This is a genomic window from Tildeniella sp. (genome assembly GCF_059505325.1).
In genome coordinates this window covers 57,672-115,342 of the sequence record NZ_JCACKI010000003.1, presented here as the reverse complement: position 1 = coordinate 115,342, position 57,671 = coordinate 57,672, and the positions used below count along the sequence as shown (strand labels likewise).

The window sequence follows — 57,671 nt, the reverse complement described above, 5'->3', positions numbered from 1 at the left end:
CATAAGACCTGAAGATGTCAACCCTAGCTACGCAGGAGCAACATCTAGGGTTGACTTTCTACTTAAGCAAGCAAAGGTAGTTGTCGAAGTTAAAAAAACCAGGGAAAAGTTAAAGGATAAGGAGGTTGGCGAACAACTTATCATTGATATGAAGAGGTATTCTCAGAATCAAGACTGTAAAACTTTGATTTGTTTTGTGTACGATCCAGATCAACTAATTTTAAATCCAAGTGGACTGGAATGTGATTTAAGTGGAAATCATGACGAACTTGAAGTCAAAGTTATAATCTCCCCAAAGAATTAAACTGAATTATAGAACACTAAATTATGGCAAGCCCTACATCGCTAAATCTTGCGTTCATGAAAATGCAACGCCGAGCTGAGATGAATGACCGAAGCAAACTAGTTTCGACGTTTGTTGACGCAGGTTCCTTGTTTACTTTGCTTTCTTCACTGGATCACCAAGTAATCTATGGACGTAGAGGTACAGGAAAAACACATGCTTTTTTATACCTTGCGGAAACTGTAGCTAAGCGGGGAGATATCCCTATTTATATAGATATGCGAAACATTGGCTCTAGTGGAGGGATATATACAGATCCCCACTTATCACTTGCTGAACGCGCAACTAGACTTTTACTAGATACACTTTCAACATTTTCTGATAGGCTCTATGAATTTGTATTAGAAAATGAAGAATTACTTAAAAATACCAGCTTAGAACGAAGTATTGATGAACTTGCAAATAATATTTCAAATGTAAGTGTTGTCGAGCATCCAAACGGTGATAGAGATCCTCAAAGTTCATCTAATAAACAACATACTGTTCGCTTTGGCTCCATTGGGCAATCATTGAGAAATCTTATACGTAGTATATCACCAAGAAAAGTTTGGTTCTTATTAGATGAGTGGAGCAGTGTTCCACTAGAGTTACAGCCTTACCTAGGAGATTTCATTCGAAGATCAATGTTTTCTATTCAAGGAATTGTCGTAAAAATTGCTGCTATTGAGCAAAGAACGCGTTTTCAATTGCCTTTTAGCGAAGGTAATTATGTTGGTATTGAAGTTGGAGCCGATATAGCTGTTGATATTAATCTAGATGACTTTATGGTTTTTGATAATGATGCTGAAAGAGCAAATATCTTTTTCAAAGAATTAATATATAAACATTATCAAGCAATGGATGACTCTGATTTACCTGATAGTCCAAAATCATCTGAATCCCTTACTAAGGAAGCATTTACTCAAATTAATGTTTTTACAGAATTCGTTAGAGCTTCCGAGGGCGTACCAAGAGATTCTATCAACATCATTATGTTAGCAGCTAAAAAAGCTGATGGTGACAAAATTACGATGAATGATGTCCGAGTTGCTGCTAGTCAGTGGTATAACCGTGATAAAGGCTCAACTGTTGAATCAAATCCTGAAGCTAGCGAACTGTTACATTGGATTATCGCTGAAGTTATTGGTAATAGAAAAGCACGAGCATTCTTGTTGAGAAAAGATGCAAGAAGCGAATTGATAGATCGACTTTTCGATTCAAGAGTTCTCCATGTTCTGAAACGAAATGTATCATCTAATGAAGAGCCTGGAGTAAGATACGATGTATACAAGTTAGACTACGGATGTTATGTCGATTTGATAAATACGCAGAAATCTCCTTTAGGCTTACTTCCTAATAATGAGGATGAAATAGATCAAACTTATGTTGAAGTTCCATCTGATGATTATCGTGCTATTCGTCGTGCAGTTTTGGACTTAAAAAGATTTGAGGAAAGAACAATTCAACTGCCCTTTAAAGAATCTATGTGAAAAGGCTAAAATTCCACAAGCTTTACTTTTCCGCCCAACTACTGACGATCGCCACCTCCGCTTTCACTGGGACTTTCCTTAAATACTGCCGTCCAGCTTGCTCCATCACTTGCTGAAGCATCTGTGCAGCCCGTTCTGCTGCATGCTCTGGAGCTTCCAGCAAAATTTCATCATGCACCGTACCAATTAGTCTAACTCCCGTTTCCTTCAACGTTGTGGGCAGTTTTGCTAAGGCAGCTTTGGTAATATCGGCGGCAGTGCCCTGAACTGGAGTGTTCAGCAGCTCTGTCAACTTTGGTTCGTCTTTCCAACACCGAAGGCGATCGCCCATCGTCCGCATCTCCCTGGGCAGCCTTCGCTTCATTGCCCCATGCCAGCGAGCGATCCCCTGATACGCCTCAAAATAGCGCTTGCGAAAGGTTTCTGCCTGCTTTAGGCTCATCTGCACCCCATAGTTGTTGTAGGCGTACTCAGCTAACCCTTTGGCACCCATCGCGTAAATCAGCCCAAAATTGACGGCTTTAGCTGCCTGCCGCTCTGATTTCTCAACTTGATCCAAGGATTTATCAGCAATCAGGGCAGCGGTTAGCCGATGCAAGTCTTCATCATTCTGGTATGCCTCAATCATGCGGCGATCGCCACTGAGTTCTGCTGCGACCCGCAGTTCAATCTGAGAGTAGTCCGCCACGACTAAGCGATAGCCTGGAGCCGGAATAAAGCAACTGCGAAAGATTTTGTCTCTGGGAATCTGTTGCAGGTTGGGGTTACGACAGGACATGCGCCCAGTAGCAGCTCCCATCTGTTGATAGTCTGGATGAATGCGCCCAGTAATGGGGTGAACATGCTTGGGCAGGCTACTGGCAAACGCTTGGACTGATTTTGCTGCTTTGCGGTAGTCCAGCAATGCTCTGACAGGCGGATGCTCCTCTGCCAGGGGAATCAGAGAGAGTTTACTGGTGTTCTCTACTGGAACACCCATTTGCTGTAGTGCCTCTAATACCTGCGGCTGGCTGTCCAAATTGAGAGACACCTCATTCCCCAAGAGATCGAGCTGGGCACTGAGCAAGGCTGGCTGAAACTGTTGTCGCAATTCACCCGCCATTTGGTCTCTTCTTTGTTCTAGTTCTTGTCGCAGGGAATCCCAGCGAGAGAGGTCGAGCAGCATGCCATGCAGTTCCATTTGGGCGATCGCTCCCAAACAATCAAACTCCAATTTGGCAGTTTCCACCAAACGAGCACCTGTCAGTTTGGGTTTCATCACCTCGCGTAACCGCAGTAGAATCGCTGCATCTCGCGCTGCATACTCTAACTGCTCAGAAGAAAGACTGGGATGACTCCAGTCACTTCGCTGCTGTTCTTTGGAGAGTTCTTCTCCCAGATAGACCTTGACTAGCTCCGCCAGGTTATATCCGTGCGATCGCACTCCTGCATCCAATAATTGCGCCGCTATCATCGTGTCGAACAGTTTGCCAGCAATGGGCAGTCCTGCCTGTTGAAGAAACTTCAAGTCAAATTTGGCATTCTGCAAGACTTTGATTGGCGTACCTTGAAGCAGTTCGCGCAGCGGAGCTAGCTTTTCCTTGGCAACTTTAAACAGGTCAATGATCATAACGGGTTGATTAGCCACAGCAATTTGCACTAAACGAATTCGATCTTTTAAGGGATCAAGTCCAGTGGTTTCTGTATCAACCGCGATCGCCTGACAATTTTGCAAGGGCTTAAGTACTTCTGCAAGTCGTTTTCCATCTTCAACGAATTCATAACTCGCAGCCGTCTGAGATGAACTAGCATCTGCTTTCTCATCTATATAAAAATCTTCTAATTCCATTGCAGATACGCTTTCTGTAACAGCGATCTGGACTGTTTCTCGTAGCGGCATTAAGCAATCTGAATCGATCGACTTCAAACCAGAAAAAGCATCACTACTACACCAAACACACCAAATATTTTGATGCTGTCGATAAACGTTGACATACATCTCCTGAATGACCAGCACAGCATCAATTGGAATACCCGATGGTACACGCTGAGAGTCTGGACGGAGAACAACTTGTTGACCAATCTCAAAACTGTCGTGGTTTGGAAGCGATGAGGCTGTGGAACTAAGGGAGGGAAGAGGTTTGGTTTCCTTGACTGCCTCTGTTTCTATTTTTCCTCCCATCTCTTGATGGAGAGCATAGGAAGCAATGGCTTTCTGTTTGGCAAGCCGCGATGGTAGAGGCGGTGGAGTGTACCAGGTTTCAATCCAGGCATCGCTTGCTGTTGGTGTTTCCGATTCAGCAGTTGCAGCGTTAATAGGCTCACTACTCTGTTGAACCCGATTCCTCAGAAACTGCCGTTTCCGAGCTTTTGCCCAATCCATTAAATCCTCATACAGTGGATCAGCAACCGTAGAGAGCTTGGCATTTGCTTCTACACCACTAACATTGGGGCTAGAGATCTTCACGGTCATTGTCCTCTCCTAAATCCAAATCAACCGGAATGAAGCGGTGGTAAGCCCGCTCATAGACAAACAATGGCTCTGCTGTGACACCACCCCGATTTTTGAGAATGCTAAGTCGCGCATAGATCGCCTTCGCTTTTTCATTAAGCGGATACTGAGCACGCAAGTCTTGAATTTGCCGGAGTCTGAGATAGTCTCCTGCATAGCGTTCTTCCAGCAGGTCAAGCTGATCTCTAGGTTGGTCATTGCCGCGCTGCGCCTTCCCTGTCTGGAGCAGCATAATGCAGTCTGCGGCGTGGGCAATCTTGAACGAGTCCCGTAACGCACCCATATCTAACGTTCCAGTCCGAAGTGCTTCCTGGTAGGCGGCTTTATTGATGTCACTAATCGCCACCACAGCAGCACCCGTGTCCCGCGCCAGTTGTTTTAACCCCGTCGCCACCCGCGAAACCCGCAATACTTCATTGGCACCAGAGTCGAGCTTTTCATCCCCACAGCACATGAGTTGTAAATAATCAACAATTACCAATACGGGCGCTGTTTTGTCGAGTTCTGCAATGCGCCGAATTTGAGCGATCGTCCCTTTCAAATGCGCGACTGTAACCTCTGGACCTGCTTCTAGAACCGTCAGATATTCTGCAATCTGCTGGTCATAGGCCCGAATTGCCAGCGCAGTCTGTTGTTTCAGCCATTCGGTATGGGTATAGTCAGCGTTCATCCAGTGCTTGGCTTCAATCAAGCCGGAGTTTAGCCCACCCATCCGCGACAAGGCATTTACCCAGAGCTGCTGCTTCCCCATCTCAAAGGAGACGTACAGCACGGGGATTTTAGCTTTTGCCGCTTCATCCGCACACCAAGCGCACCAAGTTGTTTTTCCGGAGCCGGGAGGGGCACCCACGACATAGAGCCTACCGGGATGTAACCCACCATTGAGAGAACGATTCAACCAGGGAGCCGGAGTGGCGATCGCCGTTTGCGGTTGCCCAAACAATTCCCGGATCAAGTCCTGGGTATAGGCCACCATTGGCATGACTTCTGAGGCATTTCGTTGCTGAAGATGTTGAGAGTGGTGAATGAGTGTTTCCAGCGTTTCGGTCACGGGATGTAAGGGGCTGTTCAACAGTTCGGATGCAGTAGCAGCCTGCTCTTTTGCCAGCGATCGCAAGCCGGTATCTCGCACTCTCATGAGGAGTTCTGTAAACGTCTCCCAACCACAGGGAGCCAGATGCAAAAGCTCATCCAAATAGGCAGCGATTTGATTCAGCATCGGTGTCGGTAGGGGAGAGCGCTCCATCACTATTTTTTCCAACCGGGAGAGCACGAGACTGGGCGTTAGCTCTCTCCCTTCTATCTCCAGGCTCACAAAGCATTCCCAAAGCCTTTGGTGGAGATAAAACGGCTTTGAAGCATCGCCTTTGGGCATAAACGTGGCAATAAAGCCCTCAACGGGTAAATCCACACCCAAGGCTTCCTGCATCCCTGCTTCTGGGTGATGCAAGATGTAGGCCAACAAATCTCGTTCAACTCGTCTAGCAACCTCGTTGTCACCCTCTGGCTTCTCCCATTGCCAAAAGGGGCAGGCATAGCCTGTACAGCCTCCACAGCGGACTAACTCACGGCTGTGGCGAATGTAGCTGCAACTCCACTGATAGTCGTGCGGATTTCGTTTAACAGACGCATAGGTGCTGTGGAAATTTCTGAGCCTGGATTCAACCGTCGTTTTGCTGGTTGGATGGTGATCAGACGCTCGTGCCATTGCTTCTGCCAAGGGTTCTGCCTGGTTACGTTCCCATCCCCTGGTGATGACATAACGTGCCAGAGTTAAGTTGACTGAGTTGTAGTCCTGATCGGTTGGCGCACCCTGGTTCATCAGGTAGTGAATACAAGCGGGATGCTCATCAGGAGCCAGCATCGAAAAGTTCGTCGCTTTTGTGGCAGTAGAATGCTGAACGGTTGAACTCCCAGCAAACCCCAATCGCTCTTGAAAAGCATTGCCCTTTTGATGCCCATTTTTACTGATCGCACTGCTGAGGTTCACTTCAAGTGCAGCTAGTTGAGCCAGTTGAGCCACAGGAATCTGCTGAAAGGATGCCATCAAACCAGCCTGATCGTCGGATACTATCGGAAATCCTTCCGACCAGTTCACTGGTTCATTTAAGAAACCGCTCCACTTACCGCTGCTTTGGTGCCTGCCACACGGCAATTTGATCGGTCGTCCTGATGCTTTACCATCGATCGCCGTTGTTGCTGTAGCAGGATAAATCTCTTTTGGCTTGTAAGCAGCTAGATAACAAAGGTTCTGCAATGCCTTGACCCAGGTAGCTCCAGGCAACGGCATATCAGCAAACAACCAGAGATGGAATCCACGACGACCACTAAATTCCAGATAAGCAGGGAATCCTTGACTAGTAGCGACTTGTTGCACTCGTTGAGACAGACTCAGCACCTCACGTAGAGTCTGTTCATCACTACCATCTTTCGGGGCATCAAAATCAATGCAGCCTGCTTTTGCCAGGTTTGTACCCGGTTGGAGGAGGCGCACTGAGATAATTGAATTGCCCTGAAGATGCGCTTCTACCACAGCAGGGGTGAGAGCCTGATCGTACTGTGACTGTAAAATATCAGCACTTTGCCACACGCTATAAAGCTGCTGATGCTCATGGAGAATCAGGCGGTAAAGCTGCTGTAAAACAGTGGTGGTTTCTGGCATGTGGTTCAACTAATCAAATCGGTAATGATGCCGCAAATATGTTCATCCACTTGGGCTAGCCAAAGACGATCACTGGGATAAATTTGCAAAACAGGGGTGGCGGGTGAGTTTTTTGTCTTTTTGCGTTTAAAGCGTAACTCCCTGTTTCCACAAAACAGGGAGTTACAAGCTGATCGATCTTATTGATCTGATCAGACATGTAACCATTCTGGAATAGCTTGCTCCATAACCATTCTGAAAATTTAAAGTCACAGTAAGAGGAAGGTAAAGTCACCTGTAGGGGATACTGAAGTCACGCTAATAGGAAATTAAAGTCCCATCCAGAGGAGCTTATTACCGCAGATTTGTAACCAAAATGATCTGGAATCTAGATCTGATGCTAGTTACAGGAGAGTTACAACTGCTTGGGACTTGAGGCTAACTGGCAAGTCACGAGTGGGGGAGACTGATGTCACAATTAGGGGACTGTAACTATCAGTGATTGTGGCTAAAAGCCTTTTATAGCAATGGTTACAGCGGAGTTACGATCAGGTTACAGGAACATCAGAACAGCAAGTTTTGGTTTCTAGATTTAGTGGCATTGTTTTAATGCGCTGCTGTATTTGGCGTAGTTCAATTGAATTATTGCTGTATCTAGCGGATTTCTTCTTTGAGTATCGCTAGATGTGGGTGTAACCAACTCTCCCAAGACTTAAGTCTGAGTCGTACTCAAGTCACCACCAGGGGGTATTGATGTCATCAAAAGGGGAAGCTTAAGTTGACCAATCTGGCTGAAACCTTTTTATATCAATAGTTACAGAGGGTTACAAGGAGAAGCGATCGCCAAACCCGCTGAATTAAGTCACCGTAGGGGGATGCTAATGTCACAACTATGGGACTTTAACGGGGGGTACATAAGCTTAAAACCTATGTTTATCAGTAGTTACAGTAGGGTTACAGGCTTTGTAACCAAGTACGATTGCATTACTGGATGCCAAGAACCTGACGGAGCAAGCTTTGATCTTCATCAACGGCACGACGGCGATCGCTCTCAACTAGCTTCACCCAACTGACACTCTTGCCAATCGTGGTAGCAAGTTGGGCTTGAGTCCACCCCTTTGCTTGACGGGCAGCTTTCACCGTCATGCCATTCAGTTCAGCCGCAGGCAGTAGGGCTTTAGCTGTGCTACCTTTGACGGTTCTATTGGGCTTGTTGCGCGTAGAACTGGCACCTGATGAGCCTCTACTGGTCTTTTCTGTTCGTCTGGTTTCAAGCTCATCCAAACACTCTTGGATCTGCATGGGCAACCGGAAGGTGAGCTTTGCCGGAAACCAATGCTTGGAAATGTAGCTATCCGGTAACCATTTTGCCCCCAAGAGTTGCTGGTTTCGCTCTTTTGTGGGTAGGTCTGCTATTTCATCGGGTAGGCTCCAGACGGGTCTGAGCCAGAGGGGGTAGGTTTCATCATCGAAGTCAATGTCAATCTTGAGATTGTCTTTGAGGGTGAGCAGGGCATTGTCTACCGATTCCTTCAATTTCCATCCATAACGGCGATCGGACAATGCTTTCTCAATGTCACTGCTGGGCAAAACACTTTCCAGCAGACTTTCAACGGTATAAACCCCATTCGGGCGGGAACGGCTATTCTGGATTAGATACAGCGCCATGCTGGTTGCCATTTTGCGCCGGTGGGGATCGATATCAAAGACTTCTTTGGGGATCAGTCCATACTGATACAGGGCTTTCCGCTGTTGTGCGCCCTCCCGGTTCAGGAAGCTATGGGTCCAGAGTCCCGGTTGCACCCGGATCACCACTTCATGCAGTTCCTCGGATTCCCCATCAACATTGGGTTGGGTGTATTCCTGGACGCTGACGATCCACAGTAAGCTCCGCTCCCGCACGCAGAGATCCATGTCGCCTTCAAACCAGTGGATGACCGCACCTAGCGTCCCGACAACCCACGCCAGGTCAGCCACTGCCTTGAGCTTCTGTGACTTGGTGAACTTGTTGCTGTTGTGAACCTTAAGCGTTTTGATCAGGTCTGTACCGAGCAGATGAAACGGCTCTTTCCAGGGTTCAGACTGCAATGAAGCATAGGTAGCAAAGACCGCATGGAGACGAGCTGCCATGACCCCGTACTGCTCCAGGATTTCACGCTCTGCTTGCGTAGAAATCGACTCTGCCTGGTGCTTCTGCTTGTTCAGGACGTAGAACTCAATGTAGCGCCCTTTGCCAAAGTGTTTTTGGAAGTAAAGGCGTTCTTGCCCATACTCGCTCCAATCTGGCGGCTTCAAAAAAGCCTGCGTCGCACTGATAACAGGTGCTCCACTGGCAATCATCTCCATTGACTTGGTGGTGAATAGCGGTGGTTCCGTTCGAGGCAGGTTGCGCGGTTTGCGGATTTTAGTCCGGGTGGACTGAGAGGGCAGCACTTCTACTTCAGTTAATTCTAACTGGGTGGAGGCTTCGAGGAGGGGAGCGCTGTCCTCGCGATCGTTGGGTTTGGGTTGTATCATGGCTCAATCGTTGAAAAGAACTACATGGAACCAAAACGCCATATCTAGATTCTTACGGGGTAAGAACCTCTGCCCTTTTCAAGGATCGAGTAATTTGCTAACCTGTCATTAATGGGCAGGTCGCAACCTATCCAACCGGGAAGGGCATATCGTTGATATGGTCGTTCTGGCTTTGACCAAAGCATCGAAGGCACCAGGACTTCACCCGCCAAGACGATTTCCTGGTGTTTTCAAGCTTTAAAGGGCATGGGTTTTTAGAGTCTCCATCATCAAGTTGGGTTTACTCGATTCCTTGTACGGAAAGCATTCCCCGAGCAATGCGCTCGATGAATTCGGAACGAGACAGAGAGAATGCAGCGGCTAACTCATCCAGCTTTTCAACTCCGGTGGGAGTGAGTGCAATCATGGTCGGCTTCTTGAGTTCCCCATAGAGCTGATCTCGCCCTTTCCGTTTCGGTTTTTGAGTCTCCATAGCTGCGGTTACTAATCTTATATAAGAAATTACCACGGACTGCCAAGAATAATAGACCAGAACTATCCACTTGGATAAAGTTGTTCCTCAGGCACGCAATAATCTCAAATTTCTACTGCTCGAAGCGTTACCAGAGAAATCTCATTATTGTGGGTTAGAACCCGATCACTGGACTTCAAAGCTCTGAACAGGCACCTTGAAGCATGATGCCTGGACTTCCAAGCCCGGAACTTGACCTTCAAAATCTAATTTTTGGACTTCCGAGCCTGAAGCTTCCACTTCCAAGCTCGGAACTTGGAGTCTGGAGGTCGAAATTTGCACTCTTAAGCTCGGAGCTTGTCTTTCAGAACCCGAAGCTTGCTCTTTAGAACCTAGATCATGTGGTTTGGAACTCGAAAATTACAGTAAAAAATAACCATTTCTGAGAATTTTTGTGCTATCGCTGTATCAAGTCATAGCCCTACCGTCATCTGCCCTATGAAAGCCAGTGAAGTTTTGAGACGCTACGCTGCCGGAGAACGAGACTTTCGCCGCATTGACCTACGGGGGCAGTCGTTTAAAGGACAGGATCTCTCAGGCGCAGACTTCAGCGAGGCAGATATCCGGGGAACAAACTTCACCAATACGATTCTAAAAGGGACAAACTTCAATAATGCGAAGGCGGGTGTGCAAAAACGCTGGTGGTGGATACAACAGGGGCTTGCATTTATAGTGTCTGCCCTAGCTGGAATCTTATCTGTATTTCCAGGCGCAACCATTGGAACTTTTCTTTCCGACAATAGTTTGGATAGACAAACCTATTTCATCGCCGGAATCGTCGCCTTAGGATTGATGATAATCACATTTATTACTATTGCACGTCAGGGCTTCATAGCTAGAACATTCAGCACAATTTCGATAGCTTTTGGTTTTGCTTTTACTGGCTTTATCGCTGTCAATTTTGCTTTCACTGGATCTGTCGCTGCCGTCCTTACCTTTGCCTTCTCTGTTGTGGTAAGTAGCGTTATCGCTTTTGTTAGCGCTTTCAGTTTTGCTGGTGCTTTTGCTGGTGCTTTTGCTGGATCTGTCACCGTCGCTTTTACTGTCGCTGGCGTTGTCGCTTTTACTGTCAATATAGCCATCACTGTTGCTTTTGTTATAGCTTTTTCCATCGTAAATTTTCTATTCGGCACCTATTGTAGTCGTCGCGCCTTTAAGGGCGACGGAAAATTTTCGATTGTCCGTACCTTTGGGGTTGCCTTTCGTACAACTGGGGGCACATCCTTCTGTGGTGCCGATCTCACCCATGTCAATTTCAATCATGCCATCCTAAAAAGCACGAACTTTATGAACACATGGAAAAAAGATCGTCAGGGAAAGCGATTGGAAAGCCAAACGGTTTTAAATTGGGTCAATTGGCAAGCGGCTAAAAAGCTGGACTATGCCAGAGTTGGCAATTCTATCCTAACAAACCCTGCTGTGCGTGAGTTACTTGTTACCCGCAATGGCTACAAGAAATCCTATATTGATGCCAATCTCCGCGCCACGAACCTGGATGGGGTCAATTTGGAACATGCAAACCTAACTTGGGCGGATTTGACCTGTGCCACACTGCATCATGCCAATCTGAAAGATACCAATCTAACCGAAAGCCTTGTTCTCGATACGGACTTCAGCGGAGCAACTCTCACTGGATCTTGTCTGGAAGCCTGGAATATTGACCACAATACTAAACTCGATAACGTGGATTGCCAATACGTCTACCTGTTGCGGAACCAGCAAGAACGTCGCCCTAGCAGCGGTGATTTTGCTCCCGGAGAATTCACCAAGCTGTTTCAAGAAGTCCTCAGCACCGTCGATCTGATCTTTCGTAATGGCGTGGATTGGAGAGCATTCGTGGCTGCCTTCCAGCAAGTGCAGGTGGAAAATGAAGACACTCCACTGGAAATTCAGAGCATCGAAAACAAAGGGGATGGCGTGGTGGTGGTGCGAGTCAGCGTACCGACAGACACCAATAAGGAAAAAATCCACAGTGAGTTTAATCAGCAGTATGAGCTTGCTCTTAAAGCGCTGGAGGCAAGGTATCAGGCAGAGTTGCAAGCCAAAGAAGGCGAAATTTCCCGTTACCGCGAAGATAGTGCCAATATGTGGGAGGTGATTAAGTTACAGGCAAAGAAACCAATTCATGTACAGGCGATCGCAGAGGTAAAGACTATGAGCAATAGTAATGACAGTAGTCAGACTGTGAATATTGGTGGCAATGTCACTGGCTCAACCATCAACTTGGGCGCAATCAGTGGCAATGTCACCAACGCCATTAATCAGTTACCTGAAACCTCTAACCCCGATCAGCCGGATCTGAAGCAGCTTTTGATACAACTGAAGGAAGTGATCGAAGCTGACCCTGACTTACCCGATGCTGACAAAGCCGATTTGCTAGAACAGGTGCAAAACTTGGCAGAGGCAAAGCAAACCGAGGAACCAGCACAGAAAGAAGGGCTGGCGCGAAGAGCAAAGAAAATGTTTGAAGCGACGCTGAAGAGCCTTCCTGATACTGCCAAGATCGTAGAGGCAAGTAGCAAGCTGTTGCCATTGATCCTGAAAGCTCTTGGATTTCCTGTGTAGCACTACGATCTTCACAATGTAAGTTTGACCGCATCACGTAAAGATATTGGGGTTTTTGTCGTTGATTTCGAGAAGACCCAAATAACCAGCTACCGCTGTGTCAAGCCGATTTATGGATGACATTAGCGGAGTCGTAATGATGCAAACCCTTCCTGCTTCCTCCCCGGCTGGCTCTTTCCCCTTTCAACTGACTGAGCAACAGCGTCAAGCTCTGGATGCAATGTGGACGTTCCTGCAATCGGCTGTCACGGCTGCCCTGTTTCTTTTAGTTGGCTTTGCTGGCACAGGAAAATCAACGATCGTGTTTCAATTAGTCAAAGTTCTGGTTAGCCAGGGGAAACGGGTGGTTCTGACCGCCCCCACCAATAAGGCTGTTGGTGTGTTGCAACGCATGGCTCTAGAAAACGGGGTGACTGGCGTAGACTTCTTCACGATTCATCAATTGCTGGGACTGGGCATGGTTTCCAGAGGTAACGAAAAAGTGCTGGCACCGACTGGAACGTCATACATTGGGCTGTTCGATGTTGTATTCATTGATGAGTGTTCCATGATTGGAGAGCAGCTCTGGCACTGGATTGAGGAAGCATCCAAAAGAACATCAACGTGGCATCCGCTGAAAATAATTCTGATGGGCGATCCGGCTCAGCTTAACCCGGTGAATGAAGGGCGATCGCCAGCCTTTAACATCACCAATAAAGCTGTGTTGACTCAAGTGGTGCGCCAGGGCACAGATAGTCCGCTGTTGGAATTTATCACGGCTTGCCGTTATTCAGTGACGAAGAGCAAAGCGCCCTTTGAGCCATTTGCAAAGTATCTACCAGATAAGAGTAACGGTTCATTGCTGGTAAAACGGCGATCGCTCCTCAAATATGCCTTCAAGAAAATCTCTGGCGAGTTTACCCAGAACCCTGATTGCTTCAGAATTCTAAGCTGGACAAACGCGCAAGTGGATTACTATAACCAGAAGATCCGCAACCATCTGTATGGTAAGGCTACCACTCGGTTTATTCCCGGTGAACGGCTGATCACGCGCGATCCGGTTTTAGCTCCTGATGGTAAAACGATTATCCTCTCCACTTCAACGGAGTTCACGATTCAGGAGTTTTCAGAAGATCGCTACAGCAATTACAAAGCCTGGAGGTTAAAGGTTGCAACCGATGATGGTGTCACACGTCAAATCTATGCTTTGCATGAAGATGAGCAGAACCGATTTGATGTAGAAGCTCGTCGGCTGATGGCGATCGCCAAACGTAATCCATTCCTATGGCGCGATTATTATCACCATTTAGAACAGTTTGCTAATGTGCGAAATTGCTTTGCCATTACGGTTCACAATAGCCAGGGGAGTACGTTTCTAGAAGGTGGTGTCGATGGACAGGATCTAAGTAAACGGCTTACCCCTGAGCGTGGTGATACGGCAAAAGACTTGTTGGCAAAGGTGAGGGAGCACAATCGCTTATGGTATGTCGGAGCCAGCCGTGCTCGGTGTCGGATTCTGGTTGTGCCATAGGATTTTTACTTAGGGAATGCTTTCAGACAGAATCACCTCAAAGTATTCCCTAAGTAAAACCAACTGCCAGAAGCCACATAGCGGATTCACCCATGATGATCTGCTTCCAACAACCTTGCTTACTTAGGGAATACTTAACGGCGTTTTGGCTTCACACTATACCCTAAGAGATTTAAGCATTCTACCAAGAAGCTTGAGTCATAGGTCTTTGGCATTTTTCATCTGCTAACGCAGGCATCCTTCGACGACCATTCAATCAGAGACACTGATTATGACTCAAGCATTACAACGATCGAGGGGCAAGACTGCAAAGCAAAAAAAGCAGGCTGAGCAACCGACTTCTGAAGCTGCGATCGCACAGCGTATCCCCAGAAAACTCACTTCTCTGGAGCAATCTACCGACGCACCAGAGGCGATTGAAGCGGAAACAACAGTCGAGGAGCCTGAAAATTCTGCTGAGCCTAAAGTATCGGCAGAGCCTGTGCCCAAGAAGTCAGCGAGAAAACGGGCAGCTCGATCGCAGCCAAAGGACACACCTGCAACGGAACAAGGGATGCAGGTGATTTGTTCGCAGAGTCAGTTTCATGATGCGCTGGCGATCGCAAGTTGTGCTGCCCCAGCAAAACCTAACCATCCAGTATTGGCAAATGTATTGGTAGTGGCAGATGCTAAAGCCCAACAGGTTCATCTGACTGTAACCGACTTAGCAATGACGATTCAGGCAAGCTTTGAGGCACAGGTGCTTTTGGGCAGTGAAATTACAGCACCTGTTGAGATGCTTTCAGGGATGGTCAAACAGTTTCCAGCAGGTAGCATCACGCTCAACAGTCAGGTGCAGGTCACAAAGCCAGCGTCGGAAGAGGAGCAACTGACTAAGACTTGCTCCATTACGCTGTCGGATGCTGATGGGAAGTATGAGATTCGAGGGATTCCGGCTGAGGAATTTCCGCCCATTGCAACACTCAAAGCGGCTCCAGTTTCCCTACCGACCAATGTGTTGAGAGAAGGACTGAAAGGGGTGCTGTACGCGATTAGCACGGATGAAACCAAGCGTATTTTGACAGGTGTTTATATTCAGATTGGGCAAAATGCCCTGAAATTCATTGCAACAGACGGTCATCGAGTGGCGATCGCAGAATTATCAACAGAGGGCGCTGGTAGAAAACGACGTAAGCGATCAGGAGCCGATGAACATACCCAGTTTCCGATTTCCGGCAAAGCGCTGAAGGAACTGATTCGTAACCTGGCTGATTCTGTTGACTCGATTCAACTGCTGTACGATGCGGAAGCAACCCGTGCTAGTTTTGCATGGCAAGACGTTATTTTGAGCTGCCAGTGCATTGAAGGGCAATATCCAGACTGTGAGCAACTGTTGGCACGCTACAGTTTTGACCAGGAAGTGGTGCTGGAGAAATCAGGACTCCTCAAAGCGTTGGAACGGTTATCGGTGCTGACCGACAAGAAAGAGAGAGGAATTCAGTTTCGCTTTGATGGAACGGCACAACAGATTCACCTCTCCATCGAGCGAGAATTTGGCAAAGGCGATGAAACCATCACTGCTCATATTCCCGCAGATATGACATTGGATATCCAATTCAATCTTAAATATCTGGGAGAAGCGGTTAAAGCGATTCCCAGTACTGGGATCAAGATGCATTTGAAGCAACCGGATTACCCGGTAATGCTGGTTCCGGCTGGAGATTTCAACAATCCGGAGCTAGAGATGGACATGCGCCACTTTCTCTTTCCCCTGTATAAGCAACCAGAGTAAGCTGTTGTATCTATTATGCTCATCCTGGAGTCTTCTCCGGATGAGTAACGTTCTTGGCTATTCGGAACATACCCTGCTTCAACCAACCAAGCCCAGCAGGTGCTGATGACGAGCAGATTCGCCAAATGTGGCTTTTAGCTTAGAAGGATTTCATCGGGGCATGAGTCTTATATCCTTAAGGTCTCGAAGTAGACGAGGTTATTGGGTTCTTCAGGCAAGACTGACCACTACTTGAATCAATTCTTCAATTTTTCTCTAGAAATCCTCCAGCGTAGGTGATGTCACACATGAAGCGAAGATATTCATGCTGACCGCAGGCAACACCCACGACTTGAAAATCTGGGTTAAAAGGATTATCTCGTTCACCTGCTTTTCGCAAACCGTCTCTCGTGAGAAATTCCATAACGGCAACTCTAGCTTCAGGAACTGCTGTTCCTACTGTAGACGGATCATAATAGGAAATATTTTCACCCTCTACACATCCAACAGAACCACGGCGACGTAACCTGTACTCATAGCCCTTACCGTCATCGCCAGTATGTCCAAAATTCTTACTAATTTTTCCTTGGTATTCTACATGATCTCGGCTAGCTCTAGACATACCTGTAGAGACACTGAAGGCAGGCAAAGATTGCTTCGATTGAACAAAATCGATAGCTTCATCCACAGCACGAATTCTTTTATCAGTAGGGATCAGCGGTTCACCATTGAGTTTTAACCAATTTTTATGGAAGTATTGTTTCTGTGACTCAAGAAGCTTTGCATAACCCCCAGGATTAGTACGCGCAAGATTTATCTCGTTAATAACGCCTTTCTCTAGTGCTGAGAGATTAGTAGGAGGGCGACCTGATACTCCTAAAGCTTGTCGATGTTGTTTCAGTTGTTCAGCTATGCTATCAGAAACTGACTTTGGAGTTTCGGGAGATGACCAATAAGCTGCATTGAGAAACTTCAACATTTCACAGGTATTAGCTTCTTTCCCAACGTTTATGGAATCCACTTTTCCACCTGGGTAAGAAAACTTTTGTCCTTCCTTAACCTGTGCTCCTTTTGGGTTTTCTTTTGATTTTACTAAAATGTCGCCTTCAAAGGCTTCGATGCTCACATTTTCAGTGAGAATTGGTTTCCAATCCCATGTACAGCTCCATGATCCCGGTGTATTTCCAGATCCAGATGGAGTGTCTCTAACTATGCATTTATATCTATAGTTGTAACGATTATCTACGTTTTCAGTTGTAGTAGACATTGGACTCCATACACATTCTCGTACAGCTCCAGATGGAGTGTTCTCAGTCGTGCATTTCCATCTACATGTTTGTGCAGATCCAGCAGAGTTCTTGGTAGCACACTCAAAATCATAATTATCAGGTCGGACATCCCGATAATTAGCATAGTCATAACTAGTAGATATATTGCTAGAAGTTCGGAGTAGTGTTTGTCCTTTTGCAGGACTGATCGCTAGATTATCATCTCCCTGCTTATCAGAGTTTTGCTTGTTGCCCAGTCCAATAATGCTAGCCGCTCTTTCAACAGGTTTTGGTAAATGAGAGAGAGTCTTACTTGAGGAATGCTCTATACGAAGAATATCATTTTCACCAGCATCACGAATACCATCCCTACTAGCACTACAAGCTCTACCACCTTTTCCGCTCCATGCAATTATAAAATGTCCTTGAATTTGACAGGGGAAAGTATAAGTGCCTTTATCGTAAGTTTGAATTATGACTCCTTTATACTTTTCGTCAGGCGTTACAAATCCAAAGGATGCCGAGTAATCTTTAGTTGGTACAGATAAAGAGCCTCCATTCTTCATTTCTACCCCTTTCGCAACACCTATACCTCTATCTTTAGGGTGTCGATGTATCCAAAAATCACTTCTACTTCCTTGAAAATTAATCACACGAGCCGCTGAAGGTGGATCAGCCAGACTCTTTATACTTATTACAGTTAACAGTAAAAGAGTACATAGTATAACCGTATGATATCTAGAAAAATGGGGAAAACATAATCTTGCAATAAGAGATCTAAAAGACAAGATAGTAATCTCTAAAAATCTAATTATCTTCATGTATTAGCTCCTCAACTTTACAACTTTTGATTCGATCTACAGCAGCAGCAATAGGGCGTGGAAATATTCGCTCCGTCAATGTCATATGTGAAAGCTCTGTACAACTTTCCGCTGCATAGTATTTTCCTTCCGGGTTGACTTTGCTTTTATTAGTTTGATCGTAAAAGCCACACCGCCAATCAGTAATACGTCGCCACATTAATTCAATTTCTTTCAATGTCTCGCAAGGAAGATAAATTGCTTCAGTTGCATCTAAGAGTCCATTTTTGTTTAGATCCGCTTCTAGTCCAGGTTTTCGCATTAAAATTCTATACGTAGTCTTTAAGGGTCCCTCTGTATACTGGTTTTCAAAATCAGTTATCGGTAAGTTTTCCTTTAGTTTGCCGAATTCACGGTCGGTTTTATGAGTGTTTAATTCCGCTTCTAGCTCTGGAAGATAATGAGCTTTAATTATCTGTGCTAGTGAGCTTTCAGCAGTATCTCGAAAGCTGTTAATTGCTTGTGTATCTTTTTCTTTAAACTTACTTTCTTTTCTGGATGCAGCATCTATAAAATTCTGAGCTGATGTAAGAGTGGCTTTATAAAATGCAATCGCCTCGTCAATGCGATTGTTGTTAACTTTTTGATTTGCTATCTGTAATTCTCTAGGTAAAATATCATACATTAATTCTGAAGTTAATGAACTACCACCTGTAATAAGGGCGGTAGTTAGATTCTCTTGAGATTGAAGCGCTGAAAACTGACGTTGAGCAAATAAGCCAAGAGTAACAAGGATGATACCAAGAGTGGCAAATCCATATCTGGTAAATTTTGCCTTATTTTCAGCTACATTACGCTGATTCTGACTTTTCTGGATAAATTTCTTCTCTGAAAGACTCATTTTATTAAATCTTTTTTCCAGCCAATCTTCAGCTTCTACTAAAAGTAGTCCTCTCAACAGTGCATCTTTGTCTAATCCACTGTTTTCCCAGGTATGTATTGAAGATCTTAAAGATTCTTGCCAAGTACGAAACTTACGGTCAGCAGCTACCCAATCCTGAAGATCCTTCCATTCTCGGATCAAAGCTTCATGAACGACCTCAATTGTATTTTCATTGATTATGGCATTCCATCCTGTTACGACCAACCTTGCTTTGTAGCTAGCTAGATAAGTAACCAAACTCCAGTTTTCATCTCCCACTTCTGCTTGAGTTGCTAATCTGCGAGTATCTTCTGTTCCTTCCCCTGGGTGCACCAATTGGACAAAGATATGTTGTGCCTGCTTTTGCTGTGCCTCACTAAGTTGACTGTAGATGTCTGCTGCATGATTCGCTACAGCTTTTCTGACACCGCCAATTTCGTTATAAGCACTATGAGTTAACTTCCTATTCTGTTTCTTCTTCCATAGACGACTTAGGGCAAACTCTAATAAAGGTAGATTTCCAGGTTCTCTACCTACATCATCTAAGATCCGCTGAGTCAGTTCCGACTCTAATGATATGTTCAATCTTTCAAGAGGCTTTTCTATAACAAATTTTAGTTCTTCTCGATTCATTGAACTGAGAAGTTGCGGCGTAAATCGCTGTAACGCATCTCGCAATCGACGGTTAGAAAGAACGTAACCGTAAAAATCTGCTCGTAAGGTTAGTACAAGCGTCAAGTTATCTTGGTTAATCGCATCTAGTAATATGTCAGTGAATTGGTATTGCTCTTCATCTGGACAAAGAGTATAGATTTCCTCAAATTGGTCAACTACTAGCAGCAGGCGTTTCCCCAGGTTGCGTTCTAGAATATTTGATGTAACCTGTAACAGAGTTAGCTTTCCTTGTACCAAATCTGTCTTTAGTTCTGCTGAACGCCTCATCTGTTGAATTTCGTCTAACTCAGGCTTAAGTAGCCTAACTAAAGCAGAGGCAAGTCCATAAAACGGTTGATTTTGTGGGCGGAAGGTGTCAATCAGCCAATTTCCCTCTACTCGTAACTGAGGAATCAATCCAGCGAAGACGACGGAAGACTTGCCACTACCAGATGGACCAATCACAGCTACTAATGGTTGTGTTTGAACTGCTTTAACCAGTCCAGCTTTAGATTGCTCATCACCAAAAAGGAATCGATCTCGCCCAAAGAAGAGGTTTGCATCCTGTTCAAGGAAAGGTAACAACCCCCGATACGGACAGTCCACATCGGGGTCAACTACTTTTTTTCAACTTTTTTAAGAAGTCGGCTAAAGGTTGGAAACATACGCCGCAGGATACCTTCTGTTTCAAGCTCCACTTCATAGGAAATGAAAGGTGGTAACAGTGGAAGCGCTGCTTTTAGCTTGGCACTAGAAGATTTTCCCGGCTCGTTCAACTTATTTCGGATTTCAGTCAGTAGTTGAATCACCTGATCAGGATATTGATTGGTATTATTTTGCTCAATTATCTCAACCGTTTGAATAACTTCAGTAATTGCACTACTCGCATCGACTTCATCAATTAAAAGTGAATCTACTTCTTGAGCTAAAAGTTGCCAATACTCTGCTTCATTTTGCTGGATTTGTGGCTTGATTTCCTCTCGGATTCGTTGCTCAATAGAAATTTTTGCCTCTGCATCATAAGCCATGATACGGCTTCGTTCCATGGCCCCTAATTTCTGGTACAGCAACTCCAAATTCTTTTCCAGATCGGTGAGTCTCGTACTTAAAAGCATTCTTATGAAGCTCCTATGATAGCGCTTTGGGTGATAGTCTCTAAGTATTGGATTTTCGTAACATCAGCCTTTTGCATTAGTTTTTGTAGCTTAAGCTACAGTTATGGTAAAATTAGCTCAGATATGTACGGCTTCTCAACAAGAAGATTTTAAAGTATTTTCGTGGCTATGGAATAGGCGTCATAGCTTGTAACCTGAATGGTTTGAGGTTTGGGTCGAGACAGTGTCCTCTCAATGCTTTTTAGCTTGGTGTGGTTTGATCTACCCTGTAGTCAGAGCGATCGCTGATCGCTTAGGTTGGGTTGACAAAGGAAACCCAACAACCTCTTGTTCAATTACTTCTGCTAGTTAAGCGATCACAAGCTAATCCTTACGTGCATTGTGCACCGAGCTGACAGGTAATCTTTAAGTTCGTTTCAATGCCATCTGTGGCTGGTGACGATCACGGTTGGACTTATATCAAATAATCCTCTTAAACTGAGAACGTTATAAAAAATTTGTATCCAGAGAGATCACCTGATCGGGTGCCAAAATACCTCCGACTGTGATCACTTCCAATTTTCCAGTTTCCTGGGGATGCTGCGTCTTGACTTTGGCGATCGCCTCCTCAATCCCTGCTGCCTGAGCAATGTAAATCTGCGTCTCGCCTCTCAGTACCCAAATCGGACTAGACCAGGTATGCCGGGGTCGAAGGACGGCTTTGTGGATGATCTGATGGCTAAACTGAATCAGTTGTTCTAATGCAGCTTCGGAACAAAACTCGGCAAGCTGTGACTGAAATAGTTCTTTGAGTGTTTCTGTTGGAACATGTGCTGTGACGTTTGTTGAAGCTGGCGGAAGCTCAGAACCCAAGGACTGACTCGAAGCCGGAATGAGCAAAGACTCAAGCTGGCGTTGAATCTGAGTGGCGATGGCATCAAAATCCGACTCCATCAAAATGTGTCCTAAATGCTCTTGCAAGAAACGCTTCAGTTTTTCGTCCCCAAGTGCAATTTCACGGGTGCTGAAAGAGCCTGCAAGGCTGTTTCCCAAATCTCGTCCACAACCAACTTCGCCATTGGCAGCGTCCTCTGCTTCAATCAACTCCATGAGGCGCTGATGGCGAGTCCCTTCATTGGGTGTAGCTTTCGGCTTGGCAGGAATCGATTGGGTCATGGGTCATCTATCCTTAGCGTCTCGAAGTAAACGAGGTGATCGGGTTCTTCAGGATCAGGACCGCAGTCGAGCAGTCCAAGGCGCAGCTTTCTATAGAATCCTAGCGCACCCGGCAGGGCATGTAACCCGATTCTGCCTTGATAACCCAGTTCATGGCTGCGGGCGACTGCAAAATCCACCAGATTGCCCCCAACGCCCTTGTCGGTCGGAGGGTTTGTGATGACAGGTCGGTTCCAAGGGGCGGTTGCCAAAGCACTGATGTAGACTAACCGCCGTCGCAACTGCGATTCAATCAGACAGCGTTTTTTTAAGACATCAAGCATCATCAGCCCTTGGGTGATCCCTTCGCACTCGATCGCGTACAACTCATCACCTGGGAGCAACTTCGATCGACGGCTCTTACCTACCCAGTGCCAATACTCATCGTCTTGACCGCTCCCTTCCAAGATCGGCTCCCAAAGAGTTCTGGCATCCCTCAAGGTGCTTGTCAGTCACCTCTGTCAGGATGGCATCGATGACCTGCTGGTCTTGAACTTGAAGAAGCTGAATGGTGCGATTCAAGAGAGCAAGAGGAGTTTAACAACGGCTCTCATCATAAGGCTTTAGGGCGCTGACCATTTGAACTATCTCTGCTGGAGCAAACTGCCCCTGACTAGGGGCGATCGCCATGATGATTAAACCGATATCACCATGCCCACCATTGCCTTACATCAAAAATATCGCCCTAAAACCCTGGCAGAACTGGTTGGACAACCCTACGTTCAAACCGCTTTGACCAATGCCATCAACCGACTGCACATAGCCCCAGCGTATCTTTTCACAGGTTCTAGAGGCACTGGTAAAACCTCTACTGCGCGTATCTTTGCCAAGTCTCTCAATTGTCTGAGTTTTGACGGACCTACCGATGAACCTTGCGGTACCTGTCAATCCTGCCGATCGATTGAAACCAGCAACAGCCTGGATGTGAGTGAGATTGATGCCGCTTCTAATAATGGGGTGGATGATGCCCGTGCCTTGATTGAGCGCAGTAGTCTTGCACCCGTGCAGGGACGCTACCGGATTTTTATTCTTGACGAAGCACACCAATTAACTACCCAGTCTCAAAACGCTCTGTTGAAGTGTATTGAAGAGCCACCCCCTCATGTAGTCTTCATCCTTTGCACTACGGAAGTGCATAAGGTATTGCCGACGATTGTGAGCCGCTGCCAGGTATTTCATTTTCGGGCGCTGTCGCTCCAGACGATCGCCCAGCACCTTCAGGAGATTGCGGATGCCGAAGCGATCGCTGTCAGTGCTGACGCTTTAATGGTGATCGCCCGGTTTGCAGAAGGAGGCTTACGGGATGCCCTTCAGCTTTTGGGTCAGGTTAGCTTGCTAGGTGAAACAGTGACCGCGAACCATGTGATTGAAATGACGGGTGGCGTTACAGCGACAGACTTGCTGATAGTGCTGGAGGCGATCGCCACGAACGATACCTTTCAACTCCTCCAATCAGCACGAACGCTGGTTGATTCTGGCAAAACGCCCAAACTGATTCTCAGCAGCTTGCTCCAAACCTACCGAGATCTGCTGATCCTCAAAGCGGCTCCCCAGGCAACAGAGCTACTTACCAGCCCTGTCAACTATAGCCAATTGAAGGCGATTTTGACTCATTGGGATTTTGATGCACTCAATCAATCTCTGGCTCACTTACAGAAAGCAGAGAGCTATCTTCGCAACACAACCAACGCGGCTGTCTGGCTAGAAACATGTCTGCTGAACTTGATGCCGATGTTGAGATCGATTCCCTTTAACTCTCCAGAGGCAAAGCAGGCAGTAGGCAAAAATGGGCACAGCCGTAAAGCAATCTCTGAGCCAGCTTCGGCGACCACAGTTCACAAGCCTACTGATTTAGCAGCTCTCTGGCAAAAAGTTGTAGCCTCGGCTAAACCAGGAACTCAAAAGTTGTTGACCCAGGCACGCTTGACCAAGCTACAAGGAACGAAGGCAATTCTGGAAGTTGCCCCTGCCTCTTTTGCAAAGTTTGAGGCGAATCAACAGGCGATCGCTCGAATGCTTCAGCGAGTTACCCATAGCCCGAAGCCGATGACCGTGTTGATCAGAACGCTCACAGCTACCAAGAATGGGAGATCAGTGTCAGCAACCCCACTTTAAAGAGATGGAGCTTCAGGCGTAAGCCTAAGCCGTGCTGACCAGACCACTCTTAGGAGTAAACGTTATTTGGGTCACGACACCTCGGGATGCGTCGCTAGTTCCCCGCTCTGTCGCTAATCGTTAAACAGTTCTAAGGTCACTGGAACAGTGCGTTTAGCCCAAAAAGCCCAGATAACAAGGTCAAAGCGAACGTTACTGAAAAGGTGAGACACAACCATGTCTAACTATGTCCTAGTTCTCGATACTAACAAACGCCCGCTTACCCCTTGTAAACCGTCAAAGGCGCGTAAGATGCTGAATGCTTGCAAAGCAGCTGTATTTCGTTGCTATCCATTCACGATCATTCTGAGAAAGGAGGTTAATGCTACCCCTGAACCTATTACCCTCAAACTAGATCCTGGTTCTAAAACAACTGGCATTGCATTACTGAAAGGTGACAAAGCGATCTGGGGCGCTGAGCTTACTCATAGAGGGCAAGCCATTAAAGCTAGTCTTGCATCGCGCCGTAGCCTGAGAAGATCACGTCGTCAACGCCATACTCGCTATCGTAAGGCTCGGTTCTTAAACCGTGTTCGTCCGCAAGGTTGGTTAGCTCCCAGCCTACAGCATCGAGTTGAAACCACGCTTACTTGGGTAAGCAAGTTGATCAAGCTTGTATCCATTGATTTAATTGTTCAAGAACTGGTGCGTTTTGACTTGCAGCAACTAGAGAATCCTGAGATCTCAGGGGTGGAGTATCAGCAAGGTGAACTGCAAGGATACGAGGTGCGGGAATACTTGCTCAACAAATGGAATCGCAAATGCACGTATTGCAACATCGAGAATATTCCCTTACAGGTTGAACATATTCACCCACGCTCAAAAGGTGGAAGCAATCGGATCTCGAATCTTTGTCTTGCCTGCAAGCCTTGCAACTTAAAAAAAGGCGACCAGAATATTCGAGATTTCTTATCGAGCAAACCAAACCTGCTGAATCAGATTCTGAAGCAAGCAAAAGCACCCCTTAAAGATGCAGCGGCTGTCAACTCAACCCGCTGGGCGCTGTTCAACCGCTTAAGGGAGACGAAGTTACCTATTTCTACAGGTTCAGGTGGTTTAACCAAGTTCAACCGGACTCGACTAGGGCTACCTAAAACCCATTGGCTTGATGCTGCTTGTGTTGGTCAAATCGAAACATTGAAAGTCTTAACTAGTCAGCCGTTACTGATGTTGGCAAAAGGACATGGCACACGGCAGATGTGTCGCACTGATAAATATGGGTTTCCATCGCGCTATGTTCCCCGTGGCAAGTTTGTTCAAGGCTTTCAGACGGGTGACATCGTTAAGGCGGTTGTCACCGCTGGCAAGAAGGTTGGTGAATATGTTGGGCGTATTGCTGTGCGTTCAACGGGTTTGTTCAATATCTCGACGGCGTCGGGACTCGTGCAAGGTATTAACCACAAATACTGCACGCTTGTTCAGCGGAAAGATGGCTACAATTACACATTTTAATGACTGTTCAGGAGTATTTTATGATTATTCTGTTGACTGGAGATGATCAGTTTGCCATCCGACAAAAACTAGAGCACTACAAAGCAGAACTTGACTCGCAGTGGTTAGAGCTTTGCTATCATCGCTTCCCATCCAGTGCTTTGGAACAGGCAATGAGTGTGGCACGAACACCCTCGCTCAGTGGTGGTAAACGGCTTGTGGTCGTAGAAGACTGCAATCTGAAGCAGTGGGGTGATACCCAGTTAGAAAGTTTGCAGCAACTGGCTCAAATGCCAGATTCCACAACGCTTGTCTTTCTGGCAACGAATGTAGACAAGCGCCTGAAAATCTACAAGCATTTGATCAAGCACGGTCAGTGCTTCGAGTTTTCATTAATTCCACCCTGGAGTACAGACCTGATCGCAGAGGCGATCGCCACTCAAGCAAAGCAGATGAAACTACGACTGCCCAAAGATGTTGTTGAATATCTGGCAGCGGCGATCGGCAATGACATGACCCGTGGTGCTTCAGAACTCCGCAAACTGGCAATCTATACGAATAGTCAGCCCGTCGGTCTTGCTGAAGTACAAAGCCTGATTCCTTGCCAGACTCAAAGCAATTTGCAATTAGCGGAGGCGGTTCGCAACGGGGAAAGTGAAGCAGTCGTGCGTCTGATCGACGAATTACTGGCTCGCTCTGAGCCAATGCTCGTGATGGTTGCGACTCTACTGACCCAGTTTAGAACCTGGCTATGGGTTAAAAGTGCGCTTGCGAGTGGTATCCAGAACAACACTGAAATTGCTCAACTGTGCAACGTGGGGAATCCGAATCGGCTTTACTATTTACGGCAAGAGGTCGCAGCCATGCCCCTCAGAACCTTGATTCAGGCGGTAACCAAGTTGGTAGATTTGGAAATGTCGATTAAGCAAGGATCTGTCCAAACAAACGCCATCTTGCCATCTCTGTTGGCGATCGCGCGGTTATTTAAGCCTAGTTACTCATTGTAAGTCCTCTGCTGAGATGCTTCCCCTTGAATCAGCGTAACCAAATATTGGGTGGGTAATTTGGCAAAAAGAGTCAGAAGCTAAAATCAACGACCGCTTGACCCGTAGCTTTTGGCTCTCAAATTTCTCATTTATGACGCATACTGACTTAATTTAATATTTATAAATTAATCTTTTCGTATCAATAGATTCCAGGAATCTTCAACATTCAATTCAAGTTCTCTATACTTTTTTGGCTCATATGTATACGTATCTAGCTTCAACAAAAGTTTATCTCTTTCTATTAATATATTTATCGAATTGTAACAGGTTTTTCTTAACTCTGAGAATTGTGTCTCCCTACTCTCCAGTGTAACTGTTTGCCCTTTACGAGTTGGGGTAGAAGTCGTAAGTGTAAAAGTTTCGGTTGGCATATCAGAGACATATATTTGACTCCGATCCCCAAAATTCACATAGCAACTATGTTCACCAATTTCAAAATAACCTGGCTTCCCAAGAAGCTTCTTTAATGCTTCCCTAATTCCCCCCAAATTTTCCTTAATTCTCTCGGTATTTTCGGGGTTTTTAAGTACAGGACTTCCAAGTAAATCACTAGCTTCTGTGCTAAATGATTCAGGGACACTTTTTTCACTAACTATTGGCAAAGATCTAGATAAGGCTGGATTTCCAGCTGTGCAAAAAATCGCGATAGTCGATATGTTAAATACAAGCAAATTTCCAAAAATTTTATATGAAATCATATTTTGTATTAGCTTTATTTTGAGTTAATTATAGCTAAAATAACTATAATTAAAATCTGTAGATAAACGAAGTCGCATGAAATAGCTCAACAAAAGAATAATATTTGAATCCTTTCTAACCATTAACATCTTGGTAAATTAATCTTTGTTTGTCAATTGATTCCAGTAATCCTCTCTATTTATTTCAAGATTTGAAGGCTGCTTGAATTGATGCCTATATAAATGTGGCGATAAAATATCATATTTTCTTATCACGTTTATTAATTTGTAACAGTATTTTCTATGCTCTAAAAGAGCCGTTTCTTCACTTTCTAATGTAACGGTCTGCCCTTCACGCCTTGGAGTGGAAAGTGTAAATACAAAAGTTGGCACATCAAAGGTGTAAACACTGAACTCGACACTTGCTCCGACGCTTCCAGCTTTCACGTTGATATAGCAACTACGGTCACCAACTTCAATATTACTAAAGTACCAAAAATTTTTCATAAATTCAATTTGACGCTCTATCTCTGCTTGACCGTCCTGTGGAGTTCCGAACAAATCACTAGCTTCAGTACTAAAAGACTCGTTCATTTTCACTTCACTAACTAAAGTATTAGATAAAACTGATTTTCTGTTTGCACAAACAGTCACCACTACCAATGTGCTAATGATAAACGTGTTTCCAATTAGTTTATACAATATGCTATTTCTGTTACTCATTGATGATAGCTTTTGATATCGTATTTTAACTGAATTGCTCTCGACAGTAGTTGAAAAGTTCTTGATAATCTGAAATGCTCAAAGTCTCTTTTTCACTGTTTTTTACGATGTGCATTCCAGTTTTGTTATCCTGAAGAGACTGGTAGGAACCTGAAGCATTTTGGTTTCTCGCTGAAGTTTGAGAGCCTGAGCGTAATGTAGTGAAGCCAAGGATTAGAAAGCGTTTTTGCAGAAGGGGATGCTCCCGTCTTTACTTCCACTCACCTTGAAGTATAAAGGGTGCCCAATAGTAAGGGTTCTGCCAATGTGGTTGTTTTAGCACTTCAAGTTGTGCCTTACGTAAGGCTTTTGATGGGGAGAGATTTTCTTTTAAGATGCCCTGATAAAATTGATTCATTAATGCTACGGTTGCATCGTCGTCTACACTCCATAAGCTTACGACGACTCGCTTCGCTCCAGAATACATCAAGCCACCAGCTAAGCCCATTAAACCTTCTCCTCTAATCTGTTTACCTAATCCTGTGCGACACCCACTTAAAACAACAAGTTCAGAAGACAGCTGCAAGTTAAAAACATCTGGTGCAGATAGTAAACTTCGTTGAATGCTTCCCCTATCGTTGATGGCAGATAGAAGCATACCAGAGCGCTCTGGTTTTTCAGCATCTAAAATGCCGTGAGTCGCAATATGAATCAGCCGATATTGATTTAGTTCTAACGCAAGAATATCGCGGCGATTAGCAGAAAAACCAGAATATTGAACCTGACTTTTGGGTGTTACAAGAGACCCTATCTGGTCAGCTTCATTTTGAGTATTAGGTAGTCTTGGAAAAAGCTGCTCTGCAAAAGAAGAATTAGCTTGATAATTACCCGGCAAAGAACGTTGACTGGTTTGATTGCTGAGTTCAGCTAATTTCTCTTTAGCTCGCTCATCTTCAGAACCAAAGACTGGATCTGTCACAACAGCTAGTGTTTTAAAAGATAAAGATTCTTTAGAGACATTGTTTCTAAGTATGCTAAAAATCGAGGCAGAGGGAAGCATTACTATTTCATGCTCAGCTAATAGAGGCTTAGAAGAGACTGAGTTGAAATCTGGAAGTGCACCAAAGGGAATATACTGCAAAGCCCCATCTGCTACAACTATTAAACGTTTGTTATCCAATTGGTTAGCAACTTGCCCCAAAAGCATTTGACTTAGATCATTACCAACCTTAGCTGCTTTATTAGTTCTAACTGCCAAACTGGGAACAGTCATGAAGTCATAAAATTGCCTAACTAGCGTTTCAATCTCTGTACGCTTGGGAAGTTCATAGCTAGAAATTCTAGTTTTACTTACTACCCACAAGTAACTACGCTCTTCACCAAGTGCATACTCCAAAAGGATACTATCACCATCCAATATTTGTTGCTGAATGGTAGATAAGCGAGGAGTCACTCCTAAGTTTACATATCGAGCGTCAGAGAAATTTGGAGCTTTAGCTTTTGAGACATAACGATCGCGTCGATTCAAAATGGCTAGCAAGCTTCGGTTTTTAGATTGCTCGTTGGCTTGAAATGCTTGCACCATGTATCCATGTGACGGAAATTGCTTGTGCAATTGCATAAGCAAATCCACATAAAAATCATAGAAGTTTTGCTTTGCAGAAAAATAAGAAGCGAGGCTAATGTAATATTTGAATTTACGCTGTTCATCTGTAGAGCTTAAGGAAGAGGTGCTTGCATTAGGAGAAGGTTCCTGCTCGATCAGTTGAATTGCGGTTTCAATTTGATTTTTAGCTGCGTAAAGTTGGTTAAGATCCCGCTTGACGTGTGCAATCCCTAGATGAGTATTTGCTTCTTCCAACTGATTGCCTAATCCACTCCAAATTATTAATGCTTGATTATAGCTATCCAATGCTTGCTGATATTGAAAGAGGCTATGGTAAACTTTACCAATAGAATAAAGAGCAGAAGCTTTACTGCTCGCCTCTCCTTCAATTTGTAGTAAATTCAACGCTTGTTGATAAGCAATTAGTGCTTCTTGATTTTTATTAGAATCCGCTAATATATCACCAATAGCCTTGAAAACAAGAGCCTTTGCTGAACGAGCCAACGTAGTTAGCATATCTTTAATCTTATTTACATCACTAGCTTGTTCTTCAGACTCAGGATTAATTTCAGATATATTGAGGTATTGTAGCTTTTGAAGTGCCTGTTGGTAAATTTCAAGTGCCTTCTGTTTCTCACCTAAATCATTATATTTTTCACCTAAACTATAAAAGCTCAAGCCTAAAAATTGATCGAAAAAAGTATTTTCTAGTTTCTGAAAGAGCTTTGACCTATCTGGTTGAGTTTCTTTATCTATCTTGGTTTCTTTAATAATGTGAACATATTGATCTAGAAAAGCGACCATTGGTTGATTGATATCTTGATCAAAAATAGACGGGATAAAGCTAACAAATATTTTCAGCATTGTATTAGAATCAAAGCCTTCATCTGAACCGAAATTCTTATCGGTCAAATCTTTAAATAAATCAGTAAGAATTCTTTGCGCTTGATTGATATAATCACGTGCTATTTCCTTTTCTCCTAGATCAGAATATGTAGAGCTTTTGAACAGAATGGAAACGATCTTTAAGAGAATTATATTTTCCTTGTTTTCGTTACTTTTACCATTAGATTCCACACTATTTATTAGAGAGAAGCTTTGCTGATTTAAATCAAGCGCTTGTTGATAATCTCCGAGGAATCGGTAGGTGTCACCTAATTCTAGAAGTATATTAATTTCAAATAAATATTTCTCCTGTGGGGTTAGCTGATTCTGTCCACAAGCTTGCATTGTCTCTTTGCCCTGTGTAAAAATATCACAATCTTGAAGATTTTTAGTTTTATCTGCTGATGCATTAATAGAGTTATCTTTAGATCTAACAATGCTTAGCGCACGATTGTAGGCATCGATTGAATTTGAATACTCACCTACCCTTTTGTATACACTTCCTAATCTATAAAATGCCTCAATTTCCATTTTGACATCTTTTTTTGGTTGAGAAATTTTAATTATTTCTTGATTAGCTTTAACTACTTCTTCTACTGAACTAATGGGTGCCTCTTGTGATACATATTGTCTGCTGATACCCTGTAAATTCTCGTTTAATTTTGATAAAGGTTCCTTTTCTTCGACGTTAACTTGAACGATAACTTTCTTAGGATCTAAACCTAGATTCCAGGAAATCTTAATATCATTAAAACCTCTTGATTTTTTTATTCTTTTTATATCTTTTATCGCCTTATTTATATTGAATACTTCTCCTCGTTTAAGTCGAAAATCATGGACAATTAAAAGCTTAGGAGTTTTGCCCTGAATGATTTTTCCATTCTGAGTATTAAAGCTTAAACCGCTAATAATTTTAACGAATTGAACTTGAATATCTTCGATAATACCCTCTGCAACTTCTAAGGTCACTGTGCCATCATCAGAAATTTTAGGTGCCTCAACGAATTGCACTAAGACATAACCATTATCTTGATACCACTTTTTAAGTGCTTTTATTCCTTCTTGTAAATTTATCAAATTTAATGTGTTGCCATATTGGCTTTGAAAAGCCTCTTTTATTATTTTTTTAGGTAAGATTCGACTGTTGGTATTAACTAACTTTAAAGTTGGGTTTAGCTTAATTTTGAAGGTTACTCTTACTCCTGATGGCGTGTTTTCTGGAATTGCTTTAACATTAGAAAAATAACCTGTTAAAAAGATCGCGTTAATATCTTTTTCTAGCAAAGAGTGCGTACTTATTCCACCTGATTTTGTTTGAATAATATTCAAGATTTTCTGTTGTAATTCACCTTCTACTCCAGTAATCACAACTTCAGAAATTAGCACTTTAGGCTCTGGCTTGTCATTAGATTCAGTAGGTATGGATAGCTGTTTAGTGGCTACAACGGTAGAAGCTGCTGTTGGAAAATCTAGGGGCACTGGAGACAGATGTTCTATCACTGGAATTTCTAGATAAGGTAATACTAGGTTTCCACTTTTTTGTTGAGCAATCGTAACTTTGCTAGATAGACATAAGGAAAAACTTAAAAGTATTACAATGCTAAAGCGTGTAATTCGATGGGAGATGAACCTTAGAAATGAATGTTTTAGTGAAGAGAGTTGTTTAAACATAAAAGCTATTCGCCTGAAATTTTAAGGGTTTGGAGGAGCGACTTCATTTGAGGTTTTATCTGGAAGGATATAGACAACCCATTTCTGTATGGAAGACTCAGGCAACCCTAGTTGTTGCTGTAGCAACTTCCAGCTTGTTTGAAGATCTGTATCTTGAGTGGTTGTCTTGCCAAGCTCTGCGAAAGCTGTCATTGCTTCATACCATAAACCTTCCTCAGCATATAGAGCAAAAGCATCTTGAAGAGAAGCCGTCTGCAATTTTCTTTTTAAAGAGTCACTGATAGGAACCTTTTCTAATGATCCATTTACTGTGGCATCACCTGCCCGATTGAGTGGGTTACAAATGACAGAAAATACCCACTGATAATGCTTTCCATTCTTCAAAGGCGATGCAGTCGGGGGCAGCTTTAAACTGACTAAACCTGGTTGCTGAGACAATGGAAAAGTTGCAGTATGAACATCATTCTCATTTTCATCAATGATGACAAACTCAGCTTGTCGTCGAGCGGCTGGTAGGTATGGCACATAAAACCAAAATACAGGGCGCTCAGAAATTGTTTTCTCAACAAAGGAGTCACCTTTTTGATTGAATGGCACGATCGCGACTAATGGATCGGACACATTAGGACAACGGTCTCGCCGCGCTCCGCCCCGTTGTCGCCCTTTGGCAGCTCCCTGTGGGCGTGAGCCTGTAAAGAAACGCTGAATACGCCCAGATAAATCAATGCCTGACACTGGTGGAATTTCATGAAGTGTGAAGGTTGTGAGCGTTAATAGACTCACAAAAATCCAAGTGACAGTGCACTTAGAGACTCGCTTCTTAAACATAGCTACTTTGCAATAGAAGAAGGTATTGAAAACAATGGTTGGTTTACTGGGCGGTAGACGATACAAAGCACAACCCCCCCAGTTATAAAGAATGCAAATGCCGATGGCAAAAACGGTAGCCAAAGGTTAAACCAGCTAAAGCTGCTCAAACTCATCACATAAAGAACCAGTAGGCTGCTTATAGCTGAGATCCCAACCTTTCTCCAGGAAGTTCTGAACTGATAAATCAGATAAGCACCGCTCGCAGACCACCCCAAAATCCACAGATACTCAATCCATTGTGGAAATACTATAATCAGATAACGCTGATTCTGAACTGCACTCAATACTTGACTAATCATGTGTGCCTGTACAACTACCCCAGAAAGAGTACCATAGGGCGTATTCCAGTCATCGCTAATTGCAACCTTAGCGGTAATTCCAATTAAAACAATTTTGTCCCGCACGTCTTGTTTAGAAACCCGGTTTTTGAGCACATCTTCAACCGTAACAAGCTTGGCGATCGCCTCTGGATTTGAACCAACTGCTCGATAATTTAATAAAAGTTGGTAACCAGACGAATCGATATCTTGATACCCACCTGTAAAGGGTTGAATATGAGAAAACGTAAAATTGCCGATCTTTAATAATTCTCCAGATGTGAAGGGAGCTTGATAAGCGAACTTGCTAGCATTCTCCAAGTCTAGGTAGCGTCTAGCCAGCACCAAGCTAAATGATTCCTTTGCAATGCACTGCGTGTTAGCCATTGTGTCTTGCGCAATCAAATACCGACGCACAACCTGATCTTGATCCTCAATAAAGTCACTAAAGCCTACTCGCTCCAGTGGTACTTCTGGTGGAGGTGATATACCAGCCCTTTTTTCCTTACCTTCCTCGTCAGTTTCAGGCACTTTACACACAGTGAAGAAGCGATCGTTTTTAAGACGTGCGATTAATCCTAATTCACTATCTACTGCCTTAAAATCTCGATACAAATCAAAGCCAATTAGACGTGGTTGGAGTTTTTCTAGTTTTTGCAAAAGTTGATTGACCGTAGCTTCCTTTAGTGTTCCTTGACCTTGTTCGTTACGTTTGACCTGTTCAGTCAAATCATTATCGGTTACTTGAACAATTAACAATCGCGAATCAGGTCCTTCGTTGATTAAGCGATACCGAATTAGGTGATCATAGTTTTTTAGTTCTAATGACTGAAAAGCACCTAAAAAGCGAAATACCAGTAAAATGGTTGTAACGGCAACGCTGACGCTTGCCAGCCCTTTACAAGTCAGTTTTCGCAAGCGTTCTTGGGACGAAATCTGAAACAGTTGACCACCTACATTATCTCGCCATCGTAAATAGAGAACCGGACGAAACCATTGCTGAGTGGATAAACCCATTGCCTCGCGTCCTTGACTAATTGCCAGCGCTAGGGAGTTCTTCTGACCCAGCGATCTATAAAACTGCTCAGCGAACTTAGCTGCACTTTCAACCAAAACTGAGTATTGCATGGCAACAACCGCAGGCACTCGTTGGCTGATCAAGTTCTGGGCGATGCCATTGAACACAGAATCCCCACTGACGGACATCCCTGATTGGCAGGCAGTCAGCACAGCCAAAGTGATGCCATGGGAAGATGTTGCGTGATCGCCAGCACTGGCAGCTTGTAGAAGCAGTCCAAACTCTTCGGCACTCACATAGTCCGGTCCACTCTGCTCATTCTCAAATGCCAGATATCCTTGGGCTTCAGGGAGTGGGGTGCTACAAACGCGACAGTATTCAACTTTGATTCCCTTATGCATTGTGCAGCAGGCTTGATTGGGGCAGCGCTTACCAAACAATCCATGCCCATCAAAATGAACTATATGCGGAGCTTCGGTTCCTTGATGCTCGGTTAAATAAGCCCGTAAACATCCAACCGTTGAATATTCAGGTTGGTGAAGCTTGACATGCCCTTGTGTCTGAGCTTTCTGTAATCCTTGAAAAATAGCTTTCTGTTCCTGATTCGAGAGCTTTTTTAATCCCTGTTCAGCATCAAATGCAGCTGAGGAAACTAGCAAAACATTGATCTTTTCGGTAAGTGGTAAGTTGGGTGGGGCTGACTCATAGGCGATATAACGGGAGAAAGTAACCCGTCGATGTGCTAGAAATCTTGTTTCGTCATGCATTAGTTCCCAAGGATAATCAGCAAATCGTGACTTTTGAACTGAATTTTCCTGGAAGGTGAACTGAATGTGTAAATAAGTATTTTGGCTTTCAGCAGATCTAAGTGCAGATTTCAAAATGCTCTCCAATTTGCCCCCAGATGGAAAGAGGCATTGATAGAGAGCATTACCAATGTTCTTCAGTAGATCTGGATGGAAAGCTTGAAAATCCTCTGTCAGAAGTCTAGCTCTGACCATCCACGCCTGTTCTCCTTCCTGACGGAAGTCCTTTGTGTTAAAGGTTGGCACTTCTAGAACTTTGATCAATGTTGTCCGCCAGTCCTTCCCATTGTCAGTAAATGGTAGAAGTAATTCGTCCTCTTCCTCACCAGCAGAAGAACGAACCACAATAGCCTTAAACCGATTAGGAGTAGCGCTTGGAGAGAAACGGATCTCGAACAGTTCCACTGGTTGAACTTTCTCCTGGGTTAGAACTGATCACCGACTGAACTACCATCATCAATGTTTTTAAACAATGCCCCTAGACTTTTATCCGCAAGTTTTTGTAATCGATCCGGATGGTGCTTCTGGTAGTTCTCAAGTAGCTTCTCCTTGCTTAATAAGGGGGACAAGGTTACTTTCACAGTTTGAACATCATCTCGACCGGCAGAACCACCAGCCTCTAGCACGTAAATTTTGATACCAGCCTTTCCCTCTCGCTTCACTGTGACCTGTAGTTCCAATTGAATAGAGTCCACACTCAGAAATGGAACATCTGTTTCATTATCTAGAGATGTGACAAGCAACTCGCGTTTGACTTGTTCGATCAGCTCTGCTAAACCAATAGAGTTTTCTTCTGCCATCTTGATACCTTAATTACAATTACGTTTTCATCACGTATGCTAAGTTATTCTTGGCTGTAGGAATGATTTAATCTGCCAGAATTTAAGCTAGCTTTGCAGAATAACCATAAATTCGTTGCCCTGCCTTGAGATTATTCAGTTAGCTCATCAAAAATTAATTATTTTTAACTTTGAGAGATCATTACAGGCATCTGCCTTCCCCTATAGGGGATGTTTTGGGGCAGTGAGCGAAGCCAACGACCATGACAACTACACCGAACTACGGTGCTCTGCTCCAGAGTTTCTGGACACCACCGACAACTTCTATTGCAGAAAGCCCTGATTCAACGAGCGATAGCCCCTCTGAACCAACCGATATCATTGAATTCTTGGGAGAAGACTTGCTCTGGCAGCAAACCATTCCTGCACAAGAACCAGATTTGAAAGAGATTCCTGCTGATTTGCCGCCTGAATTGGTTGAGGCTCTTCATGCTCAGGGGATTCACCAGTTCTACTCCCATCAACTCAAAGCTTTGCAAGCCATGCGTGCAGGCAAAAGTCTGATTCTCACCTCTCCCACTGCCAGCGGCAAAACACTCAGTACCTACCCTGGTATTTTGGAAGGTTGCGTGAATGCAGGACACCGGGCATTGGCATTTTATGGACTCCGCGCATTGGCGTTGGATCAGTTCCATAAGATCTCGGAGCTGCTTTCAGGTATACCTGTTGTCTCCCGCCCTGTATTGGCAATGATGACAGGGGATGTGAAGACCGAGGAACGGGAGCAAATTCTCGTATCCGATCCTCACATTCTGGGAGTTACGCCAGAACTGATTCATTTTCAACTCAAGCAAGCCTGGAAATCGGAGCGTTGGGCAACCTTTTATCAGCAATTGCGTTACGTGTTGATTGACGAGGCACATACGCTCTCAGGCAGCTATGGAGCCAATATGGCTTGGCTGATCCGTCGCCTTCGGTTAGCAGTGGATCACTATGGCGGTCGCTCCAGAGAGCTGCAATTCATCTTTCTGAGTGCCACCTGTGGCAACCCGAAACAGCTTGCCCAGAAGCTGGCGGGACTGAAGCCAACTAAACGTAATCCAAAACCTCTCATTTGGATTCATAGAAGTGGAGCGGCGGCACCCCATCGCCAGATGGTTGTGACTCAACCTAGCTACAACCTGACTGCGGATACAGCCCGTATTATTCAGTTCTTGTTAGTTCAGGGAAAGTCCGGGATTGCCTTTTGCAACTCGCGCCGGAGTGTCAGGGATCTAACAGGATTGCTGAAGTCAAACCAGGTGGCTGCTTTCTATGGCGGTATCAGTCCAGAACGTCGGGCTGAAGTGGTTCAACAACTCCAGTCTGGCATCATTCAATGGATTATTGCGACGGAAGCCTTAGAAGCTGGCATTGACCTACCTGAGCTGGAGTGCTGTGTTCTACGGGGCTGGCCCGGCTCCAAAATGGCATATCAGCAGCGCAGTGGTCGAGCCGGACGTGTCAAACCGGGAATGACAGTGCTGATTCCCAATGCCTTAAACCCCATCGATCGCTACATCACAGAGCATCCAGAACTTTTGATCTCTGGTGAAGCGGAGGACGTTTTCTTTAATGACGAATACCCTATCTTTGCGGCTAAACATCTTCTCTGTGCCGCAGCAGAAACGGGCATTCCCACCAGCAAAATCAAGCATTACTTTGGTAGTGCTGCGATCGAGGTTGCAAAGCTTTTAATGGCTCAGGGGCACCTCAACAAAGGGCGTAAGGGACTATGGGCGCGGGGCTACCCGCATAAAGATGTCAACTTTCGGGGAGGTGTGTCTCAAACGACTGTCAAACTAATGGATGCCGAGTCGGGCGAAGCACTGGAGGAAGTGTCGGAGGACATTGCCCATCGGGAAGTGCATCCTCATGCCATTTACAAACGGCAAGATGGCGACGGACAAATGTTGACCTATCAGTGCCTCGCGCTCGACTTGACCAGTAAGCAGGCCATGCTGAAACAAGTGCCGGAAAGTCCCCTGTTCACGGTTGCCTTCACTCAGTCGGAAACCGGCAGCCTGAAGGCGTTAACCAATCCGGTCGCCTTACCGTTAAAATTTCCCAGTGTAGAGGGGGTTGCTGATCTATCTGCTGTTCTGAGGCTTGAACTCAGCTATGGGCAAATCAGCCATATCACCAGCGGTTACAGTTTGATGACACAGCTCTATGAACAGACCTGTCTGAACCGACGGTGCTTGAACTACAAAGAGCCGTTACCAGACGAGCGCCGCTGTCCACTGTGCATCAAGCCAACCCGCAAGGCACTGCTGATCAAGACCCTGTCTGAAGAAAGTTTTGAGCAACCCTACCGCACTCAATTTTCAGCCCCTATTGTCAAAGTGGCGATCGACTCCACTGCACAAGACTATCTCCAAACCTTTGCTAGAGCAGCAAGAACGAGCTTGAGTCGCAGTGGGCAGCCAATTCCACCCGGATATCAGCAGTTATGGGAGCATCCCAGTAGCCTGATCGCCATACACAGCTTTGGGCATCAAATCCTGCGATCGCTCCAACTCTTTGCCAGGGTTGACTCTAGAGAAGTGAACTTTTCGGTGGTTAAGGAGGCTGGCGATCGCAACCACTACGCAGGCTATTTCTACGACACCAGCGACGGCGGAAATGGGGCTTCTGAAGCCGTATTCAAACATATGGCTGCACTTGCGAGTACTGCTGCGGCGATCGCTCGTAGCTGTGATTGTGATGCAGGTTGCGCCAAGTGCCTGATTCAACATGGTTGTCCTGATGGCAACACAGCTTTGCTGAAGCAACTGGGGTTGGTGTTGTTGGATGCGTTGGCAGAGCCTCTGGTTGAGAGAAACGCTTTACCCACCGCACAGACTGAGACAGCAATGAGCTCCTGATCAACTGAGTAACCGTCAGCTATCGCTGCACATCCACCGATCTTCAGAGATGGAGGTCGGTTGTTCATTCTTGAGAACGATGGCTAACAAACTGGTAAGCAAAAAATCGGATCTAGAGCAGACCCTATCAACGATCAACCGAGAATTTGGCAATGGCTCCATCATGCGCCTGGGGGATGCCAGTCATATGAACGTGAAAACCTTCTCCAGTGGCTCAACTGAACTGGATGTAGCATTGGGTGGAGGCTATCCCAGAGGACGCATTATCGAAATTTATGGACCAGAGAGTAGCGGCAAGACCACACTGGCATTACAGGCGATCGCCCAAATGCAAAAGCTCGGAGGTATCACTGCCTTTGTTGATATGGAACATGCCCTCGATCCACTTTATGCCGCTGCGATCGGAGTCGCTAGCGATCAAATGCTGGTCAGTCAACCTGATAGCGGTGAGATGGCAATGGAAATAGTTGAACAACTGGTGCGTTCTAAGAGTGTTGATCTGATTGTGGTGGACTCCGTGGCTGCATTGGTGACAGAGGCAGAACTTCAAGCAGAGATGGGTGATTTCCCAACAACTTCCATTGCCTGGTTGATGAGCAAAGCCCTCCGGCGCTTAATGAATTGCCTGCATAGTCAATGCACCGTGATTTTTCTGAATCAACTGCGTTTCAAGATTGGTGTAGTTTACGGTAATCCTGAAACAACCACAGGAGGTCATGCACTCAAATACTATGCTTCACTGCGATTGGATACTCGCCGGATTCAGACATTGAAGCGAGGGAGTGAGGAATACGGCATTCGGGTCAAAGTCAAAGTGGCGAAGAATAAAATTGCTCCACCCTTTCGAGCGGCAGAAGTTGACATGATCTTTGGCAAAGGTATCTTCAAAGGCAATACTCTCAACGGGCTTGCTGTAACCAACGGGCAATTAGACAGCGAGTTACTGTTGTGTCGCTGATGATTTCAATCAAAACCAACCGCAACCTGAAACTGGATTACCACGATCTCCCACAAAAACGACAACTTCCCGAACCACAACGTTGTGGTTCAGATTTCGAGCCAGTTAATGCTGTCTGAATTCAGGCAGTAATTTTTTCTCCCCTACCGGGGTAAAGCGGGCAGTTTTGATTCCTTTTCAGCAACACTTATGGAACCTGCTCAATTTAATCAACTCAGGAAAGCGCTTGGCACCTTCTACTGGGATAACGGATTTGACACTTTCTGTCACGTAACCGGGTTTGATCCACAGTTTCAACATGCCCAAGAGAAGTGGCAGCAATTTTCAGCTTGCATTCAAGCAATGGGACAATTGGACGATCGCACCTGGGAAACGCTGTTAGAAGCCAGTCTGGCTGCCCAACAAACCGAGCCTCTACTACCTAGATAGAGACTGTAGCGGCGACAAACGCCGCATCGGTAAGATAGTTATCCCTTCTTACCTATGGCACTTTTTACTCTGGCTGATCTGCATCAGGTTTATCAACGTCAACAGCCCCTTTTAGGATTACGCACTTATGAATCAGAATTTGCCTTTGATCGAGCCGATCCAACCAATTTCCAGTTGTTGATGAAACAGCTATTTCTGGGACTGCCAGTGCAACCTCTTTTGAATAACCACCCATTGATGGCTCGATGGGTTGCTGAAGTCCAAGAACTGGTTCCAGAGCTTTTCCAGGGTAGGAAAAAACTCTGGATTGATGTACCAATGGTTGCTCCTCTGAGGACTGGGGACGCTCCAATTTTCATTCAAGTTCAGGTTAACTATGGCCTTCGACGAGGGATGCCCAGACTTTATGAATGGGCGATGCGCTCTGCAAAACCAACCTGGCAAGATGCTGTAAAACTTTGGGTGATGGCTGTGCATTACACCATTCCTCCAGAGAAGTTATCCCTGATTGTTCTGGCACTGCATCCATCTCTACCAGCTCAAAAACTCCGATTACAGTGGGATCAAGAACAACAAGAGCAAACGCAGCAGTGGTTAATGCAGCTCCTGACTCAGCCTACTAACCTTCCAGTGCCTGAAATCCACACGAACACTGATTATTCGTTGCTGTTGAACTTAGATGCAATTCCAGAAGTGTCTCTGTAGCAAAGAATCAGCGCTATTTCACATCCATTTCTGCATTTAAGATAATGCGAGGTGTTTACTTATGACAACGCGATCGCCACAATCGAATGATCCTACGCGTGCAATTCCAGTCTTACATCTAACTGTGCCAATGCCAGAATTCTCATTCTTCCAAATCGTTAAAGTCAGGACAACCAAGGAAGTTGGAACAGTTGTTGGCATGTGGTGTGTCCAAACGGAAGGGCAGTCTTATCAATGGCTTTATCGATTAGAAGGATTGACAGAACGTAATACAACCTGGTGGCAAGAATTGCAAATTCGTAGTTTGGATCGTAGACAAAACCGTTGATGTAGTCATTCTGATAATAAGGCTATTCTTGTAATCCTGGTGTTGTAAAAGTTCGTTTAGGGAAATGATCAAGTGCATCAGTCTCAACACCACTTTTTGATGACGATGCTGAGGCTTCTCCTTCATCGGGAAGTGGCAGCATACGCTCTGCTTCTTCAATCCGCTCATACAAAGCTTGCGTTAATGCATCTACATTTGGCAGAATCACTTGGCTTTCCAAAGCGGCTCTCACTTGTGCTTCCCATAGACCTTCACTTTCCTTTGCTCGTTTCTCATCTGCTTTAGAAACAGGAATAATCAGTGGATAAGGAATGGATGCCTGCCCACCTGAACTATAGCCAGGACTGGTGATCACGCATTTGCCTTGAGGAAATTTGAGAATCTCATCGGCGCTGATCACCGGCATTTTTTGCAGATTCTCACTCCAGCTAATTGAGCGGCTCATTTGTCCACCGAGCGATCGCCCCGTCGTTCGATTTTTGATCAGCACTTCTTTTTCACCGTACCGTTTCGAGTAATCCTCAGCCGTTTTATGATTGCCGGGATTGAACAGGACATGGGTGCTACAGGCAGAGGCGATCGCAGCCCCCATTTTGTCTCCATAAATGTCATAAAGTTGATCCAAACTTTGAATGCCCAGGATGAAGCAGGCTCCATTGGAGCGGTATTCGTTAATCCATTGTGGTAGGCGATCGAGTTTGATGGAGGGCAACTCGTCTAGAGAGATAATCAGCGGGTCTTTGCGGGGTGTGCTGAGATTGCCCACAATCATTAGGTGAATTGCAGCAGCCAGTAGCGGACCCACCACACTGCGACGCTCATCATCCAACTTGAATACTACGATTTCCCGTCCTTCCAAGCGAGTTGGAATCGTGGATTTGCCAATAAAGGCGCGGAGCAGGTCTACTTGAATGAACGATGAGAAGGTGCCTGCGGCGGTTGTTAGGATACCAGAGATTGTTTTTTCAGCGTCCTTCGCACTGAGGAACTGCACAAAAGAGGTAGCGACCCATTCATCTAACTGTTTGGATTGCACCGCATAATCGATTCGATGCACCAAGTTAGGCAGGCGCAACACGGCGTAGAGCATTGCCATATCGGGATAATGGGAACCCTTGACCAGTTGCAGCAATGCCTTTGCCAGCAAGTCTCCTGCCTTGGTGAAGAACTCGTCGCTCCGCCCGCCATCCCCCTCTCTGGCGTTGCGATTAATGACTTTACCGATCTCCCCTGCCATCACTCCATCGCGTGCATCCCGCATGTAATCCAACGGGTTAATCACGCCACTGAAGGCTTCTCCTGGTGCAAAGACTCTGACCTGATACCCATATCGCGCTGCCAGGGGTGCATGGAGGCGCATCTGATCACCCTTTTTGTCGTAGAGCAGAATGGGAAAGCCCTGTTGCATAGCACTTTCCAGCATTCGATCAATTGTGGAGTACGTTTTTCCAGAGCCAGGAGCACCAATGACCAATGTACCTCGCTCAGAACTGGGAAACCAAACCGTTGGGGATGCTCCCAATGTCGTTTGTATTGTTGTTATCAACCCGCGCCAAGCTCCTTTTGCCCAATAACGAGGTGTGCCAGACCAGAGCGTTACTTTGTTGTGTTTGCGTTCCCGAATCTGTTTAAGTGACAGGCTGGTTGCAGATAGTTTCTCCGCAGTGCTGCATAGCTTGCCCGTAGTAATTTTGCCCTTGCCCGATCCACTGATGCGAAGCAGCACTAACACAACCAGCAATCCGCCCAACATCATCCAGCCTTGAGGATTGTTGTACTGCTGGAACATTTTGCCGAAGTCGATCGCTGCCAGTGGTTGGGAATAGGACGGCACCTGCATCAAAGCAGTAGATGTATTGCTCTTACTGCTAGACAGGGAGTTCCAATGTGTAGGCAAGGGGAGAGACATAGCAAAAGGCTGAGATTCTAGCGAAAATTCTAACGATTGCAGTTTGGTGAGTGGATCAGCTACCTGGACATTTTTTTGGGGGTGAGGAGATGCGATAGCTTGCGCTGACTTGTCAGTTCGCGATCTCCAAAGGCTCAATACCCAAATTCTGTTTCAGATAGCGTCTCAGGCTAACGCCTCAGCGTTGGGATAATTCATTTGGCTGCACTGCAATGGTTAAACCAACGAACTCTAGAAATAGCTCTACCAGCACTGCCAGAACAGGTGCTAAGACGGCTACGCCCAAAGCACCAAAATCAACTGCGGCAACCAACTCTCGTGCGGCTCGAACCGACAGGACGGAGCCAGAAGACTTTGAGGTTGACACAGACCTACTCAGCAATGTCTACAATCAGGTGCGCCGACCGCAGTTGCCCTACGGCATTGTCGTCAATGACAAGCCCGCTGGCATTCTGATTCCGATCGATCAGTTGGAGAAAGCGGGCTGGCTAGCGATACCGGATGAAGATGACCTCACGACCGTTACCTTCACCGAAGATGTGACGGGTCTTTTGATTACGGAAGCCCGGTTGCTCGTGCTGGCATTTGTGCCCGAATACATTCGCTACAAGTCGGATGTGGAAGATTTGGGCGGTACGGTTGTTGGACTCTACGATGAGTACCGCAATAGCCTGGACAAGAAATCGATGGATGTCTGCTCAGAACATGCGCTGTTGTTTCTGGATGAAGATAATCAACCACTGCATACGATGCCGATTGTCGTGCGGTTCAAAAATGTCGCGCTCTGGAGCTTTAAATCAGCCCGTGAGGAGTTCTACCGTGCCCTGGAAAAAACATTCGCTGACTACTTTAATGTGCCTTTCAGCGGCAAGAATGATCGATGGCGGAGTTTGGGAGTGTTGGAGGTGGAGTTCAAAGCCGTCAAGGAAGGGGAGGGCAAGAATAAACACGACTGCTGCAAGACAGTGGCGTATACCAAACCGACGATCGAAACATTGCCTCTCCTTTATTTGGGCACTCCTACGGCAAAGGCGCTGATCTGGCAGCAGCATGATGCGATCGCAGGATTCACGGAACCTCAATCTCTGCCTGCTTTGCCAGGTGAGGTAGAAGCGGTTGAAGTAGAAGTATTGCCGCCTCACAAGAATAGTGCGACTGCTAAAGCCTTGAATACCAAATCTTCTACTAAATCTCCCCGAAAGATCAAACCGATTGAAGAGGATGAAGATTTCCTGGATGAGCTGGAGGAATCGGATGCGGAGCTAGACGATGAGGACTTTGATTTCGATGACGATGGACTGGATGACGACGAGTAATTCAGTCCATCCCTGTGAGATATTCTGAATGAATTTCTGCTGTAGCTGAATTGGCTATAGCAGCTTTTTTTACTTGCTTCTAATGCTGAGTCAAAATTCTTTTTTACTTAGAGTTACTTTCTCTAAAGTCATTCGTCTCCCTAGTAGGCCAAAAAAGACCTTGACTGCTTGACCAGGATACAAGGAGTTAAAATCGATCGCATCTGTACTTGCATCAAGTTTAATATCAAATTCATCATCATGCCCCCCTTCGATATCTCGGGCAGCAGCAAAAGCTAGTCTAGTACTAGTTGATACTTGAATCACACAAGGAGTAAAGCTTTCGAGCAAACTTTCATTACAATCCCTTCCTGCAACATGTCTTTTACCAGGAATAACTTTGGCACGAATGCTTAGTTCAATCTTATAGGTAGCTGATGGTCCAAACTCGTCAGGCTGAAGTTCTATCAGCCCTGTTAGCTTACATTGGTTATTAATTCTAGGTTCAGGAATTTTTACTATTTTTGTTCCACCAAAAGGAAAAGGAATTCTTCTGCTGGTTTCGCAAGAAGTAGAATGATCAACGCCTGTGAAAACTAATCGCCCTGCACTGTCTTCTCCTGAGAAAACGGTCCAGCCAACAACTTGACGATTATCGTTATCGTAGTCATAGTTTGTAAGATCCCATTGAATATATTTTCCTTGAAGCTTTCCATTTGCTTCATTAGAGCGATCTAGTTCATTAGCTCTGTCCAGAGCTTCAATTTCCCACCCGGTGAATGTTCTAGGTAATGAGTCAGCCATAAGGGAATTCCTCCAAGCATAGTTTAAGATTCAATGTTTGTCGCTTGCTCTTCTAACCTTCCCACAAACGAAGATTTACAAGAAAAATATACCCATATGCTGTATAGATATTAGTCGAGCATTAAACTCTGACTTAAGGCACGAAGATGGGAAAAATTAAAATTCCAGGCGTTGCAGAATAGAGGTTATGAATTAGGGAAAATCTCAATGCAATGTCCTGAATGTAAGTCCTCTCATGTGCGTAGGAACGGAAAGAAAAAGGGTAAACAAAATCACATTTGTGTCAATTGTAGTCGCCAATTTATCGATCAGTATGCTCCTCCCAAAGGCTACAGCGATGAGTTCAAACGAGAATGCCTCAAAATGTATGTCAATGGCATGGGTTTTCGGGCGATTGAGCGGGTTAAAGGAGTGCATCATACGACCGTCATCGATTGGGTCGCACAAGTTGGCCAACGGCTTCCAGATACTTATGAGCCTGAAGCAATTCCTGAGGTGGGGGAACTGGATGAGTTGGAAACCTTTGTTGGCTCAAAAAAAAACAAAATTTGGCTGTGGACAGCCGTTAACCACTTCAGTGCTGGCATTTTAGGTTGGGTGTTGGGTGACCACAGTGGAGAAACCTTTAAGCCCTTGTGGGCAATTGTGGGCGCTTGGCAATGCTATTTCTACATCACCGACGGTTGGAGTGTCTATCCAGGATTTATTCCACCGGGAGACCAGATTATTAGCAAAACGTACATGACCCGAGTGGAAGGAGAAAACACCAGATTGCGCCATTATTTAGCGAGACTGCATCGAAAAACCTTGTGCTACTCTAAGTCGGTGGAAATGCTGAAACACTCCATTCGTTTGCTACTCCACTACTTAAAATTTGGGGATGTTCCTGTTCCTGTCTAATTCATACCTTCATCCAGCAACGCCAAATTCCATTTTGGTCAAAGTCACTTCATCTACAATCATGCGTTCTCCAGCCATAGAGAACCAAAGCTGAATTGTCTCTCCAGGATACTGGGAACTGAAATCAATAGCATCTGTAACCGCATCTAATCTAATACTAACCTCGGAATTATCAGGTATTGCTATTTGATCATAGAATTTTGCTCCTAACTTAGTACCTGTACCAGTTTGAATTACAACTGCACAAGGTGTATAGCTTGGAATTCTAAAGATGTCATCACAATCTACCCACGGAAGCGCAGGTGCGTAAGATACGCCAGGAATAATTTTTGCGCGAACCTCCAATCTCAATTTGTATTTGGTTCCTATAGCAAACTGCTCAGGAGGCAGTTTTACCAATCCTCTTACACGACCTCGGTTACTTGGCTCGCGAAATTTATCAGGACGAGGAGGAAGGGGAATCCTGAAAGGACCACGCTGCTGCCTTAGGCAACTAAGCTGATATTGGATGCTTGAAAATATTAAACTTCCTGTACTATCTTCCCCCTGCAAAATTGACTTACCGACAATGCGATGATACTCATCATCAATCATTTCGGCGTTTGTAGTATCCCACGTAATAAATTTACCTTGAAGCTTTCCAATCGCCGCATTAGAGCGATCTATTTCGTTCTCTTTTTCCCGAATCTTGAGCTCCCAGCCAGTAAAAGTGTTGGGAAGTGAATTAGTCATGTTAATTAGCCTTGTTAATGAATCAGTTTAACTGTTGCCTGTTGGGCTTTTTGTCCTCATAAACCCTTCTATAAAATCTGCTCCTGCGTAGCCCGATGCCACAATAGTTAGTAAAAATTGCTGGTCTATTGGTGCGCCAAGCTGGGAGATTGCTCCTAAAGCACCAGCAGTTCCTCCGATTATGAGGCTGAAAATGAGCCTTTTAATTTCAAACCAGTCCTTGAAAGCCTTCTCAGAAAATGAAGCTTCATCACTACTTTTCTTTACTCCTACGATCGCCCTTACAGACTGTCCAACTATTCCTAAAATAATTCCTAACACTACATAAATCAAAGTTTCAGAAGCATTCATGTTGTTTTGTTGATTAGTTGTTTTTTCAGAATCTACTGAAAGTTCATCTGGTTGTAACTCTACAATGGACTCAAATACATCTGCCTCATTTTGAGATAAAGATCCATCTATATCAAGATTGGGGTCTACAATAGCAGTTTCGGATTCTATAGCAGAGTTAAACTCAGATTCTGGATTTAACTGAAATGAGAATCTTTGCAGACCTCGCTCCAGCATCCTTCCAGAAGCCGTTTCTGCTGAAGCTGCACTAAAGGAATTTATCTTCTCCTCAGCAAGACCAAGGCTCGTATCATAGCTAAGCAAAGATTCTGCGTTAGAAAAGATAGGTATCTGGATACGTTGTCCTGTTTGTAGCCCTAACAATTCATTGATAGAACTTTTAACATTATTCTCCCATTCTGAGCGTTTTGAAGGATTGCTGACAATTGCTTGCTCAATCTCAGATATCTTCATCTGCAATCCTTGTACACGCCTAAGTACAAGAACAGGCAAAGTTTCAAACTTCAAGTTATTTTCTGTATCTTGCTGAATCTCTGACAAAGCTTGAGCACTGTATTGTTGTAACTGCGAAATTTCTTCATTACCAAAAATATTTAGGTCTTTCGCCTTTTGAAGAATTTGATCAATGGTTTCTTCCGCTGTACTTGCAAGACCTAGTGCCTCATTCGCCTCCCCTTGGATAATTCGCTCAGATAACTGAGCTTGGACGGATTCTATGGCTCTTTGAAAATTCACGAATTGTTTGTTCTGTTCAATCTCATTCTGAATCTTTGCAATTTGGTTCCTAAGCTCAGTCGTGACTTCACCGAGCTTCTTACTGGTATCGTTAACGTCAATACCTTGAATTCTAAGACTATAAACTTTGGGTAGCGTGTCTAAAGCAGTACAGTTATCTGGTATTTTTTTCAGATTAAGCCCCTGCTCCAACAGTATAATTGCTTTACTGACTAGACTTTCTAACGAGGAAATTAGCTGCTCATGTTGACCACCCAGCGTTTTCCAGGGTTGGTACTCAGATAACATCCTCTGCGTGGAGACTTTAACTCCTTCAATTCTTGGGAGAAATTCCACAGATTCTCTGCCACTCTTGCAAAGCCGAACTTCTGGAGTATTAATCTTTTGAGAGTAGATTTCTAATAGAGAGTCAATAGTGCCTTTTGTTGTCTCAGGAGATAATGCTGTCTTTAAGTCCTGATCAATCCACGTATTCAGGCTGTTCAACTCCCCCTCTTCTTTTGCTAATTCCCTCTGGAAATTGTTGACAAGCTCATTGATAGTCTGCGTTCTAGTTGAGAACTCTGATAGAAACCGTTGAGAGGGAGAACATACACCATTGCTATCCTCTCCTGGCTGCTTCATGAAAATCTGTCGATAAGTTGCACAGGTTTTAGCCAGAGCCATTGTTTTGTGGTTCGGCTTTCCTTGCCCTGACCACTCATTGTCGCCATCAAGAGTTCTAATAAAACCTAACATGGCGTTCTCAGATGGCTCTAGTCGAACATTATCTTTCAAATCACTAAGTAACTGATTGACTCCTGCCGGACTTAGTAATACTAGTTTGCTCATTACAACTGTATTATAAGCAGCAGGAACCTTTCTATAATCAAAATCTTTAGGCTCAGTGTTTGACCAATATTTTGAATGAAATGTTTTCCGATCAATCTTTTCTCCGCTTCCTTTAGTCATAACTTGGTCAAAGTACAAAGCGGGTTTCTGCAAATATTTCTTTAAATCCTCCAAAGACATTCCAGTAGCCTGCTCAAGAATAGAACTATAAAAGTTTTCTTTAAGCTTTTTTATTGGCTCTATTTGCTCTTCAAGCGCATCTTGCACTTTGTCCACTACTCCAGCAAAATCACCGACTACATCAGGGGCACCAGACATTGATAACAAATGCTGATTCAAATAATCTTCAAGAATCTCTTGAGCATCACTAACATTTGTCTTATCTTCAGGATTGAAGAATAAAGCTTTTGCTACCTCATGGCTGGTTTCTGACCATTTCCGCAATCCGTCGTCAATGTCATTACGCCAGTACTCTTGATATGTTGTGGCTAGTCCAACAGTAGCAATAAAAGCCGTTCTCTCTACTTGAATGGCAGCCGCTTGAGCATATAGAGCTGTGGCGCTACATGAGAAGTCTAGTGGTTCACAATCCTCCGCTGCTTTAATCTTCTCGTCATATCGACGGTCATATTCAGACTTTCTCTTGTAGTAAGAATCAATGTTCTGTTGCAACTTGTATCGAAGTGTTGAATAGAGACGAGGTACAGAAGATTCTGTTCCTTTACCACCTTCCCGTAGGTACTTTTTGTCCAAGTCACTTCCGGGTTTAGCGTCTATCATCTTTTGGTAGATAAAATCTTTCACCCCTTCAATGCTTGCACTGAAGTTAGGTCTAGGCATAAGTTTGTCAATATAAGATTCCAATAGAACATGTTTAATAGCATTCGAGGGTGGTGTAGGGGTAAAAGCTCCGCCAGTGAACTTATTCACGAAAGTATGTCCATACATGTCTCCTGCTGCATGGGTCAAGTAACCTGTTGCGAACGCTTTTACAGCAGGAGATCCAGACCTACTCTCATGCCATAGATACTTTAGCCATCCATCGCTACCTTCGGGATTTGCATCAGGATGAATGACTTGCTGACCTGTTAATATATCAGGATAAGCGTCTGGACCGAGTACACCTGCTCTATATTGACTTGGATACCCCTTTAACGCGGAGAGTATTTCCGGATCGATTGGATACGTACCAAGGGTACCTGTTATTTCTCCAGTGTTGTAATTGACACGTTCAATAGTTACTTTTCCATCGTCCTTAGCATCTTTGAGGGCTTGTTCAGCTAAATAAACGTGTGTAGCTGGCTTCCAAGCAAGAGCAGTAGGAGTGTGCCATGTAAACACGATAGTGAATGCAAGTACAGCGGCGGCTATTTTCAGATATGCCTTCTGATAAGGAGCACCTTGAGAATTTCTATGCACGAAAACAACTCCTTATGCCCATTTATTGGCAAATATTTATGTTGGTACCAGTGATGGCGCTGATTTTGCAGGCAAGTTCTTTGATTTGCGCGCTAATCTGATCGTTGGTTTCTTTTAGACGCAGAAATTCTGCATCTAAAAACTGGAGAACTTCCTCAGCCAACTTCATATCTTCGCTAATGAAAGTATTAAGAGACTCCTTAACTTGAGTTACTTTATCTAAGCAGAAAGTTCGGTCTGCTGGATTATCCACAATGCATTTAGAAGCGTCAGGAAGAGCAGCTTCAACATCCTGAATTAGAAGCTCAAAATCTTTAATTTTAATTTCAGTTACATAGATAAGTCCAGGTAAGGCTGCTAGTCTTGTTGATTCAAAATCAGTTAAACCACTTTTACTTTGGAGAATTGTAAGCTCAGATTTCAGATCTCCTAACTCCAATTCTCTATCTTTCTTTTTAGCTTCAAGATTGCCAGAAAGCCGAATCAAAACAATCCATTTTGCAGGAAGTGTACTTGCCTCATCAATTGCTTTAATCTCGTCCTTTCGGGTTTCTACCTGGCGTAAAATGAGATTTACGTATTCTTTGATTGGCTCAATCTCTGGAGTTGTGACGTTAGAAAGAACAGAAAACTCGCAGCCTGGGAACACTTCTCTAGCAGGGCTGTCAATTTTAACGAAGAAATTATAAGTTGCACCAGAATAAGGTATTGATGCTGTGGAAATGCGAGGTATAGTTCCTGTTTGCATTAAAACGTCTACTGTTTGACCATTAATATTGAAGCCAGCAGGAATATTACGAGTGGAGCGACAATTGAAGAAAGTTGAGATTGAGGTTTTGAAGTTTAACGACTTGATGAATGTATTCTGTGTATCAGAAGGATGGTTAGCCTCTAAAGTTTTATTTGGAACAACACATTGGTGGAAGATACCAAACCGTGTTGGCTTGCAATCCCTCTCAGCTTGAAATACTGTAAGAGAAGAGTCTGCGTATGAAGGTAGCAATAGACAAGAAAACAGAACCAAGGACATTGCTAGTATCTTCGTTACTAACAATATCTTCGTTACTAGCACCTTTGCTTTTTTCATTTCAATAATTTTAATTCTTTAAAGTGTAAAGATGATCCAGCCTGTAATTTTATAGATTGCATCCTCCATAACACCCTGTATCCCTCTTTTATCAGCCATTTGCTCAACCGCCCACCATGACTTGCAGGGAGGCTATCACAATCATTCTCCACCAAATAGCTCAAATCCGATGATTTAATAAAACTTCATATAATTGTGGTTCATGCTGTAATACTAACGGGCTACCTATCTACTATCCTCTTTATGAATGACGATTTCAGCGTCTAAATTCAAAACATCTAAATGAGAGTTCTACGCTGCTTGCTTTTTGTTTGAATAAATGTTACGTCCATAATAGGACTACTTAGGCAATAAGCTGAAGAGTTGACTATCAGCAAGCTGGTAGCGATCGCCATTAAAGCAATAATTCAACTGTCGTAAGCGTTCGGCTTTGCCGTCTCGGAGAGAATCGCTCTCCATCTGTAACACCTCCAGACAGGGCAGAGCCTGACTCCGGTTTTCTCCTACTTGGAATAGCGGTTTGTTGGCTGGAAGGTTGGGGTTTAGATAGTTTTGGAACACTTCCACTGCGGGTTGATTATCTCTTAACCAGTAGCCAGCGTAGAGACAGCCCAAGGCTCCACACAGATTGGGAGTATTGAAATTAAACAGGGTTAGTTTGCCTGCTTTTCCGTCTACAGTCCAGGCAAGCAGGTTTTCTTTGGCTTGTGTCATATCCAGATCCGTGTTTGCTTGAATAACTTGTTCTAAAACAGGTTCAGGAACTACTGATGTTGCTTTTTGCCAGGGAACCGTTGCTGCACTAGAACTGCAACCTGCCATGCCAATAAGTACCGGTAACAGCAGAAAAAGGCTAAAACCGATGCGAAACCAGTATCCCACCTGCCATAACCAGTGAGGTGGTGCAGGGATTGTAGATGTGCTCAGTTCCTGCTGCTGAGTTGGAGCCAGTTCTGAAGCTGAATCTGTCATAGCGGGTTTCCTTTTCAACTTGCACTCACTGTTGAACCTGAACATTCGCGGGAACCGTAATGCCCAACTGCCGCAGCGCCCAGACTTCCTCTGCAAACCAGGTAGGATTTTGAGTTGAGGCTGCGCCCTGGTTGACCTGCTGCTGAAAACGCTCTTTACCAAGCCGTTGAATCTCTCGCCGGAATCGTGCCAGCGTCAATTGTTGAGCAACGGACTGGGGCACAACACTAGCAAAGGGAACGCGATCGCCCATCGGGTTAAAAAACACTTCCTCGCAGCGTCCATTCGTAACCGCGATAATCAAATTAGTCGGCGGTTGGCTGTTTTCGGTGTGAGTTGCTAGTAAGTAATAGTCTTTGCCCTGTGATCGACTAGAGCCGATCAGTTCACTCCGAACAATGGGCTGTCGAGTTTGTTGAGGAATACAACGACTGACGGCTTCTGGGATTCTAGGGGTTTGAGCATCAAGTGGAAGATACCCTAACCCTATGGTGAGCAGCATACCCACCGCTAAAGGTAGCCAGAAGGTTGCAGTCAAGCGTCTGCCAATGGATCTCAGTGAAAATCGCTGCTGGGGTTGCATGGTTGATTCCTCCTTAGAATTGAACTCGCTGTCTGGGATTGATGGAAGAGCCGCTGCGCCAGTTGCCGGGGGTAGCACCTTCAATCACTTCAAAGTGGAGGTGGGGTCCGGTGCCCAAGCCACTTTGTCCACTGCGAGCGATCGCCTGCCCCTGCCGAACAGCCGTGCCAGTGCTCACGTCCATTGAATCCAGGTGGGCATAGAGCGTCATCCTGCCATTGGCATGTTCCACAATCATGGTCTTGCCATAGCCCGAAAGCCAACCTGCGTAAAGAACCTTGCCACCATCAGCCGCTCGAACCGGTGTCCCGATCGGTGCGCCAATATCAATGCCAGCGTGATTGGAGCTACAACTGGCACAAGGACTGGAGCGAGAACCAAACTCACTGGTCACTGGAAAGCCTGGAGCAGGGTTAGTTAGCTTTCCGGTGACTTGTCCGGGTGTCCCACTGTTCGAGGCTGTATCATTGCTTTTCGTTCCAGAGGCATTAGCGGTTGTCCGGGTAGCGCTGGGAGCACAGGTGAGTGTGCCATTGCCACCGTTGCGATAGCGAGTCACAGCAGCGCGACCGTAATCTCGTAGACTCAGACGACCCAAGGCATCGGAACTTCCCCCATCCACACGGCTGTAATCGCCACCGAAATGTTTTTGGGCAACTCGTTCTAAGAGGCGATCGCCCGTAAAGGGTTGCCCTGTCGTTGGATCAATCTGTCCTCGCGTCACCTGAATTTTATTGGCAAGGTCTGCCATAAAGGCACGATCCTGATCAGCAGGTGGAAAAAATTGAAACAGTTCTGCTTCAGTAGGTTGGTAACCCTGTCCAATGCGATTTAAGAATCCCTGCCCACCTGGCTTTGCAGCAATTAACTGGACTGCATAAGGGTTGTAGCTCATGAACTGGTAGCGACCTAACCCCCGTCCACAATTGCTTCCGCCATCCGCACATGTATGAACTCCGACTGCCTGGTAACCGCCACTTCCAGCACTTTCGATGCTGGCGATCGACTCTGCCAGTGCGTTTAGATCAATGCCTTGTAGGGACTGCGCTGATACAGGTTGACTACTGCCGCTGAAGGTACAGGGATTGCCCTCATTTTGATTTCCAGCGCCAGTTCGGCTACTTCCGGACTCTCGGCTAGCCCCAGTGGGTTGAGAGGCAGCGGCAGCTCGTTGATCACTCAAATCGCCCACAAACATCAAGGCATTAACTTTGTAGCTGAAGAACGGCACTGGACCAATGAAGTAGGGTGTACAGCCCAGTGCGTTGGCGCAGAAGCGGAAGAATAGGGCGGTGTCTAGGGTGTCCGTAGTTTCGTCTGGCTCCATCACCACAACTTTGAAAGCAGAACCGAAGGGCAAGCGTCCCGTAGGTTCTCGACCACCATCCACCGATCGCAAAACGCCCCAACCACCCTGAACTTCCTGATATTTTCCTGAAATCCATTGCTTTCCTTCCAGCCTGCCACGCGAGCTACGTCCAGCGTTCTCCAGATCATCCAGTTCAACATAGGCGCAATCCGTTTCAGCACAGGGCACAGAAAAGCCCTGAACATCAGAGCCAGAAATGGTGTTGTTGCGTTGTGCCTCTGCTGGACCATATACCTGATCGATCCGCATGACTAGACTACCCAGTTCAGCGATCGGGTTGGGCATTGATCCTAACGGCACCTGACCCAACCCTGGAATACCTTTCACAAAGCTGTTCATCCAGCCCTCAAATTGTTGGAGCTGAACGGCTTCCAGGTTGGGAATGGAGCTGACAGGAAAGCGAGAAAGATCAATCTCCTTTAAGCGTAGCTGTCCAATCTGGGGATTTTGTGCCAGCACTTCAGCCAGGGTTTGATCAGAGACATTAATGCCGACGGCTTTGGCAGCGAGAAGAGCCGCGACAGGGGCGATCGCCCGGACATTAGTTTGTGCCAGCCCCGGCACCACTTTTGTTAAATGGCTCAGGGTTTGATCGGCTGCCAGCGTAAACGCACTCAGAGCCACTTGATTGAGATCGAGGTTGGTGAGGTGGGCGATCGCCCCTGGCGAAAAGACTTCTGCCTGAAATGCCTGCGAGATATCCCCCAGCTTCAAATACTGATCGGGAGTCATGCCAGCACTCCAACGACGGCTCAGGTCGTACCCTAACGCTTGGCTGTAGGGCTTGTCATCGATCGAGCCAGAGCGACTAATACCCGGCATCTGCGATAAAGAGATCCGGTTCCAGTCGGGCAACAAAACTTGCGTTGCAGGCAATCCAGATTGACTCCCTGCAATTTCTAGCATGCGCGTGGGTAGGCTGCCGTCGTCGATCGTGCGAGCAGATGCAGGTGAAATAAGTCCGCAAAGGCCAATGACAATCAAGCACAGCGAAATGATCCATGCCAGAACACGCTGCCTTTTGAAGCCGTCTGGCATTCTCAGTGGGGTATTCATGACATCAGGCAGGGTTGAGGGGATTAAAGCTCCAGTTCGGGTGCAGAAAAGGTACGCTCTGTTTTCGGCTGATAAGCGGAACCCTTGCCATAGCCCTTTAAGTGAGGGTTGGGGTTGGCGGCTGATTCTGAGTAGGGTGTATCGCCAAAATTTTGTTCAAAGATGTTTTCCTGATATCCATCACTGAAGTGATCGGTTTGCCAGGGATTCGTGCTTGCCCCAGTGATTGATTGTTCGCCACCAACGACAGAGGTTTGATAACCACCCGTTTGGTAACCGCTACTACTGTCAGGATTGGCATTGAAATCGGGGGTTGATTCAGTGTTCATCGCGCAAGCATCCATACGAAACGATATGCTTGCCAGCCTATAAAGCCAGACCTGGGAGTGACCTCAACCAGGTGGATAACAACGCTCCAGCCAATTGGCTGTTTGTAGGGACATTCCTACAGGAGGCTTGCGCTGTGGATCAACTGAGTTTTATTCCCGAAGAGTTGGTGCGAACCCTGCAACAAGGGAAAGATGCTGCCAACCCAGACACCCGTTGCTCATCTAGCACCCTGGAAATGTTGCGCCTTTTGGCATCCCTTGATGTTCCTAGAGAACTGCTAGCGTGCATGTTGGAAATGGCAGAGTTTTCCATGCATCACGTTCGTTATTTAGCTGGACCGCTGGTGCTGCATCGTAGTTCATGGGGTGATGCCACTCCAGGTTGGTTAAAGGTTGCCTGTGTGCAAGATCGGTTTGAACTTATCCTTTCCGAGTATGAACAGGAGCAAGTTGGAGATTATGCTACACCGACGGAAGTATTAGCTTATATGATGCCTGCAACGATGGAAGCGCCGATGCATCGAAATTATGTTGATCTCTATCTTTGGTCGGGAAATGAGGTCATGAAAAAACACAATCGGTTGCCCGAAAACGCAACCAGTTTTTATGAGTTGATTGGTGGGCATCCGATTGCATTCAGCACAGTCAGAGATGATTTCCAAGATCTGAGTCGATCGATTCGTCAAAGTGTGGTGAAGCACGCGGCTCAACAGGGATGGGGGAAACGGCGCAATCGGGCAAAGGTAGAAGCAAGCTCGGTTGACCCAGCTCAAGTATCCGATCAGCCAGAACAGGTCAGTTTGTTCTGAATCATGAGCGATACCGGAGATGGTTGGTGCTACCGCCCCTTTAAGCCAGTCCTCCAGCCATTTCCGCTTATGCCTGCCTCCCAAACTCACCCTCATTTGAAAGATGGAACCTATCAACTGATTACGTCGGGGAAAGAACTCGAATCGGCACTGCGTTGGTGTAGCCCCTCCGGAGGAAAATCGCTAGAACAGTCTCCCATATTTGGATTGGACTGCGAGACAACAGGGTTAGATCCTCACATTCATACGATTCGGCTCATTCAGCTTGCAGTCCCCGATCAGCCAGTGATGCTCATTGATTTACCCCAGATTGCTCCCTGCGATCGCCACCCACTCCAACAGCTCCTCTCCAGCCCTGTGCTTAAGATTACTCACAACGGCAAATTTGACTGGCAGTTCCTTGCCCAGGCAGGACTCCAACCCGCGCCTCCATTCTTCGATACACAACTTGCCTATCGAGTGCTGACAGCAGGACTGAAAACCATTCTCTCGTTGCAGACGCTTGCTCAAAAGCTATTGAATATAGAGCTGGATAAAACCCAACAGGTCAGTGATTGGAGCAAGCCCCTGACTTCAAAGCAGTTACAGTATGCGGCGTTGGATGCAGCAATTTTGTTAAAGTTGTATCCGATTCTAATTAAGAAGTTAGAGCGATCGCACCTGCTCAAAATTGCCCAATTGGAGTTTCACTGTATGCCTGCGGTGGCTCAGATGGAGCTGAATGGGATGTTGCTGGATCTCTCCCGATGGAAAAGTTTGGGGGCAAAGCTAGAGAGCGATCGGGATGCAGCACTTCAGCAGCTCAGCCAACTCCGGATCGCTGGTAACGCTCAGATGTCTTTGCTACCAGAGATGACGGATACGATTAACCCAAACTCTCCCCAACAGGTGCTTGCAGCGCTTCAGGTATTGGGCATGCCAGTCAACTCGACCAATCAAAAGGAGCTGGTTCCCCTAGCGAAACAGTATCCTGTGATCCGAGCGTTGTTGGACTACCGCCACCTCTCCAAAATTACTGCTACCTTTGCCGATAGCCTGCCCAAGCACATCCATCCCGTAACAGCCAGGATTCACCCGACCTACTATCAGCTTGGAGCCAGGTCTGGTCGGTTCTCTTGCCGTAACCCGCCCCTGCAAACCATTCCTCGTGATGCTGCTGCCCGAACTTGTTTTGTCGCTGCACCGGGTTATCAGATCGTGCAAGCGGACTATTCTCAGATTGAGCTGAGGATTGTTGCCCGCTTGAGTGGCGATGCTCAGATGCAACGAGCGTATCGTAAAGGTGAGGATCTGCACCGATTAACAGCAGCTTTGGTGACTGGAAACGCGATCGACGCGGTGAGTGAGGAAGATCGACGGCTTGCCAAAGCCATCAACTTTGGGCTGATCTATGGTATGGGTGCTGCCAAACTTCAGAGCTATGCTGAGATGAAGTATGGAGTTACTTTGTCG

General features: G+C 45.4%; 39 protein-coding genes and 1 pseudogene (2 of these 40 cut by a window edge). 16 read left to right on the top strand and 24 right to left on the bottom strand.

Features of this window, described 5'->3' with window-relative positions:
* On the top strand, positions 1-304 hold the 3' end of the coding sequence (locus AC5JO6_RS01330; protein ID WP_496079231.1) for a PD-(D/E)XK nuclease domain-containing protein. Its footprint begins 485 nt before the window's first position; 304 of the gene's 789 nt are visible here — the last part of the coding sequence; its start codon lies off the left edge, out of view; it ends in the stop codon at positions 302-304.
* Between the two features lie 23 nt (positions 305-327).
* Positions 328-1,812, top strand: a complete 1,485-nt coding sequence (locus AC5JO6_RS01325) for an ORC-CDC6 family AAA ATPase (RefSeq protein ID WP_496079230.1) — start codon at positions 328-330, stop codon at positions 1,810-1,812.
* A gap of 22 nt (positions 1,813-1,834) precedes the next feature.
* On the opposite strand, the gene AC5JO6_RS01320 is transcribed toward AC5JO6_RS01325, so the two are convergent.
* From AC5JO6_RS01320 to AC5JO6_RS01305, 4 genes are all read right to left on the bottom strand, one after another.
* Entirely contained in the window at positions 1,835-4,264 is a 2,430-nt protein-coding gene (locus AC5JO6_RS01320; protein ID WP_496079229.1) for a bifunctional 3'-5' exonuclease/DNA polymerase, read from the bottom strand.
* Positions 4,245-6,965 carry a DnaB-like helicase C-terminal domain-containing protein gene (locus tag AC5JO6_RS01315; RefSeq protein WP_496079228.1) on the bottom strand — a complete coding sequence of 907 codons (2,721 nt, stop codon included), beginning with the start codon at positions 6,963-6,965 and terminating at the stop codon, positions 4,245-4,247. Before AC5JO6_RS01315 ends, AC5JO6_RS01320 begins: the two co-directional genes overlap by 20 nt.
* 963 nt (positions 6,966-7,928) lie before the next feature.
* On the bottom strand, positions 7,929-9,461 hold the full coding sequence (locus tag AC5JO6_RS01310; protein ID WP_496079227.1) for a helix-turn-helix domain-containing protein: 1,533 nt from the start codon (positions 9,459-9,461) through the stop codon (positions 7,929-7,931).
* A 280-nt stretch (positions 9,462-9,741) separates the two neighbouring features.
* Positions 9,742-9,933, bottom strand: coding sequence for a ribbon-helix-helix protein, CopG family (locus tag AC5JO6_RS01305; protein ID WP_190574472.1), 192 nt, complete (start codon positions 9,931-9,933; stop codon positions 9,742-9,744).
* Positions 9,934-10,410: 477 nt separating this feature from the next.
* On the opposite strand from AC5JO6_RS01305, the gene AC5JO6_RS01300 reads away from it, so the two are divergent.
* The 3 genes from AC5JO6_RS01300 (at position 10,411) to dnaN (ending at position 15,818) form a co-directional block, all read left to right on the top strand.
* Entirely contained in the window at positions 10,411-12,537 is a 2,127-nt protein-coding gene (locus AC5JO6_RS01300; protein WP_496079226.1) for a pentapeptide repeat-containing protein, read from the top strand.
* A gap of 112 nt (positions 12,538-12,649) precedes the next feature.
* Complete coding sequence (locus AC5JO6_RS01295) at positions 12,650-14,047, top strand: ATP-dependent DNA helicase (protein ID WP_496079225.1); 1,398 nt, start codon at positions 12,650-12,652, stop codon at positions 14,045-14,047.
* Between the two features lie 271 nt (positions 14,048-14,318).
* Positions 14,319-15,818 (top strand): DNA polymerase III subunit beta, encoded by a 1,500-nt coding sequence (gene dnaN, locus AC5JO6_RS01290; protein ID WP_496079224.1) that lies wholly within the window; start codon positions 14,319-14,321, stop codon positions 15,816-15,818.
* A 244-nt stretch (positions 15,819-16,062) separates the two neighbouring features.
* On the opposite strand, the gene AC5JO6_RS01285 is transcribed toward dnaN, so the two are convergent.
* The 5 genes from AC5JO6_RS01285 to AC5JO6_RS01265 all read right to left on the bottom strand — a co-directional run bounded on the left by AC5JO6_RS01285 (position 16,063) and on the right by AC5JO6_RS01265 (position 22,157).
* Positions 16,063-17,886, bottom strand: coding sequence for a CAP domain-containing protein (locus tag AC5JO6_RS01285; RefSeq protein WP_496079223.1), 1,824 nt, complete (start codon positions 17,884-17,886; stop codon positions 16,063-16,065).
* Positions 17,873-20,047, bottom strand: a complete 2,175-nt coding sequence (locus AC5JO6_RS01280) for an ATP-binding protein (protein ID WP_496079222.1) — start codon at positions 20,045-20,047, stop codon at positions 17,873-17,875. Before AC5JO6_RS01280 ends, AC5JO6_RS01285 begins: the two co-directional genes overlap by 14 nt.
* Positions 20,048-20,058: 11 nt before the next feature.
* Positions 20,059-20,556 carry a hypothetical protein gene (locus AC5JO6_RS01275; RefSeq protein ID WP_496079221.1) on the bottom strand — a complete coding sequence of 166 codons (498 nt, stop codon included), beginning with the start codon at positions 20,554-20,556 and terminating at the stop codon, positions 20,059-20,061.
* 486 nt (positions 20,557-21,042) lie between these two features.
* Positions 21,043-21,711 carry a hypothetical protein gene (locus AC5JO6_RS01270; RefSeq protein ID WP_496079220.1) on the bottom strand — a complete coding sequence of 223 codons (669 nt, stop codon included), beginning with the start codon at positions 21,709-21,711 and terminating at the stop codon, positions 21,043-21,045.
* A complete protein-coding gene (locus tag AC5JO6_RS01265; RefSeq protein ID WP_496079219.1) occupies positions 21,708-22,157 on the bottom strand; it encodes a hypothetical protein in 450 nt (149 codons plus the stop codon). Before AC5JO6_RS01265 ends, AC5JO6_RS01270 begins: the two co-directional genes overlap by 4 nt.
* Positions 22,158-22,401: 244 nt before the next feature.
* Between AC5JO6_RS01265 and dnaX the strand changes: the two genes are divergently transcribed.
* The 3 genes from dnaX to holA all read left to right on the top strand — a co-directional run bounded on the left by dnaX (position 22,402) and on the right by holA (position 26,342).
* Positions 22,402-23,865, top strand: a complete 1,464-nt coding sequence (gene dnaX / locus AC5JO6_RS01260; RefSeq protein WP_496079218.1) for a DNA polymerase III subunit gamma/tau — start codon at positions 22,402-22,404, stop codon at positions 23,863-23,865.
* Positions 23,866-24,081: 216 nt separating this feature from the next.
* Entirely contained in the window at positions 24,082-25,356 is a 1,275-nt protein-coding gene (gene iscB / locus AC5JO6_RS01255) for an RNA-guided endonuclease IscB (RefSeq protein ID WP_496079217.1), read from the top strand.
* 20 nt (positions 25,357-25,376) lie between these two features.
* The gene (gene holA, locus AC5JO6_RS01250) at positions 25,377-26,342 is read left to right on the top strand and encodes a DNA polymerase III subunit delta (protein ID WP_496079216.1); all 966 of its coding nucleotides are present in this window, start codon (positions 25,377-25,379) and stop codon (positions 26,340-26,342) included.
* Between the two features lie 164 nt (positions 26,343-26,506).
* On the opposite strand, the gene AC5JO6_RS01245 is transcribed toward holA, so the two are convergent.
* The 6 genes from AC5JO6_RS01245 to AC5JO6_RS01220 all read right to left on the bottom strand — a co-directional run bounded on the left by AC5JO6_RS01245 (position 26,507) and on the right by AC5JO6_RS01220 (position 35,733).
* Positions 26,507-27,079 carry a hypothetical protein gene (locus AC5JO6_RS01245; RefSeq protein WP_496079215.1) on the bottom strand — a complete coding sequence of 191 codons (573 nt, stop codon included), beginning with the start codon at positions 27,077-27,079 and terminating at the stop codon, positions 26,507-26,509.
* Between the two features lie 138 nt (positions 27,080-27,217).
* Positions 27,218-27,721 carry a hypothetical protein gene (locus AC5JO6_RS01240; RefSeq protein ID WP_496079214.1) on the bottom strand — a complete coding sequence of 168 codons (504 nt, stop codon included), beginning with the start codon at positions 27,719-27,721 and terminating at the stop codon, positions 27,218-27,220.
* Between the two features lie 310 nt (positions 27,722-28,031).
* Positions 28,032-31,922 (bottom strand): CHAT domain-containing protein, encoded by a 3,891-nt coding sequence (locus AC5JO6_RS01235; protein ID WP_496079213.1) that lies wholly within the window; start codon positions 31,920-31,922, stop codon positions 28,032-28,034.
* Between the two features lie 21 nt (positions 31,923-31,943).
* On the bottom strand, positions 31,944-32,705 hold the full coding sequence (locus AC5JO6_RS01230; RefSeq protein WP_496079212.1) for a DUF928 domain-containing protein: 762 nt from the start codon (positions 32,703-32,705) through the stop codon (positions 31,944-31,946).
* A gap of 47 nt (positions 32,706-32,752) precedes the next feature.
* On the bottom strand, positions 32,753-35,338 hold the full coding sequence (locus AC5JO6_RS01225; protein WP_496079211.1) for a CHASE2 domain-containing protein: 2,586 nt from the start codon (positions 35,336-35,338) through the stop codon (positions 32,753-32,755).
* A gap of 20 nt (positions 35,339-35,358) precedes the next feature.
* Positions 35,359-35,733 carry a trypco2 family protein gene (locus AC5JO6_RS01220; protein WP_496079210.1) on the bottom strand — a complete coding sequence of 125 codons (375 nt, stop codon included), beginning with the start codon at positions 35,731-35,733 and terminating at the stop codon, positions 35,359-35,361.
* Between the two features lie 242 nt (positions 35,734-35,975).
* On the opposite strand from AC5JO6_RS01220, the gene AC5JO6_RS01215 reads away from it, so the two are divergent.
* The 4 genes and pseudogenes from AC5JO6_RS01215 to AC5JO6_RS01200 all read left to right on the top strand — a co-directional run bounded on the left by AC5JO6_RS01215 (position 35,976) and on the right by AC5JO6_RS01200 (position 40,710).
* Positions 35,976-38,618, top strand: a complete 2,643-nt coding sequence (locus AC5JO6_RS01215) for a DEAD/DEAH box helicase (RefSeq protein ID WP_496079209.1) — start codon at positions 35,976-35,978, stop codon at positions 38,616-38,618.
* A gap of 49 nt (positions 38,619-38,667) precedes the next feature.
* Positions 38,668-39,531: pseudogene (gene recA / locus AC5JO6_RS01210) on the top strand (recombinase RecA); the annotation flags it as partial.
* 234 nt (positions 39,532-39,765) lie between these two features.
* Positions 39,766-40,005, top strand: a complete 240-nt coding sequence (locus AC5JO6_RS01205) for a hypothetical protein (RefSeq protein WP_496079208.1) — start codon at positions 39,766-39,768, stop codon at positions 40,003-40,005.
* A 54-nt stretch (positions 40,006-40,059) separates the two neighbouring features.
* Positions 40,060-40,710, top strand: a complete 651-nt coding sequence (locus AC5JO6_RS01200) for a hypothetical protein (RefSeq protein WP_496079207.1) — start codon at positions 40,060-40,062, stop codon at positions 40,708-40,710.
* A gap of 350 nt (positions 40,711-41,060) precedes the next feature.
* Here the strand turns inward: AC5JO6_RS01200 and AC5JO6_RS01195 are convergent, their stop codons facing one another.
* Positions 41,061-42,878 (bottom strand): type IV secretory system conjugative DNA transfer family protein, encoded by a 1,818-nt coding sequence (locus AC5JO6_RS01195; RefSeq protein ID WP_496079259.1) that lies wholly within the window; start codon positions 42,876-42,878, stop codon positions 41,061-41,063.
* Positions 42,879-43,159: 281 nt separating this feature from the next.
* On the opposite strand from AC5JO6_RS01195, the gene AC5JO6_RS01190 reads away from it, so the two are divergent.
* Positions 43,160-44,263 carry a DUF5895 domain-containing protein gene (locus AC5JO6_RS01190; RefSeq protein WP_496079206.1) on the top strand — a complete coding sequence of 368 codons (1,104 nt, stop codon included), beginning with the start codon at positions 43,160-43,162 and terminating at the stop codon, positions 44,261-44,263.
* Between the two features lie 90 nt (positions 44,264-44,353).
* On the opposite strand, the gene AC5JO6_RS01185 is transcribed toward AC5JO6_RS01190, so the two are convergent.
* Positions 44,354-45,046 carry a hypothetical protein gene (locus AC5JO6_RS01185; protein ID WP_496079205.1) on the bottom strand — a complete coding sequence of 231 codons (693 nt, stop codon included), beginning with the start codon at positions 45,044-45,046 and terminating at the stop codon, positions 44,354-44,356.
* A gap of 207 nt (positions 45,047-45,253) precedes the next feature.
* On the opposite strand from AC5JO6_RS01185, the gene AC5JO6_RS01180 reads away from it, so the two are divergent.
* On the top strand, positions 45,254-45,946 hold the full coding sequence (locus tag AC5JO6_RS01180; protein ID WP_496079204.1) for an IS1 family transposase: 693 nt from the start codon (positions 45,254-45,256) through the stop codon (positions 45,944-45,946).
* A 9-nt stretch (positions 45,947-45,955) separates the two neighbouring features.
* Here AC5JO6_RS01180 and AC5JO6_RS01175 read toward each other — a convergent pair whose 3' ends face one another.
* The 7 genes from AC5JO6_RS01175 to AC5JO6_RS01145 form a co-directional block, all read right to left on the bottom strand.
* Entirely contained in the window at positions 45,956-46,678 is a 723-nt protein-coding gene (locus AC5JO6_RS01175) for a hypothetical protein (protein WP_496079203.1), read from the bottom strand.
* Between the two features lie 27 nt (positions 46,679-46,705).
* Positions 46,706-50,014 carry a zinc dependent phospholipase C family protein gene (locus tag AC5JO6_RS01170; RefSeq protein WP_496079202.1) on the bottom strand — a complete coding sequence of 1,103 codons (3,309 nt, stop codon included), beginning with the start codon at positions 50,012-50,014 and terminating at the stop codon, positions 46,706-46,708.
* A gap of 22 nt (positions 50,015-50,036) precedes the next feature.
* Positions 50,037-51,044: a hypothetical protein gene (locus tag AC5JO6_RS01165; RefSeq protein ID WP_496079201.1), complete on the bottom strand. Its 1,008-nt coding sequence runs from the start codon at positions 51,042-51,044 to the stop codon at positions 50,037-50,039.
* Positions 51,045-51,440: 396 nt separating this feature from the next.
* A complete protein-coding gene (locus tag AC5JO6_RS01160; RefSeq protein ID WP_496079200.1) occupies positions 51,441-52,073 on the bottom strand; it encodes a hypothetical protein in 633 nt (210 codons plus the stop codon).
* A gap of 25 nt (positions 52,074-52,098) precedes the next feature.
* Entirely contained in the window at positions 52,099-52,656 is a 558-nt protein-coding gene (locus AC5JO6_RS01155; RefSeq protein ID WP_496079199.1) for a hypothetical protein, read from the bottom strand.
* Between the two features lie 13 nt (positions 52,657-52,669).
* On the bottom strand, positions 52,670-55,081 hold the full coding sequence (locus AC5JO6_RS01150; protein ID WP_496079198.1) for a M23 family metallopeptidase: 2,412 nt from the start codon (positions 55,079-55,081) through the stop codon (positions 52,670-52,672).
* A 23-nt stretch (positions 55,082-55,104) separates the two neighbouring features.
* Positions 55,105-55,410 (bottom strand): hypothetical protein, encoded by a 306-nt coding sequence (locus AC5JO6_RS01145; RefSeq protein WP_496079197.1) that lies wholly within the window; start codon positions 55,408-55,410, stop codon positions 55,105-55,107.
* A gap of 29 nt (positions 55,411-55,439) precedes the next feature.
* Here AC5JO6_RS01145 and AC5JO6_RS01140 point away from each other — a divergent pair, with 29 nt between their 5' ends.
* Entirely contained in the window at positions 55,440-56,219 is a 780-nt protein-coding gene (locus AC5JO6_RS01140) for a hypothetical protein (RefSeq protein ID WP_496079196.1), read from the top strand.
* Between the two features lie 3 nt (positions 56,220-56,222).
* Positions 56,223-57,671 carry the 5' portion of a bifunctional 3'-5' exonuclease/DNA polymerase gene (locus AC5JO6_RS01135; RefSeq protein ID WP_496079195.1) on the top strand. 429 nt of this gene lie beyond the right edge of the window, so 1,449 of the gene's 1,878 nt are visible here — the first part of the coding sequence; the start codon lies at positions 56,223-56,225; the stop codon falls past the right edge of the window.

Coding starts and splice junctions, on each gene's coding strand:
- AC5JO6_RS01270 (WP_496079220.1), bottom strand. CDS start 21,711: ATGACCCAATCGATTCCTGCCAAGCCGAAAGCTACACCCAATGAAGGG.
- AC5JO6_RS01325 (WP_496079230.1), top strand. CDS start 328: ATGGCAAGCCCTACATCGCTAAATCTTGCGTTCATGAAAATGCAACGC.
- dnaN (WP_496079224.1), top strand. CDS start 14,319: ATGACTCAAGCATTACAACGATCGAGGGGCAAGACTGCAAAGCAAAAA.
- AC5JO6_RS01190 (WP_496079206.1), top strand. CDS start 43,160: ATGGTTAAACCAACGAACTCTAGAAATAGCTCTACCAGCACTGCCAGA.
- AC5JO6_RS01175 (WP_496079203.1), bottom strand. CDS start 46,678: ATGACTAATTCACTTCCCAACACTTTTACTGGCTGGGAGCTCAAGATT.
- AC5JO6_RS01220 (WP_496079210.1), bottom strand. CDS start 35,733: ATGGCAGAAGAAAACTCTATTGGTTTAGCAGAGCTGATCGAACAAGTC.
- AC5JO6_RS01285 (WP_496079223.1), bottom strand. CDS start 17,886: ATGAAGATAATTAGATTTTTAGAGATTACTATCTTGTCTTTTAGATCT.
- AC5JO6_RS01295 (WP_496079225.1), top strand. CDS start 12,650: ATGGATGACATTAGCGGAGTCGTAATGATGCAAACCCTTCCTGCTTCC.
- AC5JO6_RS01245 (WP_496079215.1), bottom strand. CDS start 27,079: ATGATTTCATATAAAATTTTTGGAAATTTGCTTGTATTTAACATATCG.
- AC5JO6_RS01180 (WP_496079204.1), top strand. CDS start 45,254: ATGCAATGTCCTGAATGTAAGTCCTCTCATGTGCGTAGGAACGGAAAG.
- AC5JO6_RS01185 (WP_496079205.1), bottom strand. CDS start 45,046: ATGGCTGACTCATTACCTAGAACATTCACCGGGTGGGAAATTGAAGCT.
- AC5JO6_RS01235 (WP_496079213.1), bottom strand. CDS start 31,922: ATGTTTAAACAACTCTCTTCACTAAAACATTCATTTCTAAGGTTCATC.
- AC5JO6_RS01150 (WP_496079198.1), bottom strand. CDS start 55,081: ATGAATACCCCACTGAGAATGCCAGACGGCTTCAAAAGGCAGCGTGTT.
- dnaX (WP_496079218.1), top strand. CDS start 22,402: ATGCCCACCATTGCCTTACATCAAAAATATCGCCCTAAAACCCTGGCA.
- AC5JO6_RS01200 (WP_496079207.1), top strand. CDS start 40,060: ATGGCACTTTTTACTCTGGCTGATCTGCATCAGGTTTATCAACGTCAA.
- AC5JO6_RS01155 (WP_496079199.1), bottom strand. CDS start 52,656: ATGCAACCCCAGCAGCGATTTTCACTGAGATCCATTGGCAGACGCTTG.
- iscB (WP_496079217.1), top strand. CDS start 24,082: ATGTCTAACTATGTCCTAGTTCTCGATACTAACAAACGCCCGCTTACC.
- AC5JO6_RS01320 (WP_496079229.1), bottom strand. CDS start 4,264: ATGACCGTGAAGATCTCTAGCCCCAATGTTAGTGGTGTAGAAGCAAAT.
- AC5JO6_RS01315 (WP_496079228.1), bottom strand. CDS start 6,965: ATGCCAGAAACCACCACTGTTTTACAGCAGCTTTACCGCCTGATTCTC.
- AC5JO6_RS01305 (WP_190574472.1), bottom strand. CDS start 9,933: ATGGAGACTCAAAAACCGAAACGGAAAGGGCGAGATCAGCTCTATGGG.
- AC5JO6_RS01300 (WP_496079226.1), top strand. CDS start 10,411: ATGAAAGCCAGTGAAGTTTTGAGACGCTACGCTGCCGGAGAACGAGAC.
- AC5JO6_RS01165 (WP_496079201.1), bottom strand. CDS start 51,044: ATGTCCTTGGTTCTGTTTTCTTGTCTATTGCTACCTTCATACGCAGAC.
- AC5JO6_RS01160 (WP_496079200.1), bottom strand. CDS start 52,073: ATGACAGATTCAGCTTCAGAACTGGCTCCAACTCAGCAGCAGGAACTG.
- holA (WP_496079216.1), top strand. CDS start 25,377: ATGATTATTCTGTTGACTGGAGATGATCAGTTTGCCATCCGACAAAAA.
- AC5JO6_RS01275 (WP_496079221.1), bottom strand. CDS start 20,556: ATGCTTTTAAGTACGAGACTCACCGATCTGGAAAAGAATTTGGAGTTG.
- AC5JO6_RS01215 (WP_496079209.1), top strand. CDS start 35,976: ATGACAACTACACCGAACTACGGTGCTCTGCTCCAGAGTTTCTGGACA.
- AC5JO6_RS01145 (WP_496079197.1), bottom strand. CDS start 55,410: ATGAACACTGAATCAACCCCCGATTTCAATGCCAATCCTGACAGTAGT.
- AC5JO6_RS01310 (WP_496079227.1), bottom strand. CDS start 9,461: ATGATACAACCCAAACCCAACGATCGCGAGGACAGCGCTCCCCTCCTC.
- AC5JO6_RS01205 (WP_496079208.1), top strand. CDS start 39,766: ATGGAACCTGCTCAATTTAATCAACTCAGGAAAGCGCTTGGCACCTTC.
- AC5JO6_RS01195 (WP_496079259.1), bottom strand. CDS start 42,878: ATGCAGGTGCCGTCCTATTCCCAACCACTGGCAGCGATCGACTTCGGC.